Origin of the sequence: Aureimonas altamirensis (genome assembly GCF_001463885.1) — a bacterium.
In the GTDB taxonomy this organism is placed as follows: domain Bacteria; phylum Pseudomonadota; class Alphaproteobacteria; order Rhizobiales; family Rhizobiaceae; genus Aureimonas; species Aureimonas altamirensis.
Genome location: NZ_BBWQ01000001.1, coordinates 225,079 through 280,439, shown reverse-complemented (window position 1 = coordinate 280,439; position 55,361 = coordinate 225,079). Strand labels below are relative to the sequence as shown.

Sequence of the window (55,361 nt, the reverse complement as noted above, 5' to 3'; positions counted from 1 at the left end):
CCACCGGTCTGCTTGGTGAAGGCGATGAGGTCGCCGCGCGGCGACCAGACCGGCGTCGAATAGGACCCCTGCCCGAACGAGATGCGCGTCTGCCCGCTGCCGTCCGCGCCCATCACATAGATCTGCGGCCGGCCGCCGCGATCGCTTTCGAACACAACCTTGGACCCGTCCGGCGAATAGGAGGGCGAGGTGTCGATGGCATTGGTGGATGTCAGCCGCGTCGTCGCGCGCGAGCGCAGGTCCAGCGCATAGATGTTCGAGGAACCGTCCTGCTGCAGGCTCATGATGACGCGCTGCCCATCGGGCGAGAAGCGCGGCGAGAACGTCATGCCGGGAAAATTGCCCACGATCTCGCGCTGGCCCGTTTCGAGCTGCAGCAGGTAGACGCGTGGATCGCCCTGCCCGAACGACATGTAGGTGATTTCCTGCCGGTTGGGCGAGAAGCGCGGCGTCAGCACCAGGTCGTTGCCCTGCGTCAGGTAGCGCACATTGGCGCCGTCCTGATCCATGATGGCAAGGCGCTTGCGCCGCTGGTCCTTGGGGCCCGTCTCGTCGACGAACACGACTCGGGTATCGAAATAGCCCTTTTCGCCGGTCAGCCGCTCGTAGATGGCGTCTGAGATGATATGGGCGATGCGCCGCCAATTGTCCGGGTTGGCATAGAATTGCTGGCCGTCGAGCTGCTGGCCGGCATAGGTGTCCCAAAGACGGAACTCGACGCGCAGGCGTCCGTCCGCCTCGGGCGTCACGCGGCCGACGACGAGCGCCTGCGCGTTGATGACGGTCCAGTCCTGGAAGCGCGGGGTCGCGTCAGGCCCGGCATCCTTCTGGATGAAGGCGGCGGGCGCGACAGGGGCAAACAGGCCGGAGCGCCGCAGATCCGCCGAGACGACCTCGGTGATCTGCTGGCCAAGCTGGTTGCTCGACTGGAATGCCGGCAGGGCGATCGGCAGCGGCTGGACGTTGCCCTGCGTGATATCGATTTCCACCTGCGCCCGGGCAGGCGCAGTCATGGCCACCCCGCTCAAGGTCAGCGCAAGAATGGCCAGCATCGGTTTTAGAATGGATTTCATGACTCGGGACCCCTCCGGTTCCGGGAAGAATTTCGGGTGGATTGGCTCGGGCTGCGGTTTCGGCTCATGCGCGCCCTCAGAACATCTGGCTCGGATCGAAGTTGAAGGTGACGTCTTTCCACGTGTCGTATTTCTCGGCCGGCAGCGAATAGGGTGCACACCGCCGCACGGCGCGCACGGCGGCTTCGGCGGCAACCCGCTGCGCGGTCGATCCGGAGCCGCCCTCGATGATCTCGGGCAAACCGATGAGCTGGCCCGACTGATCCAGTTGCAGCCGCAGCGAAACGCGCAGCGAACCGGCATCGGACACGCCCGATGGCGGCGACCAGCAGCGGCTGACCTGACCGCGCAGGGCATCGTATTCGGACTGGCTCAGCCGCGCGCCCGTCGTGTGGGTGCCACCCAGCGCCGCTTGCTGTTGCGAGCGCCGCGCGCCGCCGCCTGCCGATTGCTCGCGGTTCAGAAGCGCGGCGATCTCATCTGCATCGAACTCGCGCTCGCGCGTGTCGTTCGCGGTTTCGCGCGGCTTTGGCTGTGCCTCGGCGGTGCGTGTCGGCTGCGGGCGCGGCGTTTCGGGCGGGCGCGGCGGCTGCGGGCGCACCTGCGGCAGCGGAACGTTCTGCGGCAGTTGCGGCGCCGGTTCCACGGCGGCTTCCTCGACCGGGGCCGGTTCGGGCTCCGGTTCGGCCTCGGCCGGTGTCTCCGGCTGGGGCGCCGGCTCCGGCTCCTCGGCCGGGGGCGGTGCTTCCTCCGCCGGCTGCGGCGGCGCTTCCGGCGGCGGCGCCTCGGCGGTCGCCGTCTGCACCGTCTCGCGCGGGGCGGCTTCCGGCTGCGGCGCGCTTTCCAGGTCTACCTCGTTGTTGCCGATATTCTCGGCCGGCATGGGCAGGCGCTCGGGCGCCTCGGTCGGCGTCGGGGCGGGCGTATCCGCCATCTCGGCATCGGCCTCGCCCTGCACGACCTGGCTGTACTCCTCGATGGGAACCACGGAGACCGGCATCGCTTCGCCCTGCGTCATGTCGAGCGGCCGTGGAGAGCCGAACGACACGAGCATGGCCGTCAGCAAAGCTGTATGCAGGGCCGCTGATGTGGCGAGGGATTTCATCGCGGTGCGCTCAGCTCCGCGTTTCCTGAGCCGTCACCAGCCCGATATTGCTGTAGCCGGCGGCGGATATGCGCGCCATGACACGCGCGACGGCGCCATAGTCGGCGGCCTGGTCGGCGCGGATGAAGATGCGTTCCTCGTAACCCGTCTGGGCAATGGCCTGCAGTTGCGGCACCAGGGCCTCGGGCTCGACTTCCGTTTCCTGGATGAAGACCTTGCCGTCCGCCTGGATGGCGATGGTGATCGGCTGCGTATCCGCGTTCAGCGCCCGCGCCTGCGTCTTGGGCAGGTCAAGCGGCACGCCCACCGTCATCAACGGGGCGGACACCATGAAGATGATCAGCAGCACCAGCATGACGTCGACCATCGGCGTCATGTTGATTTCGCTCATCGGCGCGCGCTTTGCGCGTCCGCGCCGGCCGCGGCTGGAGCCGGAGGGCATTCCGGAAATGGCCATGTCGCTTGTCCTCCGTTCCGGTCCCGCTCAGCGCGACGCCATCTTCTCATCGATCTGCCGCGAAAGAATGGCGGAGAACTCGTCGGCGAAGGTTTCCATGCGCGCGCCCAGCTTGCCGGCATCGGCCGAAAGCTTGTTGTAGGCGATGACGGCCGGGATGGCGGCAACGAGGCCGATGGCCGTTGCCAGCAGCGCCTCGGCGATACCGGGCGCAACCACCGCAAGGCTTGTCTGTTCGGAGGCGGCGATGGCCTGGAACGAGGTCATGATGCCGACCACCGTGCCGAACAGCCCGACGAAGGGCGCGGCCGAGCCGACGGAAGCGAGAAAGCCGAGGCGCGATTCCAGTCCCTCGACCTCGCGGGCGATGGACACGTCCATGGCCTTTTCGATGCGGGTCTGAAGGCCGATCGGCGAGCGGGCGCCCTTCTCGAAGCTCTTCTTCCATTCGCGCATGGCGGCGACGAACAGCGCGCCCATGCCGCTGGTCTTGCGGTCGGACAGGGTGTGATACAGTTCTTCGAGAGACTGGCCGGACCAGAAATTGCTTTCGAACTGGTTCAACTGGCGGCGGAAGGCGGCATAGCGCGTCACCTTGTCGAAGATGATCGCCCAACTCCAGACGGAGGCGACGAGAAGCCCGAGCATGACAAGCTTGACGATGATGCCGGCCTGCCAGAACAGGTCCATCAGTCCGACGCCGTGAGCCTGCGCGGCAAGGCTCGTCTGGGCGACTTCGTTCATGTGCTTTGACCCTCGAATGGCCGCGGCTCGCACGAGGCGCGGCTGAGCTTTCCTTGAAAATTGCCTGAAGCGGCGGACACGAAGCGTCCGACCGCCCCTTCCCCCAAGCCGCCCTTTCACCCATAGAATCAGGTAAAAGAATGGCGTAGAGGCGACTGAAGCAGCCTGCCGACTATGGGCTTGTTAAGGTTAACGCCGCGTTACACGTCCGGCCTTCAACCCTCGGGTGCGCCTAACAAACGCGCCACCGCAGACGGCATGCGGCGGGGCTTGCCCTCCGGCGAAATCACCGCAACCTTGACTTTCGCTTGCACCAGAAGCGTATCGCCACGGCTGATCCGTTGGCCCAGCACCACACGCGCACCGCCGAGAAGCGTTGTCGAAGTCTCGACGCTCAATATGTCGTCGATCCGGGCGGGCCGCAGAAAATCGATGTCCATATGGCGTACGGCAAAGGCCATCTGCTCGCCGAAGCGGCCGTCCATCAATTCCCCGTGCCCGATTCCGTGAAGACGCAGGTAATCCGTGCGTCCCCGCTCCAGGAAGTGCAGGTACCGGGCGTGATATACGACGCCCGAAAAGTCCGTATCCTCGAAATAGACGCGCACCATCAGGCGGTGCCCCGTCGGGGTCAGTTCTCCTGCAAGCCCGGGCACGACGGTATCGTCGCTCATGCATCCGGCTCGTCGAACAGGGTGGACTGGGCGCCCTGATAGGTCGACGGCACGGCAAGTCCGAGATGGCGGAAGGCATTGGCCGTCAGAAGGCGTCCGCGCGGTGTGCGCTGGATAAAGCCCTGCTGCAGAAGATACGGCTCCACGATATCCTCGATGGCGTCGCGCGGCTCCGAAAGGGCGGCGGCGATCGTCTCGATGCCGACAGGGCCGCCCCCGAAATTCAGCGCGATGAGGTCGAGATAGCGCCGGTCCAGCGGATCCAGCCCCAGGCTGTCCACCTCCAGCCGGGTCAGCGCCTCGTCCGCCACGCGGCGGTCTACCCGGGCGGCATCGGCCATGGTGGCGAAGTCGCGCACGCGGCGCAGAAGCCGGCCGGCGATGCGCGGCGTACCGCGCGCGCGCCGCGCGATTTCGCGCGCGCCGTCATCGGCCATCTCCAGCCCCATCAGCCGCGCGCCGCGCCGCACGATGAGTTCGAGTTCCTCGACCGTGTAGAAGTTCAGCCGCACCGGAATGCCGAACCGGTCCCGCAGCGGCGTCGTCAGAAGGCCGATGCGGGTGGTTGCCGCAACCAGGGTGAACCGCGACAGATCGATCTTCACCGAGCGGGCGGCCGGCCCCTCGCCGATGATGAGGTCGAGCTGGAAATCCTCCATCGCCGGATAGAGGATTTCCTCGACCGCCGGATTGAGGCGGTGGATCTCGTCGATGAAGAGAACGTCGCGCTCTTCCAGATTGGTCAGAAGCGCGGCCAGATCGCCGGCCTTGGCGATGACGGGGCCGCTGGTGGAGCGGAAGTTGACGCCCAGCTCGCGCGCCATGATCTGCGCCAGGGTCGTCTTGCCGAGGCCCGGCGGACCGACGAAGAGAACATGGTCCAGCGCCTCGCCGCGCGCCTTCGCCGCCTCGATGAAGACTTTCAGATTGGCGCGCGCCGCCGCCTGCCCGACGAAATCCTCCAGCCGCTGCGGCCGCAGCGTGTTGTCTTCGTCGCCGCGGCTGTCGGGCGAAATGAGGCGTCGTGCGTCGCTCATCGGCTAAGCGCCTTCAGGCCGAGGCGGATCAACCGGGCGGACTCCGCGTCCTCGCCCGCCTCGCGCACGGCGCTGGCGATGGCGCCGGCCGCCTGGTCGCGGGCGTAGCCCAGATTGACCAACGCCGACACGGCATCGGACACCGCCCCGGCGGCAACGCCGTCGCCGAGGTCGCGCTTCAGGGCAAAGCCGTCGATATCGCCGGCCGTGGCGAAGGCCGGCGCCTTGTCCTTCAACTCCGCCACGATGCGTGCAGCCACCTTGGGGCCGACACCCGGCGCGCGCGCCACCATGGCCTTGTCCTGCAGGGCCACCGCGTTGGCCAGGTCGCCGGCCGACAGCGTGCTCAGCACCGCCATGGCCACCTTGGCCCCGACGCCCTGCACGTTCTGCAGCAGGCGGAACCAGCCGCGCTCCGCATCGCTGGAGAAGCCGTAAAGGCGGATCATGTCCTCACGCACGATGGTCTCGATGAAAAGGGTCACCGCCTCGCCCATGCCGGGCAGGTTCGACAAAGTGCGTGCGCCGCAGAATGCGACATAGCCGACGCCATGGACGTCGACCACCACATGGTCACCTGCGATCTCGTCCACCGTACCCTTGAGTTTGCCGATCAAACCCTGCCCCCTGCCGGAACGCCCCTGTCGCGTGCCGCTTCCATTGCCGCAAGCCGCGCCGTCGCCGACTGGCGTTGATGCGTATGGCATATGGCGATGGCCAGCGCATCGGCGGCATCGTCCGTATCGAAAACAGCCTTTGGCATCAGCACCTTGACCATCATATGGATCTGGGTCTTCTCGCCATGGCCGACACCGATGACCGCCTTCTTAACCGCGTTCGGGGCATATTCCGATACCGGAAGGCCGGCAAGGGCCGGCACCAGCATGGCGATGCCGCGCGCCTGTCCGAGCTTCAGTGTGGCAGTCGCGTCCTTGTTCACGAAGGTGTGCTCGACGGCGGCTTCCTGCGGGCCGAAGCGATGGATCACCTCAGCCAGACCGTCGTGAAGCTGCCGCAGGCGCGAGGCGAGATCGAGCCTGTTGTCGGAGGTGACGGTACCGGAATCCACGAAACGAAGGCTGTTTCCAAGGGTTTCGACGACACCCCAGCCCGTACGACGCAGCCCCGGATCGATGCCGATGATGCGAATGACGCTCTCCTGCCTCGGGCCGACCATATCTTCTCCATTCATAGGCACATCGGCCGATTCGATAAAGCTCAAGAGTGAACAAAAGAGAAACATTCGTCCGGCCGGTCGCAATGCCGCCCGACAGGCAACATATGCCCGGTTGCGATTGGCCAAAGGACGACGCCCATGCACCTGACGATACGCAGCCTCGCCATCGCCGTCCTTTTGGCATCGCCCCTCGCCGCCGCCGCGCAGGATGCCGTTCCGGACGACGTGCGGGAGGCGAAGCCGTTCGTGGCGGCGCCCGGCATTGCCGATCTGTCCGGCGCCTTCGAGGCGCTGCAACCTCTGGAGACCGTGGTGATCGCCCGCAAGGGCGAAATCGTTCTCGACCGTGGGTTCCGCGGCAACCGGACCGATCGAGCCACCAACATCAAGTCGGCGTCCAAGTCGGTCATTTCCGCCCTGGTGGGCATTGCCATAGACAAGGGCATTCTCGAGGGGACCGACCAGAAGATCGCAAGCGTCCTGTCCGGCTCGTTCCCTGCCGACCACGATCCGCGCCTCGACGATGTCACCATCGGCAATCTCCTGTCCATGCAGGCCGGGCTGGAGCGCACCTCGGGCAGCAACTACGGAGGGTGGATCGCCAGCCGCAACTGGGTTTCCAATGCGCTGGCCCGCCCCTTCGTGGACGAGCCGGGCGGCACGATGCTGTATTCCACCGGCTCGACGCATCTTCTGTCGGCGATCCTGACGCGCGCCAGCGGCAAGCCCACGCGACAGCTTGCACGGGAGTGGCTGTCTCCGGCCGGGGCCACCGTCTCGGGTTGGGAGCGCGATCCGCAAGGGATCGACCTTGGCGGCAACCAGACCGCCATGACGCCGCGCGCCCTTCTGGCCTTCGGCGAGATATATCGGCGCGGCGGGCTGGATGCGGATGGCCGGCGCGTCGTCTCGCAAAGCTGGATCGACGAAAGCTGGACGCCGCGCACCCGGTCGCGCTTCACCGGAGAAGCCTATGGCTACGGCTGGTTCCTGTCCCGCTTCGCCGGCCATGACGGCGCCTATGGCTGGGGCTATGGCGGCCAGATGATCTACGTCATCCCCGACCTTGAGCTCACCATCGCCATCACGTCGGACGAATCCCAGCCCTCGGGCCGCAGCGGCTATGTGCGCCAGTTACATCGAATCGTGGCCGAGCAAGTTGTGCCGGCGGCCGAGGCCGCCATGCAGGCAGAGGGTGGAGAGGCCGGCTGAGCCGGCCCCGCCTCAGGCGGCCGACAGGCGCGCCAGGACCTCTTCGTCCACTTCGAAATTGGCATAGACGTTCTGCACGTCGTCGTCGTCTTCCAGGTTGGCGATCAGCCGCAGGATAGACTGCGCCTTTTCCTCGTCCACCGGCGCGCCGGTCTGCGGGCGCCAGATGGCCTTGACGCTTTCCGCCTCGCCCAGCGATGCCTCCAAGGCATTGGCGACATCGCCGATATCCTCGAAGGCGGTGATGATGCGGTGGCCGTCCTCGTCCGACTGGACATCGTCGGCGCCGGCCTCGATCGCCGCTTCCATGATGGTGTCCGCATCGCCGGCCGAAACCGGATAGACGATCTCGCCGACACGGTCGAACATGAAGGCGACGGAACCGGTTTCGCCAAGGGCGCCGCCCGATTTGGTGAAATAGGACCGAACGTTGGACGCGGTCCGGTTGCGGTTGTCGGTCAGCGCCTCGACGATCACCGCCACGCCCGCCGGCCCATAGCCCTCGTAGCGGACGGACTCGTAATTGTCGCCCTCGCCGCCCGCGGCCTTCTTGATGGCGCGCTCGATATTGTCCTTCGGCATGGACTGCGCCTTGGCATTGTTGATCGCCAGGCGCAGGCGCGGGTTCATGTCGGCATCGGCCAGCCCGCTCTTGGCCGCAACGGTGATTTCACGCGCCAGCTTGGAGAAGAGTTTGGAGCGGACGGCATCCTGCCGCCCCTTCCGGTGCATGATGTTCTTGAATTGTGAGTGACCGGCCATTTGGCACCTGTTTCTTGTCGATTATGCACTGGGTTGGGCGGACATATAAAAAAACGCGGGGCCCGCGTAAAGTTGGCGCCCTTACCAGAAGTCCGGCACGCATTGCGCAAGGCGCGGGCCAAGCCGTACCGGGGACACATGCTCGGCCAGCCCGGTGCGATCCGAAATCTCCACTGCCAGCCCGCAAAGCGTGCCCGGGCCGGACGCCGCCTCGAAGCGGCCGCGCGGCACCTTTGTCACGAAGCGGTTGAGCGGCTCTTCCTTGTCCATCCCGAGCGATGAATCGTAGTCGCCGCACATGCCGGCGTCGCTCTGGTATGCGGTGCCGTGCGCCAGAATCTGCGCATCCGCCGTCGGCACATGGGTATGCGTACCCACCACGACACTGGCGCGCCCGTCCAGGAAATGTCCCATGGCCTGCTTTTCGCTGGTGGCCTCGGCGTGGAAATCCACGATCACGGCGTCGGCCTGCTCGCCCAGCGGGCTGGCTTCGACCAGGTCTGCGGCGCAGCGGAACGGATCGTCCAGGTCGGGCGACATGAAGACGCGCCCCATGATGTTGGCCACCACGATGCGCGCGCCGTTGCGGGCGATGAACAGGCCACTGCCGCGCCCCGGCGTGCCCTGCGGATAGTTGGCCGGCCGCAGGAAGGCGTCGTAGCGCCCTGCGAAGCCCAGAGCCTCGCGCTGGTCCCAGACGTGGTTGCCGGTCGTCATGACGTCGGCGCCGGCTTCCAGCGTCGCCTCCAGTATGTCTTCAGTAACGCCGAAGCCGCCGGCCGCGTTCTCGCCGTTCACCACCACGAAATCGAGCTTCCAGTCCGAAACGAGACCGGGCAGCCGATCCAGGACGACGGTGCGGCCACTGCGTCCCACTAGGTCGCCGAGGAAAAGAAAACGCATGCCACCCCCTTGCCCGATTCGTGTCATTCTTGGCCTTCCAGTACGCCAGATAGGAGGCAACGTGAAAGAAGCAGATTTGGCGGCGTTCGGCGGCATGTCGCGTCGCGCCTTCTTACTGGCGGGCTGTGCCGCCGCCCTTGTCGGCTGTGCGGGGCCGATGGCAAGCGGGTCGAACACGGTTGCGCTGCCCATCGCGGACGGCGCGGCATTGGCCAGCGTCAACCGGTTTCGTGCCTCCAACGGCCTGCCGCCCCTGTCCATCGATGGGCGGCTGATGCAGGCCGCACGCATCCAGGCCGAAGCGATGGCCGCCTCCGACGCGCTCAGCCATACCGCCGGCGGACGCCTGCCCGGTCGCGTCTCGGCGGCCGGCTACGAATGGTCGACGACCGCGGAGAATATCGGTCGGGGATATGCCGACTACGAAGCCGCCATGCGTGGCTGGATCGGGTCGCCCGGACACCGGAAAAACCTGTTGAACCCCAACATCGTGCATATCGGCTTTGCCGGGGCGCGGCGGGCCGATGGCGGCCGCAACTATTGGGCGCAGGTGTTTGCCGCACCACGGCCGCAGGCTCCGGCCGGTGGCGTGGCCTTCAGGGGCCAGGTGCTGTCGACGGGCGGTGTACTGCGCTTTCCGTAACGATCATGTCCAGCGTGCGGTCATGCGCCTCCATCGGCACATGGTCTACACGCTGGGCGTCGAAGGCGACGCCGATCGTCAAAAGCCTGCCGCCTTGCGCCAGGCGGGCGATGGCCCTGTCGTAGAAGCCTTTGCCGTAACCGCAGCGCCCGCACGCCAGGTCGAAGGCGGCCAGGGGAACGATCAGAAGGTCCGGATCGAGCTGCTCCGCGCCGGCGCCCGGGGCATAGGTGCCGAAGCCCTGCCGCTCCATGCCCTCGGTGCCGTCAAGGCGGCGGAACACCAGATCGGCATTCACGATGGCGGGTACGGCCACGGCGATGCCGCGTGCCGCAAGCGCGGCCATCGCAGGCCGCGGATCGACTTCCGAGCGGATCGGCAGATAGCCCGCCGCCGACACGGTCGGGCGATCGGCGAGCACGGAGAGAATACGGTCGTTGATGGCGGCGGATGCTGCGGCCCGTGCTGCAATGGACAGGGCGTCGCGGCGTCGAAGGCCGAGCTCACGGACGATCGCCTTTTCTTCACGCAAGGATTGCCGCACGCCGCATGACCATTGTCGGATGGGAAAAAATGAGGAAGTGACGAGCCACCTCGGCCGATGAGAAAGTCGATCCCGGGAACCTACAGAGTAGGTGGGCGCCGTGTGCCCCAGTCCACGGACCAAGGCAGGGACAGCTCCCTTCGGAATGACTAAGGCCCCGAGGAAAAGTTATCCCTGTCGCACCGTGCAGCCCGTCACCAGCCAATATAGAGGTGTAGTCGCCAGCTTGCCAGTGGGTGCGTTGCCGACGATCATCGTTTTTCGCCGGCCCTCTCCAGCTTCAGCGCCACGCGCTCGATGGCTTCCGACATGCCGTTCATGGTTTCGATCAGCACTTCCCGGCCGTTCCGCGTTTTATCCTGGGCATCGCGCAGCGATGCCATCTCGGATTCGAGCGCCGACAGGCGGGCCTTGGTTTCGGATAGCTCGTCCATCGTCATGATGGCGGCCATCACGGTCAGGCGCTGGTCTCCGATCTCGCCGAAGCTGGACCGCAGCTCCACGACGCGCTCGTCCAGCTTTGCGCCGAGCGACAGAAGATGGTCTTCCTCCCCCTCCGCGCAGGCCATGCGATAGGCCTTGCCGTCGATGGTCACCACGATCTGTGGCATCGTCATCCCCCGTTACGCATAGGACGCTGTGCGGCCGTGCCGTCAGCCGCGCCTCTGTTCCATCACCTGCCGGATCGCCTCCATGGCGGCCACGAGCCGCCGGGAGACCTCGCGGTTCGCCTCTTCCAGGCGTCCGGCCTTCAGCATGCAGGCATCCAGTTCCCCCGCAAGGCGACCGCGGTCGGCTGTCATGCGCTGGATTTCCTCGTCGACTGTCATGGAAGCGCCGTTTTCGATGACCGTGTCGCTGGCCTGCTCGAGGCGCTCCAACGCTCTCTGCAATCGTGCTGAGGCGCCCGCCAGCGTCGTCTGGTCCTCCATGTGCGTCAAATACCCCCTCATGCCCGCGGCGTCGTGGCCGAAGGCCTTCATGAATGCCGGGCAACAAGCCAATGGCAGATTTGTAAATCACCTGAGCCGCGATGAGAAGCACGCCCTTGCGACAAGCGATTCTTTTGGACGGCCCTTGGACGCGGTAAATGCGGCAAAAGGCCGGAATAAGTCAGGCTTTCCGCACGGCGCCTCCTAATCGGTTGAATGAAAGGGGCGCTGCTTTTTTCCGCTGCGAGCCCAGAAAAACCCGCAATTTTGGTTCCCACCCGGCGCTCGAATGCTCTAAGAAGCTTGGCGCTACGGGCCGGCCATCCACTGCGCCGGCAGGCTCCGGTTTATCGGGGCGAAGGTTCCCAAGGAGGACAGAAATGGCAATTCGCGTCGCCATCAACGGATTTGGCCGCATCGGTCGCAACGTGCTTCGGGCGATCGTCGAATCGGGCAGGACCGATATCGAGGTGGTCGCCATCAACGATCTCGGCCCGGTCGAGACGAATGCGCACCTGATCCGCTTCGACTCCGTGCACGGACGCTTCCCCGGCGAGGTCAAGGTAGACGGCGACACGATCGACGTCGGGCGCGGCCCGATCCGCGTTACCGCCGAGCGCGACCCGAAGAACCTGCCCTGGAAAGAGCTGGGCATCGATGTCGCGATGGAGTGCACCGGCATCTTCACCGATCCGGCGAAGGCCGGCGCGCATCTCGAGGCCGGCGCCCGCAAGGTGCTGATCTCCGGTCCGCTGTCCGGCACCGCCGGTGCCGAGAAGACGATCGTGTACGGCGTCAACCACCACACGCTGAACGGCGACGACAAGATCATCTCCAACGCATCGTGCACCACCAACTGCCTTGCCCCGGTGGCCAAGGTCCTCAACGACGCCATCGGCATCGACAAGGGCTTCATGACCACGATCCACTCCTATACGGGCGACCAGCCGACGCTGGATACGATGCACAAGGATCTGTATCGCGGCCGCGCGGCGGCGCTTTCGATGATCCCCACCTCCACCGGTGCGGCCAAGGCCGTCTCGCTGGTGCTGCCCGAGCTCAAGGGCCGGCTGGATGGCGTCGCCATCCGCGTGCCGACGCCGAATGTCTCGGTGGTGGACTTCAAGTTCGTCGCCAAGCGCGCCACCACGGTGGAAGAGGTGCAGCAGGCCATCCGGGCCGCGGCCGACGGACCGCTCCAGGGCATCCTCGGTTACACCGACTTCCCCAATGTCAGCCACGACTTCAACCACGACGCCCATTCCTCGGTCTTCCACATGGATCAGACCAAGGTGATGGACGGCACGCTGGTGCGCATCCTGTCCTGGTACGACAATGAGTGGGGCTTCTCCAACCGCATGTCCGATACAGCCGTGGCGCTTGCCAAGGCCTGATCATGTTTGCCCCGCCGCGCGCATGTGACGTCCGCTGGCGCCCGCTCGACGGAGACGGGCTGGAGCAGCTCAGTCTGCGGCCCGCCGCCGGCGGCGTCACGGCGCGCGGCGTGGTCATCGGCGCGCGCGGTGGCAAGACCTACGGCGTCTCCTACCGGATCGATTGCGATGCCGGCTGGACGGTACGCCGCCTCGGGCTGGCGGTCACGGATGGCCGCCGGCTTGCGCTCGAGTCCGACGGCAGCGGCAACTGGCGCAAGGCCGACGGCACGCCGCTGCCCGACCTTGCCGGTTGCATCGACGTCGATCTGGCCGGAACGCCCTTCACCAATACGCTGCCCATCCGCAGGCTGGGGCTGACGCCCGACCACGGCACGGTCGAGTTGTCCATGGTCTACGTACCGTTCGACAGCTTCGAGCCGGTCGTGGACCGCCAGCGCTATACCTGCCTGACGCCCGCACGCCTGTATCGCTACCAGGCGGCGGACCGGACATTTACCGCGGACCTGCCCGTCGACGAGGACGGGCTGGTGCTCGACTACCCCACCTTGTTCAAGCGGCTCGGCGGCTGAGGCCGGGCCCGACGGAGGAACGCATGACCCTTTTCAAGACGCTGGACGACGTCGACCTGGCGGGCAAGCGCGTTCTTGTCCGCGTGGACCTGAACGTGCCCATGCAGGACGGCCGCATAAGCGATACGACACGCATCGACCGGGTGCTGCCAACCATCCGCGAGATCGCAGGCAAAGGCGGCAAGGTCATTCTGCTTGCGCATTTCGGCCGCCCCAAGGGCAAGGTCGACAAGGCCCAGTCGCTGGAGCCGGTTGCGGAAGCGCTGTCCGACAAGCTGGGCAAGCCCGTGGGCTTTGCGGAAGACTGCGTCGGCCCCATCCCCGAGGGCATCGTCGCCAACATGGCCGATGGCGACGTGCTGCTGCTGGAAAACACGCGCTTCCACCCGGAAGAAGAGCAGAACGACGACAGCTTCGCTGCAAAGCTCGCCAGCCTTGGCGATCTTTATGTCGACGACGCATTCTCGGCGGCGCATCGCGCCCATGCCTCGACGGAAGGCATCACCCATCATCTTCCGTCCTATGCCGGCCGCGCCATGCAGGCCGAGCTGGACGCGCTCGAAAAGGGCCTGGGCGATCCGGCGCGCCCGGTGGTTGCCATCGTCGGCGGCGCGAAGGTTTCCAGCAAGATCGACCTTCTCTCCAACCTCGTGACCAAGGTGAACTGCCTCGTCATCGGCGGGGGCATGGCCAATACCTTCCTGGCCGCGCTGGGCAAGGATGTCGGCAAATCCCTTTGCGAGCACGACCTCACCGATACCGCCCGCTCCATCCTGAAATCGGCCGAAGGGTCGGGCTGCGTCGTGCTGTTGCCGGTGGATGCGGTCGTTGCGCGTGAGTTCAAGGCCAACGCCCCGAGCGAGACCGTGTCGGTCGACAAGGTGCCGGACGACGCCATGATCCTGGATCTCGGGCCGGCCAGCACCGGCCAGATAAAAGAGTGGATCTCCAAGGCCCGCACCCTGGTCTGGAACGGTCCTCTCGGCGCCTTCGAGATCGCGCCGTTCGATACGGCCACCGTCGCGGCGGCCAAGCATGCGGCCGAGCGGACACGCAACGCCCATCTCGTGTCGGTGGCGGGCGGCGGCGATACGGTTTCGGCCCTCAACCATGCGGGCGTGGTGGATGAGTTCACCTATGTGTCCACGGCCGGCGGCGCCTTCCTTGAGTGGATGGAAGGCAAGCCCCTGCCCGGTGTCGACGCGCTGAAGGCCTGATGTCCGCCTGACGGAAGTTTCATGCGTCCGTCACGCAAATGAAGCCTATACTGTCGGGGTCGGCCTTGCCGGCCCCGTTTTCATGCCGATCGATCCAAAAAGGAAGTCACCGATGTGGAAGGCCTTTCTCACATGGCTGATGTTTCCGGTCTACGTCTGGCAGGGCGCCCGGATACGCCGGCGTATTGAAAGGCTGCGTCCCCCGGAAGGGCCTTTGGCGGGCTATTTCGGCCCCCATGCCGAAAGCCCGCATATCCGGCTGCTGGTGCTGGGCGATTCATCCGCCGCGGGCGTCGGCGTCGACCGCATGGAAGACAGCCTGGCCGTGCGGCTGGCCGAGCGCCTCCATGCCGTTTCGGGCCTGACCGTCGCCTGGCGTGCGATCGGCTCCAATGGCGCGGTGTCGGCCGAACTGCGCGACTATGTCGTGCCCAACATCGCCCGCGAGGCCTTCACCCACATCGTGCTGATGGTCGGCACCAACGACGTCAAGAACTTCCATGGCCTGCGCCGCTTCAAGAAGGGCTTCGGCGGCCTTCTCTACGCGTTGCGGGCCCGCTGGCCGCAGGCCCGGATCGTCTGGTCGCCGCCGGTGGACATGCGCCGCGTACCCGCCCTTCCGCGCGGCATCGGCGCCGTCCTGGAAATGCGGGCCGATCTGTTCCGCCGGCTGGGGACGCGCCTGTGCCACGAGCGCGGGGCGATCCCGTCCATCACCCTGCCGCGCGTCGAGCCGGCGGGGTTTTCACGCGACGGGTTCCACGCCTCGGCAGAGGGGTCGGCTTACTACGCCGGCCATCTCGTTTCCTATGTGATCGGGGACCACGCCACCATCAATCTGCCGACCGCCGGGTCGGCCGGCTCTCAATCGCCCTCGTCCTCATAGCCCACAAGGTGCAGCGGGCGTGCGCGCATGCCCTGCAGCTCGCACCAGCGCACCAGGGCTTCCTCCCGCCCGTGGGTGACCCAGGTTTCGTCCGGCTTCAGTTCCGACAGGGTGTCGGTCAACTCGTCCCAGTCGCAATGGTCGGAGATGATCAGCGGCAGTTCCACGCCGCGCTGGCGCGCCCGCTGGCGCACCTGCATCCAGCCGCTGGCGAAACAGGCGACCGGATCGGGAAAGCGCCGCGCCCAGCGGTCGGCAAAAGCCGAGGGCGGGCCCACCACGATGGCGCCGGCAAATTCGCCCTTCTGCCCCTTGCCGAGCGTGGCCGGCAACAGCGGACCGAGATCTATCCCTTCCTGCGCATAATACTCGCATAGGCGCACCAGGGCCCCATGGATGTAGATGGGGGCATCGTATCCTTCGTCGCGGATCATGCGGATGACGCGTTGCGCCTTGCCGAGTGCATAGGCACCCACGACATGCGCGCGCTCCGGAAATTGCCGCAGGGATTCCAGCAGCCGACCGATCTCGTGCCGGCCGGACGGGTGGCGGAACACCGGCAGCCCGAAGGTCGCCTCGGTAATGAACACGTCGCACGGCACAGGCTCGAAGGGCTCGGAGGTCGCGTCCGCCGTCCGCTTGTAATCACCGGAAGCGACGATGCGGGTGCCCTTGTGCTCCACGGCGATCTGGGCAGAGCCGAGCACGTGCCCGGCCGGATGGAAGGTCACGGTAACGTCGTCGATGGCGATCGGCGTTCCCCAGTCGGCCACCTGCCGCTGGCCGGTAAAGTCCGCGCCGTAGCGCAGCGCCATGATGTCCAGCGTGCGACGCGTCGCCAGCACGGCGCCATTGCCCGGTCGGGCGTGGTCGGCATGGCCGTGCGTCACCAGCGCACGGGCAACGGGGCGCACCGGATCGATATAGAAATCGCCGGGTGGGCAATACAGCCCCTCCTCCGTCGGCCTCAGCAGGGTCTCATAGGCCGCCATGCACACTCCCGGTTCGGATCGGACCATCTGAAATTGCTTGCGCTGGATAGCGCGCGCACGCCATATGCATCACGTCAATTCTTTCGACAGAGCCCGTGTTCCAACACCGTCATCGCTCCGGCGACGCGCGCGCCGACCGCCGTGCCGAATATGCAGAACATTACGCGCAGTCAGGCGATGTCCAGGCAGCGATGGAGTTGATGCGCCAGGCGCTCGAGCTGGCGCCCCGCTGGCCGCTGGGCCGGCTTCGCCTCGGTGAATATCTGGAAAGTGCCGGGCAGCACGATGCCGCCGCCGACATCTATCGGGAGCTGGTGTCCGATGGGGTGGAGGATGTCTATGGCGCAGGGCTGAAGCTCGCCGCACTCGGCCACGCGCCCGTTCCCGACAGCCCGCCGCCGGCCTTCGTGGCCGGCCTCTTCGACCAGTATGCCGACCGTTTCGAGACGGCGCTGGTGGAAAGGCTGTCCTATGGCGTTCCCGAGGCGATCGAGTCGATGCTGGCCGGCGCCGGCCTGCTCGGCGCGATCCTCGATCTCGGCTGCGGAACCGGCCTCATGGGAGAAAGGATCAGCGCGCGGGCCAGCCGGCTGGACGGGCTCGACCTGTCGGATCGGATGCTGTCGCATGCGCGGCAGAAGCATATTTACGATAGCCTGTATCAGGCCGACCTCTGCGATCCGCCGGCAGACATCCGCGCCCGCCGCTACGATCTCATCACGGCTGCCGACGTTCTCATCTATGTCGGCGACCTTGCACCGGCTTTTGGTCTGGTTCGCTCGCTGATGGCGGCGGGCGGCCGCTTCGTCTTCTCCGTCGAGGCAGGAAGCGAGGGCACGGGCTACAGCCTGCAGCCGACACTGCGCTACGCCCATGCGCCCGATTATGTCGCAGCGGAACTGTCGAAAGCCGGGATGCGGGCCGTGGAAGCGCGCAAGACTGTCCTCCGCCAGGACAGGGGCGCGGACGTTCACGGCCTGCTCTATCTCTGCACCGCCGCCTGACCGGTCATATTGAATAAATGTGCATTGCGTTATAATCTCTTCGCACTTGCGAAAAGGTGGAGCATGGCGACGCTGGATACCGATCGTCCGCCTGACATTCAGGAAGCGCAGCGGGCCCACCGCTTCGGCAACTGGAGCGCGACACCCACCCGGCACACGATATGGGAAGACGCATGCGGCATCCTGGCGGGGACGGTGCTGACCGCGCTTGGCCTGTCGATGCTGGGCGCACTCGGTTTCCTGACGGGCGGCACGGCTGGGCTGGCCTTCGTCATCCATTATGCCGGCGGCTGGAATTACGGCCTGGTGTTCTTTCTGGTCAATCTTCCCTTCTACGCACTCGCCGTCGGCCGCATGGGCCGGGCCTTCACCATCAAGACGGCCTGCGGCGTGGCGCTTCTGTCGCTGATGACGGCCGTTGCGCCGTCCTATCTGCGCTTCGACCATATCCAGCCGCTGCTGGGCGCCTGCCTTGGCGGACTCCTCGTCGGCTTCGGGCTTCTGGCGCTTTTTCGCCATCGCGCCAGCGCGGGCGGCGTCGGCATCCTTGCTGTCTATCTTCAGGACAGGCTGGGGTGGCGCGCCGGCATCACGCAGATGGCGACCGACCTTTTGGTCCTGGCCACGTCTTTCGCCGTCATATCGCCGAGGGCCATCGCCTATTCGGTCCTGGGCGCCATCGTGCTGAACGCCTTCCTGGCGATCAACCACCGAACCGATCGATACCTCGCTACCTGACTTGGCGGTTTCGCTGCCCGATCCTATCTTGAGGCGGTGACGATACACTCCACCCACGATTCCGGCCTGCGCCTGCCCGAAACAATCCGCGCATGGTTTGCCGGCAAGGGCTGGACGCCGCGTCCCCACCAGCTCGACCTTCTCGGCCTGGCCGAAAACGGGCGCTCCGTGCTGCTGATCGCACCCACCGGAGCCGGCAAGACGCTGGCCGGCTTTCTGCCGTCGCTTGTGGATCTGTCGCGCCGCACGGCCCGCAAGCCCGGCACCCGCGCGCCCGGCATACACACGCTCTACATTTCACCCCTCAAGGCGCTCGCCACCGACATCCAGCGCAACCTGGCTGCCCCGGTGGACGAGATGGGCCTGAGGATCGAGATCGAGACGCGGACCGGCGATACCAGCCAGCACCGCCGCCAACGCCAGAAGCTGCGTCCGCCGGACATACTCCTGACGACGCCGGAGCAACTGGCGCTGCTGATCGCCTCCAAGGATGCGGACGCCTTCTTTTCCGATTTGAAGATGGTGATCTTCGACGAGCTGCACTCGCTCGTGACATCCAAGCGCGGCCATCTACTGGCGCTGGGCCTGGCGCGGCTGCGCAAGCTGCGTCCCGACCTGCAGACGATCGGGCTTTCAGCTACCGTTTCCGAACCGGCCGAACTGCAAAGCTGGCTCGTCGGCCAGCGGCCCGGCAGCGAAGCGCCGATGGCCGACCTCATCACCGTTGCGGGCGGTGCGCGGCCGCAGATCACGATCCTGCAATCCGAAACGCGCATTCCCTGGCAGGGCCACCGCGCGCGCTACGCCATTCCCGAAATCTACGAAGCCGTGCGGCGGCACAAGACGACGCTGCTTTTCGTCAATACGCGCAGCCAGGCCGAGCTCCTGTTCCAGGATCTCTGGCGCATCAACGAGGAAACGCTGCCGATCGCGCTGCATCACGGCTCGCTGGACGTGCAGCAGCGCCGCAAGGTGGAAAGCGCCATGGCAGCCAACCAGCTGCGCGCCGTGGTGGCCACATCGACGCTCGATCTCGGGATCGACTGGGGCGATGTCGACCTCGTCATCCATGTCGGCGCGCCCAAGGGTGCCAGCCGTCTGGCCCAGCGCATCGGCCGCGCGAACCACCGTATGGACGAACCGTCGCGCGCCATCCTGGTGCCGGCCAACCGGTTCGAGGTCATGGAGTGCCAGGCCGCGCTGGATGCCAACTATCTGGGAGACCAGGACACCCCGCCGCTGCGAAGCGGCGCGCTGGACGTTCTGGCGCAGCATGTCCTGGGCATGGCCGTTGCGGCGCCCTTTCTGGCGGACGACCTGTTCGAGGAGGTGCGCAGCGCAGCCCCCTATGCCTCGCTGGACCGGGAGACGTTCGACCGTGTCGTGGATTTCGTGGCAACCGGCGGCTATGCGCTCAAGGTGTACGACCGCTATGCGCGCATCCGCCAGACGGAGGACGGCACCTGGCGCATCACGCATCCGCGCGTCGCGCAGGATTACCGCCTGAACGCCGGTACGATCATCGAGGCCAACAACCTGAAAGTGCGCGTCATCAAGCGCCGCACGCGCGCCGCCATCGCGCGCGGCGGGCCGGTGCTGGGCCAGATTGAGGAAAACTTCCTGGAGACGCTGTCGCCCGGCGACACGTTCCTGTTCGCCGGCACGGTGCTGCGCTTCGAGGGTATCCACGAGATGGAATGCCTCGTCACCAGGGCGCCCGACGGCGAGGAAGCCAAGATACCCTATTATGGCGGCTCCAAGTTTCCGCTCACCACTTTCCTTGCCGCCCGCGTGCGCGAGATGCTGGCCGATCCCGCGCGCTGGCGCGCCTTGCCGGAACAAGTGTCCTCCTGGCTGGAAATCCAGAAGACCAAGTCCCTCATACCCGGCCCGGACGATCTGCTGATCGAGACCTTTCCCAACGGCAACCGCTTTTACCTTGTCGCCTATCCGTTCGAGGGGCGGCTTGCCCACCAGACGCTCGGCATGCTCCTGACACGGCGCCTGGAACGCGCCCGCGCCAAGCCGCTGGGCTTCGTCGCCACCGATTATTCGCTGTCGATCTGGGGCGCCGCCGACATGGGCCAGATGATCCGCAGCGGCCGGTTGGATCTGGCCGACCTCTTCGACGAGGACATGCTCGGCGACGACCTCGAAGACTGGATGGCCGATTCCTGGCTGCTCAAGCGCACCTTCCGCCAGTGCGCCGAAATTTCCGGGCTTATCCACCGCCGGCAAACCGGCACGGAAAAGACGGGGCGGCAGGTTACCGTTTCGGCCGACCTCATCTACGACGTGCTGCGCGGCCACGAGCCGGACCATATCCTGCTGCGCGCGACCTGGGAGGACGCGGCCACCGGCCTGCTCGACGTGCGCCGCGTCTCGGACCTCCTGGGCCGCATCCGCCACCATATCGTGCACCGCGACCTGGACCAGATATCGCCGCTGGCCGTGCCGATCATGCTGGAGATCGGCCGCGAGCGCGTCGAGGGCGAAGCACGGGACGAAGTCCTGCGCGAGGTCGTGGAGGCCGAGCTCGTGGCACAGGCACTCGGGTGACGCGCGCCCGCCCTCACTTGAGCCGCAAATCCGGTATGGTTAACGCAACGAATGCGAATCACCATGCACGGGCCTTGTCGATGAATATGATCCAGCGCCGTTTCAGGCTGGCGGAGCAACCGGGCACCGAGGCGGAGGTGAATGGCGAGCGCCTCGTCTGCGACCCGACGGGCGCGCTCTATGTGCCGGCGCATCGGCTATTGGTGGTGTCCGACCTGCATCTCGAAAAGGGCGCTGCCTTTGCGCGGCGCGGCATGATGCTGCCACCCTACGACACGGCGGCCACGCTTGCCCTTCTGGAAGGCGTGATCGCGCGATACGAGCCGTCGCACGTGGTTTCGCTGGGCGACAGCTTCCACGATACGCATGGCGCGGCCTACATGCCCGCGCCTTTCCGGCAGCAGCTTCTGGCATTGATGTCCGGGCGCGACTGGACCTGGATCACCGGCAATCACGACCCGGAGCCGCCGGCCTTTGTGGGCGGCCGGACGCTGAGTGTCGCCCATGTGGCGGGGCTGCACTTCCGCCACGAGCCGGGCATTGCCGCCGGCGCAGGCGAGATCGCGGGGCATCTGCATCCCGTGGCCAAGGTGGCGTCGCGCGGACGCTCGGTACGTTCGGCCTGCTTTGCCACCGATGGACGACGCATGATCATGCCCTCCTTCGGTGTAACGACGGGGGGAATGAACGTGCTGGGCCATGCCTTTGCCGGCATGTTTGCGGCAGAGCGCGGCAAGGCCTACGTGGTCGGCCTGTCCGGCATATTCCCGATCTCCTTCTCCGCGCTCTGTCGCTAGAGCTCAGTCCCGCTTGAAGAGGACGCGGCCGAACCAGCCGGTCGCAACGGCCAGCGCCACGGCCAGCAATCCATAAAGCGCGCCGTAATTGGCGGCGAAGGTCGAGACTTCGTTTTCAAGGCCCGTCTTTCGCACCCAGAGCTCTTCGCTCCGCTCTCGGATGAAATGCCCCTCGCGGAACAGGTAGGCGCGCACCAGATGCCGCCCCACGGGCAGGTCCGGCGGCAGCACGAGCGTTGCGCGGAACAGGGTCTGGCTGACGAATTCGATCGTGCCGAACGAAACGGAGTAAAGCCGGCTCTGCTCTTTCAGGCGCAGCATGGCGTTGGCATAGTCGTCGGCTTCGGCGGTCGTGTCGTCGGTGCTGCGCTGGGCCCGCAGAACTTCGTTGCGCGGCCCGATATTAAGCTGCTGCAGCACGGCAGCGGCGGCCGTATCGCGCAGCGGCCGGCTGGATGACAGCGCGTAGGATTGCGGCAGATTGTCGAACCGCTCGGAGCCGCGGTTGATCCAGATGCCGAAGACGCGGTCGCGCTGGCGCACCACCACGTTGCGCCTTGGCCCTTCCAGCACGACGACGATGTCGTAGCGGCCCTGCCGCAGCACCCGTGTATCGGCATTGTCGAGCGCGCCGAAGACCACCAGCCGAGATCCGCCGAAATTGGTGCCGACGGTGATCGTGTCGGTCGACAGGCCGATCTCGAACCCCTCCGCCGCCGATTGCGCGGCGGCGGGTGCGGCCGCCGCAAGAAGCATGGCCAATGCGGCAAGGATCGCCCTCATTCCCGCACCCCGCTCGGCAGGCTGATGGAATACAGCTCGGCCGGGGTGACGACGAGCTCGACCAGCAGGCGGCCGGCCACCGCGATGACCAGCAGCGCCAGCAGCGCGCGCAACTGGTCGCCGCGCAGCTTGCGGCCCGCCTCGACCCCGAATTGGGCGCCGACGACGCCGCCGACCATCAGCAGGAAGCCCAGCATGATATCGATCGTCTGGTTTGTCGCGGCCTGCAGGACGGTCGTCACGGCGGCGGTAAACATGATCTGCATGAGCGATGTGCCGACGACCACGCTGGTCGGCACGCGCAGAAGGTAGATCATCGCCGGCACCATGATGAAGCCGCCGCCGACGCCCATGATCGAGGCAAGCACGCCGATGACGAAACCGATGCCCAGAACCGGGATGACCGAGACGTAGAGCTTGGAGCGCTTGAACCGCATCTTCAGCGGCATCCTCTGCACCCAGTTGTGGTGCGAGGCGTGCCGGACTTCTCCCGAACCGCCCTTGTGGACACGCAGCATCGCCTGCACGCTCTCCACCAGCATCAGGCCGCCGACCGTACCCAGCATGACGACGTAGAGCAGCGATACGGCAAGATCGAGCTGACCGAGGCGCCGCAGCAGCGTGAACAGCCAGACGCCGACGACCGAGCCGGCCGCACCGCCGATCAAAAGCATCAAACCCAGCTTGATATCGACCGTGCCGCGCTTGTAGTGCGCCAATGCGCCGGAAAAGGACGAGGCGATCACCTGGTTGGCGCCGGTGGCCACGGCGATGGCGGGAGGAATGTTGTAGAAGATCAGGAGCGGCGTGATCAGAAAGCCGCCGCCCACGCCGAACAGGCCGGACAGAAAGCCTACGGCTGCGCCCATGCCGATCAAAATGAGGGCATTGACGGAGATTTCAGCAATGGGCAGGTAGAGATTCAAGACCGGCCCCCAAGCGCCCTTACCTTCGATCCCTGGAGATGCGTTCCACCGTCTGGCAGGGCGCCGCTCCGCACTAAGCCGACCCGAAGGGCCGTGTCAAACGCGTGATCCGGAATACCGCTCTTCGTTGGCGGCGCGGGTCGGCGCCGCAGGGCGCCATTGCGCCACCGCCGCATCGATGGTCGCGCGCCGCGCGGCATCGAGCTCGGCCCCGACCTCGTCGCGGTTGCGCAGCGCGGTCGCATCGCCGCCGCGCGCCGCAATGGAAAACCAGCGATAAGCCTCTTCCATGTCCCGCGGCAGCCCGGCCCCGCGTGCGTACAGGACGGCAAGGTTGAACTGGCTGTCGGCCATGCCCCGCTCGGCCGCCATGCGGAACCAGTCCGCCGCCGCACCCCTGTCGGCCGGGCCGGCAAGGCCGGAGATATCGATGACCGCCAGATTGTGCATGGCGCGGACATTGCCGGCGCGCGCAGCGACAAGATACCAGTCGCGTGCAAGGGACAGATCTTTGCTGACGCCCACGCCGCGCTCGTACAGGCTGCCCAGGCGGTACTGCGCCGGCGCGTAACCGCGCCGCGCCGCCTGGCCCAGCCATGAAAGGCCCTCGGCCGTGGCCCCGCGCTCAATGGCGGCGGCCCCGATGGCGGTCATGGCGGCGGCATCGCCGCCGATCGCAGCGCGGGACAAGGTCATGTCACCGGCCGGCGGAACCGGCAGTGGCCCCGCCGCCGCAGGCGGAAGATGCGATACGAGACGTCCTATGAGGTCGCCAGTGGTCAGGTCGGCCTCGGGCGGGCGGGAAATAGAGGCCGTCGTCTCGGGCGTTACGGCCGGGGTCCGTGCGGCACTGTTGTCGGCGATTTCGGCCGGACGCTCGGACGGACCCGTCTGCAGGCGCGAGATCGGCAGCGCCGTCAGCGCCAGCATGATGGCCCCGGCGGCCATAACCATGGGCTTGCGATAATTGCGGTTGCGGCCGGATGCACCCTCGCCCGCACCATTGCCGGCCCCGTTTCCGGCATGCAGGGCCTCGGCTTCGGCCGCGGCCGCCGCAGCGGCGCGCCGTGCCGCCGCGATGAAATCCGCCCGCGTGGATGGGCCAAGGCCGGCGGCGCGCTCGTGACGGCGCACCCGCTCCAGGATACTGCCGAACTCGGCCACGTCGCGTCCGTAGCGGGTTGCGCCTTCCGGATCGGCCGCTTCCGGGCCGTCGGCATCCGGCGCCTGCGTCGCCCCCTCGGCCCGGCGGCGCTTCAGATGCCGGTCGAGGGTTGCGCGCAGGCTGTCTTCCTCGCCATCTTCGGCCGGTTGCCAGGTGGCGAACTCGGCGTCGAAAACGGTGCCGCCGACATTGTCGCCGGCCTGTCGCGCTTCCGTTTCCAGTTCCGCCAGCCGGTCGGCGACGTTTCTGAGGATCGAGAGAAGTTGAGCCTCGGTCTCCGCCGCGCGGGCGTCGGAGCCCTGCCACAGCACCTCCAGCCTCTTCAACTCCTGGGTAAAGGCCTCTGCATGGCGCAGCGAACGCTCTTCCTCGGCCTCTTCCAGGCGCTCCATGAAGCTGTCGAGCTGCGTCGACAGAGCGTCCAGGCGCTTCTCGATCCGGTCGCTGCCCTGCTCCGGCCTGTCCAGCACCAGGATCGCGCCGGAAATCTCGTCGAGCCGTTCCTCCAAGGCCGAAAGATCGACGCTGACCTGCAGCGCGTCCAGCGCGATGGGGCCAGACGGCGCCGCAAGTGCCGCAAGCCGATCTTCCAGCCGATCGATTCCGAGGGTTTCGGGCAGCCGCGCCAGAAGCGTCTCGATGCTCGACAGTCGTTCGCTCAATCCGGCGACACCGGCGTCGAAGGCACTGCGGTCCACGGCGGCGGCGTTTGTTTCAAGCAGCGCGTCGAGCCGGCCGGTGATGGAGCCCATGTGCCGGGTCAGATCTTCCTGTGTCGCCAGCCCGGAAACGACGGCCCGCATGCGGTTGAGGTCGGCGTTGAGATCCGACAGGGCCTCATTGGTTGCGCCACGCTCTTCCAGCGTGGTCATGCGCGTCAGCATGGCAGCAAGCCCGTCGGCGATCAGCTCGGAGCTATCGCGCGCCGCAAGCGATGCTTCGAGCGTGGCGAAGGCATGCCCCATCGTCGCCTGCCCGGCCTTTGTTCCGGCGGCGATTTCCTTGCGCATCTCGCCTCTCAATGACCGCATTTCCTGCACGAGTTCGTCGATCGCCTCGCTCGATCGGGTTCGCGCCGATGGAGCGGAGGCCGCATATTCGGCGCTTCGGTCTACGATGCGGCGCAGTCTCTCTGCCGGGGTGGTGCCGGCGCCGGCCGATGCAGATGGCGATACGCTTCTGTCTGCCTGCTTCTGCGTAGACAGGCGCGCAAGGCGGCGTTCCAGCTCTTCCAGGGTCCGGGTCAGCGTCGCCATGCTGGGCGCGCCCGGCGGATCGCCGGTGCCTTGTGCCGCCTTCGCCTTGTCGGCTACGCCCATTTCCGTCCCCTCGAACGCTCGGCACAGGCGCAAAGGCCCGCCTTGCGACGTCTCGTCAATCCCACCGGCATCTTCACGGGGAATGGTTAATTGCGCGCTAATGCACGGGAGCGGGTGCTGCCTCACGCGGAATTTTGCGCGCGCTCCGCTTTACAGACGCCACGGTTTACGTTTACGAAAACGTCAATCGAAGGGAAGGTTTTTCGATGACGCTCTACAAGGCTCCTATTGCCGATACGATGTTCGTGCTGCGCGAAATCGTCGGGCTCGATGCCCACAACAACCGCCCGGGCTTCGAGGATGCCACGCCCGATACGGTTGCCGCGATTCTGGACGAAGCCGGACGCTTCGCCGAAGAGGTGTTCCACCCGCTCAACCAGTCGGGCGACCGGCAGGGCTGCACCCGCGCCGCGGACGGCTCGGTCACCACCCCGTCCGGCTTCCGCGAGGCCTACCGGCAGTTCCGGGAGGCCGGCTGGGGCGGCCTTTCGGCCGATGCCGCCTATGGCGGGCAAGGGCTTCCGCATGTGCTGGCGGCGGCCGTCAACGAGTATCTGTCGTCGGCCAACATGGCCTTCGCCATGTATCCGGGCCTCACCCGCGGTGCCATCGCGGCCATCGAGGCGCATGGCACGCCCGAGCAGAAAGCCGCGTATCTGCCCGACATGATCGACGGCCGCTGGACCGGCACGATGAACCTGACGGAGCCGCATTGCGGCACGGACCTCGGCTTGCTGCGCACCAGGGCCATCCCGCGCGATGACGGCTCCTTTGCCATAACAGGGCAGAAGATCTTCATCTCGGCCGGCGAGCACGACCTTTCCGACAATATCATCCATCTGGTGCTGGCCCGCATCGACGGCGCGCCGGAGGGGGTGAAGGGCATTTCCCTCTTCATCGTGCCGAAGGTCCTGGACGATGGCACGCGCAACGGCGTGTCCTGCGGCGCCATCGAAGAGAAGATGGGCATTCACGGCAACGCCACCTGCGTGATGAACTACGACGATGCCAAGGGCTGGCTTCTGGGCGAAGCGCACAAGGGCCTGCGGGCGATGTTCACCATGATGAACGAGGCGCGGCTGGGCGTCGGCGTGCAGGGGCTGGCCATCGGCGAGATCGCCTACCAGAACGCCGTCGATTATGCGCGGCAACGTTTGCAGGGCCGCAGCCTTGCCGGCAAGGCGGAGCCCGGCAAGCCCGCCGACCCGATCATCGTGCATCCCGATATCCGCCGCATGCTGATGACCATGCGCGCCATAAACGAGGCCGGCCGCGCGCTGGTGCTCCATTCGGCGTTGAAGGGCGATATAGCCCATAGCTCCACCGATGTGGCGGAAGCCGCCGAGGCGGACGAATGGCTGAGCCTCGTGACGCCCGTCATCAAGGGTGTCCTGACCGACAAGGGCTTCGAAAGCGCGGTGATGGCGCAGCAGGTGTTCGGCGGCCATGGCTATATCGCCGAATGGGGCATGGAACAGTTCGTGCGCGATGCGCGCATCGCGCAGATCTACGAGGGCGCAAACGGCATCCAGGCGCTCGACCTGGTCGGGCGCAAGCTGGCGTTGAACGGCGGCAAGGCGATCATGTCCTTCTTCGGCGAGGTCGGCCGCTTCTGCGAGGAAAACCGGGCCGACCCGGCGATGGCGCGCTACACCAAGGGCCTCAAGAAGGGCCTGAACGATCTGCAGCAGGCCACCGGCTGGCTGATGCAGAACGGCCCGGCCCGGCCCGACAATGGCGGCGCCGCCGCAACGGACTATATGCACCTCTTCGGCCTGGTGGCCCTTGGCTACATGTCCGCCCGGATGGCGCTGGCGGCGCATCGCCGGCTGGCGGCGCAAGACGCCGAAGACGCGGCCTTCCTGAAGGGCAAGCTGGCGACGGCGGCCTTCTTCATGGACAGGCTGATGCCCGAGACGGCGGCGCATCTTGCGCGCATCGCCTCCGGCGCGGACAGCCTCATGGCGCTTGGCGCCGACGAATTCTGATGGGAGCGCAGAAATGAGCGAAGCATTCATCTACGATCACGTCCGCACCCCGCGCGGACGCGGCAAGAAGGACGGGTCCCTGCACGAAGTGCCGGCCGTGCGACTGGGCGCGCGCGTGCTGGAATCGCTGCGCGACCGCAATGGCCTGGAAACGGCGCAGGTCGACGACATCATCTTCGGCTGCGTCGACCCGGTGGGCGAAGCCGGCTCCGTCATTCCGAAGGCCGCCGCCTTCGAGGCCGGCTACGACTATGCCGCACCGGGCATGCAGATCTCGCGCTTCTGCGCCTCCGGCCTCGACGCCGTCAATCTTGCCGCCGCGAAGGTGGCGCAGGGCGCCGACGATATCGTCATCGCCGGCGGGGTCGAAAGCATGTCGCGCGTCGGCATGGGCATGTCGGGCGGCTCCTGGTTCATGGACCCGTCGGTCGGCATTCCCGCCTATTTCATGCCGCAGGGCATCTCGGCAGATTTGATCGCCACCAAATACGGCTTCACGCGAACCGACGTGGATGCCTACGCCGTGGAAAGCCAGAAGCGCGCCGCAACGGCCTGGCAGGAAGGCCGCTTCGCGCGGTCCGTCGTGCCCGTCCTTGACCAGAACGGACTGACGATCCTCGACCGCGACGAGCATATGCGCCCCGGAACCGACATGCAGACGCTGGGCGGCCTGAACGCCTCGTTCGAGATGGTCGCGCAGATGGGCGGCTACGATGCCGTCGCCATCCAGGCCCATCCGGAGATCGAGTCCGTTACCCATGTCCACCACGCCGGCAATTCTTCGGGCATCGTCGATGGCGCGGCAGGCGTTTTGATCGGCTCCGCGCGGGGCGGCGACACGCTGGGCCTGAAGCCCCGCGCCCGCATCCGGGCTTTCGCCAACATCGGCTCCGATCCGGCCCTGATGCTGACCGGCCCCGTCGACGTGACCCGCAAGCTGCTCGACCGCACCGGCATGACGCTGTCCGACATCGACCTCTTCGAGCTCAACGAAGCCTTCGCCGCGGTGGTGCTGCGCTACATGCAGGCTTTCGACATCGATCCGGCCGTGATGAACGTCAATGGAGGCGCCATCGCCATGGGCCACCCGCTGGGGGCCACGGGCGCCATGATCCTGGGCACCGTGCTGGACGAGTTGGAGCGGCAGGACAAGCAGACCGCGCTCGTCACCCTGTGCATCGGCGCGGGCATGGGCACGGCAACCATCATCGAGCGCGTGTAAGGGGAGGAAAAACACATGGACTTCAACAACTTCACCCTTGCCGTCGACGGCGACGGCATCGCGCTTCTGACCTGGGACATGCCCGACCGCTCGATGAACGTCTTCACCGAAGAGGTGATGGACGAGATCGAGGCGGCACTGGACAGCCTCGTCGCCGACGAGGCGGTCAAGGGCATCGTCTTCACCTCGGGCAAGGCGGGCAGCTTTACCGGCGGCGCCGACCTGAAGATGCTTGGCCGCATGCTGGGCGATTATCGCAAGCTGGAAGCAAGCGATCCGCACGCGGCGATGACCCAGCTATTCGATCGCTGCGGACGCATGGGCGCCCTCTGGCGCCGCATCGAAACGTGCGGCAAGCCGGTCGTCACCGCCATCGACGGCACCTGCATGGGCGGCGGCTTCGAACTGGCCCTCGCCTGCCATGGTCGCGTCGCCACTCCGCGCGCCAAGATGGGGCTGCCGGAGGTTAAGGTCGGCATCTTCCCAGGCGCCGGCGGCACGCAGCGCATCGCCCGCATGCTGGACGCGCAGGCGGCGCTTCAGTTCCTGCTGAAGGGCGAGGCCATCGGCGCCGAGAAGGCCCTGGCCATGAAGCTCATCGACAAGGTTGCCGCGCCCGAAGAGCTCGTGGAAACCGCCAAGGCGATGCTGAAGGCCGGTATCCCCGCCGTAAAGCCCTGGGACCAGAAGGGCTACAAGCTGCCGTCCGGCCCCGTCTATTCCGCTGCCGGCGCGCAGCTCTGGCCGGCGGTCTCCTCGCTTTACCGCAAGGAGACGCAGGATAATTATCCGGGTGCGCGCGCCATCGTGAAATGCGTCTACGAGGGCCTTCTCCTTCCCATCGATCTCGGCCTCAAGGTCGAGCAGCGCTATTTCGCCTCCGTCCTGCGCTCCACCGAAGCGGCCATGATGATCCGCTCGCTGTTCGTTTCCATGCAGGAGCTGGGTAAGGGCGCCCGCCGCCCGCATGGCATAGCGGACCGCCAGCCGAAGCGTATCGCCGTTATCGGCGCCGGCTTCATGGGCGCCGGGATCGCCTATGTGTCGGCCATGGCCGGGATCGAGGTGCTGCTGGTCGACCGTGACATGGCGGCCGCCGAAAAGGGCAAGGCGCACTCGGCCTCGCTGATGGCCGATCGCGTCAAGAAAGGCCGCGCCAAGGAGGCCGACGCCGAGGCGCTCTTGTCGCGCATCACCCCCGCTGACGGCTATGACGGGCTGGCAGATGTGGACCTCGTGGTGGAAGCCGTGTTCGAGGACCGCAAGGTCAAGGCCGACGTCATCGCCGCGGCCGCCGCCGCGATGAAGCCGGGCGCGATCTTCGCGTCGAACACCTCGACCCTGCCCATCACCGGGCTTGCGGAAAGCTTCCCGGAGGCAACCCGCTTCATCGGCATCCACTTCTTTTCGCCGGTCGACAGGATGATGCTGGTGGAAGTCATCCTGGGCGAAAAGACGGGCGACGAGGCGCTGGCCACGGCACTGGATTTCGTGCGCGCCATCCGCAAGACGCCGATCGTCGTCGACGACACGCGCGGCTTCTTCGCCAATCGCTGCGTGCTGCGCTACATGTCGGAAGCCTACGACATGGTTGTCGAAGGCGTGCCCCCGGCCATGATCGAGAATGCCGCGCGCATGGCCGGCATGCCGGTCGGCCCGCTAGCCTTGAATGACGAAGTCGCCATCGACCTGTCCCGCAGGATCATGCAGGCCACCATGGCCGACCTCGGCGAAGCGGCGGTCGACAAGCGCCATTTCGACCTCGTCAACCGGCTTGTGGATGCCGGCCGCCTCGGCCGCAAGGCCGGCAAGGGCTTCTACGACTATCCGGCCAAGCCCGCCAAAAAGCATCTGTGGCCGGGTCTCAAGGAGCTTTACCCGCAGCAGAACGCCGAAGATGTCGATGTAAAGGAATTGCAGCAGCGCTTTCTTGTCACCATGGCGCTCGAGGCTGCACGCACCATGGCCGAAGGCGTCGTCACCGACCCGCGCGAGGCCGATGTGGGGTCTATCCTCGGCTTCGGCTACGCGCCCTACACGGGCGGGGCCCTGTCCTATATCGACGGCATGGGCGTCAAGGCGTTCGTCGCGCTGTGCGAGACGCTGGAGAAGCGGCATGGGGAGCGGTTCGCCCCCATTCCTCTGCTGCACGAAATGGCATCCGCCGGGCAGACATTCTACGGCCGGTTCCGCCCGGCCCGTCAGGCCGAGGCGGCCTGACGACAAACACGTGCGGCGGGGTCAGCCCTTGTCCTGGCCCCGCTTGCGCCACCAGCCGAACAGGCCCGGCTTCTCGGTGGGCGGCGGCTTGTCGCCCCCGGCACGCGCGCCGATCGTATCGGCAACGCGGGCACCGCGCATACCCAGCGGCGTGTCGCCGCGAACCGTGGTGTCCACGGCCGTCTGGTGCTCCATCTCGGCATTGATCTCGGCGCCGAGAATGAAGATCACGGATGATATCCACACCCACATCATGAAGCCGATGACGGCACCCAAAGAGCCGTACATGGCGTTGTAATTGGCGAAATTCCGCAGATACCAGGAAAAGCCCACCGTCGCGACCAGCCAGACGGTCGCCGTCAGCGTCGCGCCGAAAATCACCCAGGTCCAGCGCGCCCGCGCCCGGCTCGGCCCATAGCGATAGACCATGCCGATGGACGCGACCACGAGCGCGAACAGGATCGGCCAGCGTCCGATGAAGACGAGATCGTCGGTGAAGTTGGAGGCGCCGATGACGCCCATGATCGCCGGAATAAGGCCGATGGCCGTGAACATCACCGAAATGATGAAGATGGCCCCCATGGTGAAGCACATGGCGACGATATTGAGCTTCACGAAGCTGCGCTCTTCCTGCTCGCCATAGGCGACGTTCATCGCCTCGAACAGGGTCTTGATACCGTTGTTCGCGCTCCACAGGGCGAAGAGAAGACTGGTCACGAAGCCGACCGACAGCGACGACCGGTCCTGGTTGACCAGATATTCGAGCTGCGCGTTGACAAGTTCCAGCCCGGCCTGCGGCAGGAAGCGGCCGAGGAACTCGATATGCCCGGCAATCGTCGCCGGGTCCGCCATCATGCCGTAGAAGAACACGAACACGGCAAGCGCGGGAAACAGTGCCAGCAGCAGGTAGAAGGTGGCGCCGGCGGCAATCAACATGATCCGGTCTTCGAAGAAAGACACGTACAGCCGCGCCAGAATATCCTTCCAGCCCTTCCACGGAATATGCCACGGGCCCTTGGCCGAGCGCCCCCTGCCCGGCTCGCTTGCGCGCAGCTTGGTCTCTTCGCTCGTATGTGGTGCGAAACGCAGACTCTTCACCACCATGGATGCCCCCTTGCCGCCGGCTCCGTGTTCGAGCTCGAACGCCGCATAATCGTCTCGATCGCCTTTGGCAGCAACGTCAATGCCATATTTGAGTCAATGTTCCGCAAACCGGGGAATTGAATCTCATGGTTGCACAATAATATTGCTTGAGTAGTGGTAATTGAATTGCCTGTTTTGTGACGAGAGACCGATGCTATCGAACGACGAATGGTGGGCGGCCATAGACCGTCTGGCCGAGACGCGCGGTCTCACTCCATCCGCACTGGCGCGGCAGGCCGGGCTGGACGCGACCTCCTTCAACAAATCCAAGCGCCGGTCGGGCGACGGACGCCCCCGCTGGCCCTCGACCGAATCCGTCGCCAAGGTGCTGTCGGCCACCGGAACCAGCATGGAGGATTTCCTGGGCATATCGCGCCCGGTCTCCGTAAAGGTGTCGCTACCGCTGGCCACCGGCGCGCACCTCACCGATGCTAGGCAGTTCGGCTCCGATGGGCCGGTCACCGGGCCGGGCGCGATGTCGCTCGACATCAAGATCGATGCTTCTTCCTTTGGCACCTATGCGCTGGAGGTCGGCAACGAACGGCAGTTTGCGCCCCGTTACGCGGAAGGCGACATCCTGCTGCTGACGCCCGATGCGGCGGCCCGCCCCGGCGACCGTGTGCTTGCGGTGCTGTACGGCGATGATTTCATCGTCGGCACGGTCAGGCGCAACGCCCCGGGCCGGGTCGAGATCGCGCCGCTGGACCCGGCGCTGCCGGTCGTTCGCTTCGCACGCAAGGCCATTCGCCATATGGCCCGGATCGCATGGGCGAGCCAGTAGACGTTCAGGGATACCGCGTATGCGTTCGATAAGTCAGGCCATCAAGATCGCCGCGTCGCTTCTGCTGATGTGCTTGATTTTGCTGTTGATCCTGCCCGATGTGTCCGGCTTTCCGAAATGGCCGGATCGCCCAGGCCGCGCAGAGCGCCTTGCCGAGCGGCAACGACAGGCCACGCCGCCCCCGCCGGCGGCCGAAAGCCGGGATGAGCGGCTGCCGCAACCCGCCGAAGTGCCCGCAGAGCCCGAACCGGCGCCGGAGCCGCAGGCCACGCCCGAGCCGCAGCCTGCCCCGTCCCCGACGAGCGACGATCCGGAGCGCATCTTTCATCGTGCGGTGGCGGTGACGGCAACCGACTTCGAGGCCGATGGCCTGCGGATCTCGCTTGCCGGGGTCGAAAGCCTGCCCTTCGAAGAGACATGCAGCTTCGGCACGCTGTCCGCGCCATGCGGCGCACAGGCGCGCACGGCGTTGCGCGGCTGGCTGCGCGGCCGCAGCCTGTCCTGCGATGTACCGGCGGATACGCGGGAAGGCAGCGTCGAAGCCACGTGCCGCGTCGGCAGCGAGGATGTGGCCCGCTGGCTGGTGGTGCAGGGTTGGGCGCGCCCCGTACCCGGGGGCGCTTATGAAAGCGCGGCACAGGCCGCCCGCCGCGATGAGCGCGGCCTCTGGCGCTACGGCGAAAGCCGCTAGCGCAGGGTGCCGTCCAGCGCCGCACGAATGAGCGCGCGTGTCTCGCCGATGCCGTACAGGGCCGCAAAAGACCCGAACCGTGGTCCGCGTTCCTGGCCCAGCAGGATCTGGTACAGCGCCTGGAACCACTCCACCGAAACGCCGGGGCCGCCATCCGGCCCCTTCTTCGACGCGTCCTGATACCGCTGGATGGGCCGGGCGACGTCCAGGACGGCATCCTGTATGGCCGCGGCATCGGCATCGGCCGGCAGCGCGGCCAGCTTTGCGTCCAGCGTTTCCAGCGCCTGCCGCTCAAGGTCGTCGGGCGCGCGGAACACCTTGGCCGGCCGGACGAAATCCTCGAAATAGGCGAGCGCATAGCCGACGAGTTCGTCCAACTCGGGCGCGCTCTGCGGCGTCACGCCCGGCGCATAGCGCGAGATGAAGCCCCACAAGGTCTGCTTGTCGCCGGCATTGGAAGCCGAAACGAGGTTCAGCAGCATGGCGAAGGGAACGGCCACGCCCTTGTCGGGTACCGAACCGGAGTGGACATGCCAGACGGGGTTCTGCAGCTTCTGGCGTGCATCCTGCCGCCAATAGGCATCCACAAAGGCATAGTACTCGTCGACGGCCCTGGGAATGACGTCGAAATACAGCTTCTTGGCCGCCTTCGGCTTGTTGAACATGTAGAAGGACAGGCTCTTCGGCGAGGCATAGGTGAGCCATTCGTCGATGGTCAGCCCGTTGCCCTTGGACTTGGAGATCTTGCCGCCCTTGTCGTCCAGGAAGAGCTCGTAGTTGAACCCTTCCGGCGGGGTTTGCCCCAGCGCGCGGCAGATCCGCGACGACAGGGTAACGCTGTCGATCAGGTCCTTGCCGGCCATTTCGTAATCCACCTTCAGCGCCGCCCAGCGCAGGGCCCAATCGGCCTTCCACTGGCACTTCACGGCGCCGCCGGTAACGGTGGTCTCGACGCGTTCGCCGGTCTCCGGGTCGATATAGGCGATCATGCCGCGTGCGACGTCGCGATCCACCATCGGCACCTGCAGGACGTTGCCGCTGCGCGGGCTGATGGGCAGGAACGGCGAATAGGTGGCACGCCGGTCGGGCCCAAGCGTCGGCAGGATGATATCCATGACCTCGTCATAGACGGCCAGCATTTTAAGCAGCATCGCGTCGAACCGCCCGGACGTGTAGTAATCCGTTGCGGAAGCGAACTCGTAATCGAAGCCGAACCGGTCCAGAAACTGCCGCAGGCGCGCATTGTTTGCCGCACCGAACGAAGGGTAGGCATCCGAAAACGGGTCGGGCACGCGGCTGAGCGGCTTGCCGATGAACTCCGCCATCCGCTCGCGGTTCGGAACGTTGTCCGGAACCTTGCGTAGGCCGTCGAGGTCGTCCGAGAAGCAGATCAGGCGCGTCTTGACCCTGTCCTGCGTCAGCACACGAAACGCATGCCGTACCATCGTGGTTCGGGCGACTTCGCCGAAGGTGCCGATATGCGGCAGGCCCGACGGTCCGTAGCCGGTTTCGAACAGGATTTCGGACTTTGCGTCCGAACCTTCGATCTTGGGCAGCAGCTTGCGGGCTTCTTCGAAAGGCCAGGCGTTCGACTTCAGGGCCTCGTTCAGAAGTTCCGTATCCATGCCTTCACTCGCCATGCTTGCCGTTGCGTTCGACGCATCGTCTAAAGCATTTCGAGCGCAAGGCAAATCCAACGATCAGAAGGCGCTGACCGGGAAATAGCGGAGCATCAGTTCCGAGAACCGCCCGCTGGCCACCACCCGCCGCAACGCCTCGTCGAAGCGCGCCGCAAGCTCCTGATCATCCGGTGCAAGCGCGAAAGCGAGCCCCTCGCCGAGATACCGGTCCGACAGATAGGGGCCGCCGACAAACCGGCAGCAATCGGACGCGGCCTCGCTGGCCAGCCAGAAGGACAGGCCGATGCCATCGCCGAAATAGGCGGCCGCATCGCCCCGCCGCATGGCAGACAGACCCTGGGAGGCGTTCTGCACGGGCACGGCGACGGCAGCCGGAAAAAACGCCGCCAGCATCGCCGCATGTGCCGTGCCGGAAACGACGGCCACCCGCTGTCCGTCCAGCGAAGCGGGGAGATCGTCCCCCAGCGCCGATCCGGCAGGCGCTGCAAATCGTGCCGGAAAGTGCAGATAGGTGCGGGTGAAGGCCAGCCGCGTCCGCGATGCCACGTCTATTGCGACGCCGGCGATGATCGCCTCTCCCTCCCCGGCCAGCAAGGCCGGCTCGAGTTCGGCGAAAGGCCGCGCCTCGATCTGGCAGACATCCGTAACGGCCATGTCCTCGCAGACGGCGCGCGCCAGATCGACATTGAAGCCGGTAAGCAGCCCGCGCGAGTCCAGAAAGCTGAACGGCGGGAAATCGACGCTCGTCAGAAATCGGATGCGGGCGGGCGGAGCAACCGTCTGCGCCGCCGCGCCGCGTTGTGCCTGGTCGATGAAATTGGGCGTCGCAACCTGCGCGCCCGAAACGCCCGACAGGGTCAGAAGAACCGCGATACTGAGCAGGAATGCCGGAACGCGGCGCATCGAACCTCTCCCGGTCAGCGCCCGGTGCCTTCGGGCACGTCCTCGTCTTCGACATCGGTCTGCGGACGATCGTCCCCGCGCGAAACCTCGCTGTGCCACTTGCCGTCGGCCGTCTGGAAGACGATGCCCTCGGTCTCGCCGCTCAGCGCCTGCCGTGCGGCCGCGTCCTTTGCGGCAGCCAGCGCGTCGTCATGCGTCGGGAATGTTTCCGAGAACACGTCGTTGACCTTATAGGCCCAACCGCCGTCATGCTCGACGATCTTGTAATGTATCTGAGCCACCGTACCCTCCTTGATGAACCGTGGCTAAACCGCGGCCGGCGCCGACGGGTTCCCCGACCGGTCCGCCGAACCCGGCTGAAGCACGACGACCTTTGCCCCGGTCGGAACGCGTCCGTAAAGGTCTATGATATCCTGATTGAACAGGCGGATACAGCCGCTGGATACCGAGCGCCCGATGCTCCAGGCCTCGTTGGTTCCGTGGATGCGATACAGCGTATCGACGCCGCCCCGGTACAGGTACAGCGCCCGGGCTCCCAGCGGGTTGGCCGGACCGCCCGGCACGCCGCCCGCAAAGGGGCCGTTGCGCTCCGGGTCGAGGCGGATCATGTTCGGCGTCGGCGTCCAGCGGGGCCATTGCGCCTTGCGCTGGATGACCGCATCGCCCTTGAACCCGAAGCCGGCACGTCCGACGCCGCAGCCGTAGCGCATGCTCTCGCCGCCTTCGAGCACCAGGTAGACAAAGCGCCGCTCCGGATCCACCACCACGGTACCGGGCGTTTCCGGCCCGTAGTACCGCACCACGCGGCGCCAGTACTGCGGGTCGACACCGGTCAGGTCGATGGCCGGCAGCGCAAATTCGCCGTCCTGCATCGCGGCGTACATCGCCAGATATTGCTGCGGAATTGCGGGACGCGCCGGCTGGACCGGGCTACCGGTCTGGGCGGTCGCGCATCCGGCAAGAAAAAGCGGCGCGGCAACCATGAAGCCGCGACGGCTGAGGTGATGTGACATGCTGAACCTTGATATAGCTGACTAACTGCAATCTGGAGTGTTCCGGGTTGCAGGACAACGCGCCGCTTTCAGGGCGCAATGCAGGTTCGCAACACCCTGTTGCGGCAATGCAACTGGCCGTTGCACGCAGCCCTGCTTCGAGGGGAGCCGCTGCAACCGCCCCAACATCCGGTCCCACAGGGCCTGCCACCGCACACGGGCCGCCTGAGGCGCGGTGTCGGCGTCAACCGGACAGGCGATCACACCTGCGTCAGAAACCGCCAGAGATAGTAGCCGAGCGCCGAAATCATGAACACGCAGGCGGCGCAGAAGAGCGAAATGCCGGCATAGGCTGCGCGTTTGGCCTGGCGTTCACGCCGCGATACCGGTGCGTTCTCCATCGTGTTCCTTTCCTCGGGTCGGCAGGGAAATAGGGCCTGCATGCCGATGCGGAAGGTGCTACGCCAGACGCATCGGGTCGGGAGGGCCGTTTCGGAATCGTCATGTCTAGCAAGTCTTCTTTGGCACCAGCCACCAATTCCCTGGCGGGCATCGGGCTGATGCTGTTCGGCGTCTTCATGTTCGCATCGAACGACGCGCTCGGAAAATTCCTGATCGCCACTTTCTCCATCGGGCAGATCCTGCTGATTCGCAGCGCGGCGGCACTCTTCATGCTGACGCCCTTCATCTGGCGCGAGCGCGCGACCATCCTGAAACCCGAGCGCCGCGGCATCCATGTGCTGCGCATGGTCTGCTCGACCGCCGAAGTGGCCCTGTTCTATGCCGCTCTCTTCTATCTGCCGCTTGCCGACGTCATGACATTCTACCTGGCCGGACCGATCTACGTGACGGCGCTGTCGGCGCTTATCCTGCGAGAGCCGGTGGGGTGGCGGCGCTGGTCCGCCGTTCTCGTCGGCTTCGTCGGTGTCGTCATAGCCCTCGGTCCCAGCTTTCAGGAAGCATCCACCGGGGCACTGCTGGCCATCGCCGGCAGCCTCGCCTACGCATTGCTGATCATCTCCACCCGCTCCCTGTCCGGCGCCAGCGGCACGACGCTGATCACCTGGCAGACCGCCGGCGCGCTCCTGTTCGGGTTGGTGGTTGCCCCCTTCGACTGGGCGCCGATCGACCTGACGGGCTTTGCGCTTCTAGTCCTGCTGGGCCTGATCGCGATGCTGGCGCATGTCTGCGTCAACCAATCGCTGCGGCTGGCCGAGGCATCGGTGGTGGTGCCCTATCAGTATACGTTGATCGTGTGGGCCATCGTCTACGGCACGCTCTTCTTCGGCGACGAGCCGAAGCCTGCCCTTCTGGCGGGTGCGGTCCTCATCATCGGGTCCGGCATGTTCATCTTCCTGCGGGAGCAGAAGAAAGGGCGCGCGCCCACCGCCACCATCGTACCCGACGTCGCGACCGTCATCGAAGAGGACCAGCCGCCACGGCCATGATTGGGCCGCGAAAACGGCACAATCTGCAATCGGCCGTTTCCGGCTCGGCGCCTGCATAAAACCCCTGATAGGCAAGCGTTCCGCGTTCGTTCACGTGAGTCGGAATTGCAACGCGCGTTAACCATTTGTGGCGAGCCTATGGCAAAATTATCCACAGACTCTACCCTGGTTATCAACATGCGAATCGGGGGATTTCCACATGCCGCTCACCGTCATCCTTGCCGATTATCTATCGGGCGTCATCTCGGCGCGCGAAGCGCTCAAGCGCTCGAAGATGCAGGCAATCGAAGATCTGATCCGCGCCGTACAGGCCGAGCCGCCCCGCCGCGCAATGGAACAGCAGCCGCACCTTTGAGGGCGGCGAAATCGGGCGCGGTCGGCCCTCCCCTTCACAAAATCGTCAAGCAATGACCATCTCGGCTGCCCGTTGTCGCCACACCCGGTGACGAGGTTCCGCTCGCCGCATCGTACGGTGCCGGCAAACAGGAACCGAACACGGAGTAAGCCAGTGAAGCCTTGGATACTGGTGGGCGCCCTTGCCGCCCTGGCAGCAGCACCCGCACTCGCCCAGGACGCCACGGCGCCGCAGGCGTCACCCCCGACATGTGCGGAAGCTCTCCCGCAGATCAACCAGCTCGTCGGCCAGGCCGAATCGAGTGGACTCGAGACGGCACAAGCCAAGACCCATGTCGGCGAGGCGGAGGCCGCCCAGGCCCGCTCCGACGAGAATGGCTGCATCCAGGCCCTGGTGCTGGCGCAGAACACCATTCTGGATCAGGTCCGCGATCAACAACCGCCATCCTGATGGCCATCCTTCGGGCGCCCCTTCCGGGCGCCCGGAGCCTTACGCAAACAGCCGCTCGTATTCGGCCGGCTTGAAGCCGGCCAGAAGAGCGCCGTCGGCCTCCAGTATCGGGCGCTTGATCATCGAAGGCTGCTTCAGCATCAGGGCCTTCGCCTTTTCCGCGTCCAGCCCGGACTTTTCCTCATCCGGCAATTTGCGGAACGTCGTGCCGGCGCGGTTCAACACCGTTTCCCAGCCGAGCGCGTCTATCCAGCCCTGCAGGCGGGAAGGCTCCAAGCCCTCGGACCGATAGTCGTGAAAGGCATAGGAGACGCCCTGCGCATCAAGCCAGGCACGCGCCTTCTTCATGGTGTCGCAATTCTTGATTCCGTAGATGGATACAGTCACTGTGCGCTCCAACCGAAAACCCGTGTCCGGTGAAGAGGCAAAGTTCATGTCAGTCAACCCCTCGATCCGGGTCGGTGTCGGCGGCTGGACCTTCGAGCCCTGGCGCGGCAGCTTCTACGACAAGGGCCTTGCCCATTCCCGCGAGCTGGCTTTCGCAAGCCGCAGGCTGACGACGATCGAGGTCAACGGGACATTCTACCGATCCCAGAGCCCGGACACATTCCGCAAATGGCGAGACGAAACGCCGGACGGATTCGTCTTTGCGCTGAAGGCGCCGCGCTATGCCACCAACCGGCGCAACCTGGCGGAAGCGGGAGAATCGATAAGCCGCTTTACCGAGGGCGGCCTGGCGGAGCTGGGCGACAGGCTCGGCCCGATCAACTGGCAGTTCGCCGGCACCAAGCGCTTCGACCCCGAGGAGTTCGAGGCCTTCCTTCGCCTCCTTCCCGAGGCTGCCGGCAGCCATCCGCTGCGCCACGCTGTGGAAGTGCGTCATGAAAGCTTCCGCGACGAGCGCTTCGTCGATCTGTGCGCGGGGCGCGGCGTTGCGATCGTCACCGCGGCCGATAGCGAATATCCGCTCATCGGCGACCAGACGGCCGACTTCTCCTACCTGCGCATCATGGGTACGGCGGCAGACGAGCCCCTGGGCTATCCGGACGAACGTATTGCCTATTGGGCGGATACGGCGCGCGCCTTGTCCGAGGGCAAGGTACCGGCGGATCTGACGCCCGTTCGCCCGGCAGGCAAGGCGGCCGCCCGCGACGTTTTCCTTTACGTCATCAGCGGCGCCAAGGAAAAGAACCCGCAGGCCGCCATGGCCCTGATCGACCGGCTGGGCCGGCACTGAAAGAGCCATCCCGATGAGCCTCCAATCCGTACGCGCCTTCTTGAGGGAGCGCGCTCCCGAGATCGACATTGTGGAACTCGATGTCAGCACCGCCACGGTGGCCGAGGCGGCTGCCGGCCACGGCGTCGAGCCAAGGCAGATCGCCAAGACGCTGTCGCTGCGCGTCGGCGATACGGTCGTGCTCGTCGTCGCGGCGGGCGATGCCAGGCTCGACAATCGCAAGGTCAAGACGCTTCTTGGCGGCAAGCCGCGCATGCTGAACGCGCAAGAGGTCGAGGCCGTGACGGGCCATCCCGTCGGCGGGGTCTGCCCCTTCGGCCTGCCCGCTCCTTTGCCGGTCTATTGCGACGAGTCGTTGCGCGCGTGGGACATGGTGGTGCCGGCGGCCGGCTCGCGCAACAGCGCGGTGCGGATTGCGCCCGAACGCCTTGCCGAGATCACCGGCGGCCTGTGGGTGGATATCTGCCAGTCCGCCACCCCCTGATTACCGGCGGTTTCATTCTTTGCAAAATGACAGGCAAGACCTTATAGCTTGCGCGCAAAGCCGCGCGGCATTAGGTGCTGCACGACATCATTCGTGGCCCGAACCGTCATAAAATCGCTGCCGTCCTTGCGCATCGATCGGGCAGCCAGCATCAGGAGATGGAACCTTGTCCAACACCTTCGACCGGGTCGCCGACATCATCGCCGAAACCAGCGAGATCGACCGTTCCAAGATCACGCCCGAAAGCCACACGATCGACGATCTGGGCATCGACTCGCTCGATTTCCTCGACGTCGTCTTCGCGATCGACAAGGAATTCGGCATCAAGATCCCACTGGAAAAGTGGACGCAGGAGGTCAATGACGGCCAGGTCGACACGGAAGAGTATTTCGTGATGAAGAACCTCTGCGCCAAGATCGACGAATTGCGCGCCGCCAAAGCAGCCTGAGGCGCAAGCCCGCCATGGCCAAGCAATCCGTCGTCGTCACCGGCATCGGGCTGGTATCCTCGCTGGGCGAGGGCGTGGAATCCCATCTGCGTCACCTTGCCGGCGCCAGCGCGCCCCAGCCCATCATCGAGGCCGGCGCCTATGCGCCGGCGCTCGTCCATCCGCTTCCTGCGATAGACTGGTCGACGCAGATCGAGCGCAAGGGCGACCTGCGCCAGATGGAGACCTGGCAGAAGCTCGGCACCTATACCGCCGGGTTGGCGCTGGACGACGCCGCCATCCCGAAGGACGAAGCCTTCCGCGCCACGATGGACATGATCGTCGCGGCCGGCGGCGGCGAGCGGGACGAGACCGTCGACGCGCTGGTGATGGCGCGCGCACGCGGGGCGGAAGATCCGCGTGCCGATATCAACGAACTTCTGATGACCGAGCTTCGGCCGACGCTGTTTCTGGCGCAATTGTCCAACCTGATGGCGGGCAACATCTCCATCGTCCACAAGGTGACGGGCTCGTCGCGCACCTTCATGGGCGAGGAAAGCGCCGGCATCTCGGCCTTCCATGTGGCGGCGTCCCGCATCGCAGCGGGCCAGAGCCGCATCTGCCTCGTCGGCGGGGCGTTTTCGGCGCAGCGCAAGGATATTCTCGTCAACTACGAATTGGGCGACTATCTGCTGCATGCGCCCTGGCAGCCGGTGTTTTCGCGCAGCGGCAAGGGCGGCTTCACGCCCGGCGCCATGGGTGCCTTCCTGGTTCTGGAATCGGCCGAGTCGGCAGCAGAGCGCAACGTGCCGGCCTATGCCAGGCTCGGCTTCGTGGCGGGCGATCGCGGCCCGCGTGACGACGAGGCACTTGCCGCGCGTCTGTCCCGCATGTTCGCCGACAGCGGTGCCGACGCACGCGATCTGATGGTCCTGTCCGGCGCAACGGGGCTACAGCCCATCACGGATGTCGAGCGCCGCACGGTCGCCGCCCGCTATCCCGACGCGGCCCTGCGTGCCTATGGCAATGCCATCGGCCACGGCATGGAAGCGCAATTCGGCATGGGGCTGGCGCTGGCCGCGGCGGCCTTGTCGCGCGGGGCGATGCCCGCTCCTGCCGATGGCGGTGAAGAGCGGCCGGCAGGCTTCACGCCGCGACAGGCCCTTGTCACCACGATAGGGCATGTCCGTGGCGAAGGTGTCGGCCTTCTCGAGGCGATAGGTTAAGCCATGAGCGCAGATCTTCTGGACACATTCGGGCGGCCGGTCGTCGCCATCACCGGGGTCGGTGTCGTCACCTCGCTCGGTCGCGGCGTCGAAGAAAACTGGACCGCTCTGACGCAGGGACGCTCGGGCATCCACCGGATCACCCGCTTCCCCATCGATAATCTGCGCACCACCATCGCAGGCACCGTCGACTTCATGGACGTGGAGCCGTGGAGCGGCATCGACCTGTCCTTCGCCCTGGCCGAAGCGGCCGGAACGGAAGCCATCGAAAGCGCCGGCCTCGACGCGCGCCGCTTCGATGCGCCCCTGTTTCTTGCGGCGCCGCCCATCGAGCTGGAATGGTCGCAGCGACTGTATCTCGACAGCCTGCCCGACGCCGTCCTTGAGGAGGCCGGCTACGACCGGCTGATGCTGCTGGCTGCCCGGCGCCATGCGCCCGACATCTACCGGCTGACGCTGTTCGGCGGGATCTCCGAGCGTTTGGCCGACAGTTTCGGCACGCGCGGACTGCCTGTCACCCTGTCCACCGCCTGCGCTTCCGGCGCAACGGCCATCCAGCTCGGCATAGAGGCGATCCGGCGCGGAGAGACATCGCGCGCAATCGCCATCGGCACCGACGGCTCCGTCGGCGCGGAGGCCCTGGTCCGCTTTTCGCTGCTGTCCGCCTTGAGCACGGCGAACGACGCGCCGGAAAAGGCATCCCGCCCCTTCTCGAAGGACAGGAACGGCTTCGTCATGGCCGAAGGCGCCGGTGCCGTGGTGCTGGAATCTCTGGAAGCGGCCAGGGCGCGGGGCGCGGACATACTCGGTATCATGCTGGGCCACGGAGAATCTGCCGACGATTTCCATCGTACGCGCTCCAAGCCCGACGCCACGCCCATCGTCGCCTCGATCCAGCGCGCGCTGGCCGATGCGGGCCTGCAGCCCGAGGATATCGGCTACATCAACGCGCACGGCACCTCCACGCCGGAAAACGACCGCATGGAATATACCGGCCTGTCCAAGGTATTCGGGGACGCCGTCATTCAGACGCCCATCTCCTCCAACAAGTCGATGATCGGCCACACGCTGACGGCGGCCGGCGCCATCGAAGCGGTGTTCTCCACGCTGACGCTCGCCCGTGGCGTCCTGCCGCCCACGATCAACTACGACACGCCGGACCCGGCCATTCCGCTCGATACGGTGCCGAACACCGCGCGCAAGGCAGAGCCGACGACCGCCCTTTCCAATTCGTTCGGGTTCGGCGGCCAGAACGTCAGCCTGGTCGTCGGCCGCGCGCCGCGCGACTGACCCGCCCGACAGAACCCAAGGACGAAGAGACCAAGATGCGCGCCTTGCAACTCGTCGCGGACCGCGACCTCCAAGTGGTCGACCTGCCGTCGCCGCCCCCGCCCGGCCCAGGCGAGGTCACCGTGGCCATCCGCGTCGTCGCGCTCAATCACATCGATGTCTGGGGCTGGCGCGGCATGGCCTTTGCCAAGCGCAAGCTGCCGCTGACGATCGGGGCGGAAGCCTCGGGCGTCGTGGAGCGACTTGGCGAGGGCACGTCCGGCCTCGTTCCGGGCCAGCTCGTATCGATCTATGGTGCGCGCACCTGCGGCCTGTGCCGCCCCTGCCGGGAAGGGCGCGATAATCTCTGCGAGCATGTCTCCGGCGTGCACGGCTTTCATCTCGATGGGTTCGCGCAGGAGCGCATCAACCTGCCGGCCCGGCTTCTGGTGCCTGCGCCGCCGCGTTGCGACGCTGTCGGGGCGGCGCTCGCCCCCGTTACGTTCGGCACCGTGGAGCACATGCTCTTCGACAATGCCCGGCTGCAACCCGGTGAGACCATCCTCGTTCATGCCGGCGGCTCCGGCATCGGCACCGCTGCCATCCAGCTTGCCAAGCGGCATGGCGCCACGGTCATCACCACCGTCGGCTCGGACGACAAGATCGAGAAGGCGCGGGCTCTCGGGGCCGATCACGTCATCAACTATCGGACCGACCGGTTCGAAGGCGTCGTGCGCAAGCTCACGCGCAAGCGCGGCGTCGACGTCGTGTTCGAGCATGTCGGCGCCGACACATGGGCCGGCTCCATGCTGTGCATGAAGCGCGGCGGCCGGCTGGTCACCTGCGGCTCCACCTCGGGCGTCTCGACCCAGATGAACCTGATGCAGCTCTTCCAGCAGCAGCTGAAGCTGCTGGGCTCCTTCGGCTGCCGAATGGAAAACATGGCCGATGCCATGCAGAAGATGGCCGAAGGCCGCGTCCAGCCCGTAATCGACATGGAAGTCGGCCTCGACGATATCGCCCCCGCCCTGAAGCGGATGGAAGGGCGGCAGGTATTCGGCAAGATCATCCTGCGCATGTCGGACGAGCAGGACGGATGAAGAGGGGGTTGCGCCGCCTGCGCGATCGCCTCGGCCTGATGGTCGACTGGGTGGTTGCGCAGATCGCCTTTTCGCTTTTGGCGGTGCTGAAGCGGCTGCCCCCGCACAAGGCGTTGAATTTCGCCGACTGGCTGGCGCGGACGGTTGGCCCCCTGACGCCCCGCCACAAGCTGGCGCTCGACAATCTGCGGCAGGCCTATCCTGAAAAGGACGCCGCCTGGGCAGAGCGAACCGCCAGGGCGAACTGGGGGCAGATGGGGCGCATCGCCGCCGAATACGTCTTTCTGGACCGCCTCTTCGACTACGTGCCCGGCCGGCCCGATGGCGAGGGCCTGATCGACGTGGAAGGGGTTGCGCTGTTCGAGGAGCTGCGGGATCGCAAAGGCCCATTCATCTTCTTTACGGCGCATATCGGCTGCTTCGAGCTGCTGCCGGTCTGCGCGGCAACCTTCGGGCTGGAGGTGACGGCCCTTTTCCGCCAGCCCAACAACCCCTTCATTGCGGCCCGCGTCCTGAATGCGCGGCGTACCGATGGCGGGCATCTCGTGCCGTCCAAGGCAGGGGCCGCCCGCAACCTTGCGGCCAGGCTGGATGAAGGCCGGGCCGTCGGCATGCTGGTGGACCAGAAGTTCCAGAAGGGTACACCCTCGCTCTTCTTCGGCAGGCCATGCCTGACCAACCCGTTGTTGCCCAAGCTGGCGCGCCAGTTCGACGCCGAAATCTATCCGGCCCGCTGCGTGCGTCTGCCGAATGGTCGATACCGGCTGCAGCTTGAGCCGAAGCTGGATCTGCCGCGCACCGGCGACGGCGATATCGACGTCACCGCAAGCGCGCAGGTGCTCAATGACGTCGTCGAGCGGTGGGTCCGCGAGACGCCGGAACAGTGGATGTGGTTTCACCGGCGCTGGCAGATCGTTAACCGTTCATAGAGCATGCCGAAACTCTGTCGTCATGCCGGGCAACCGTTGTCGACAAACGGCGTTTCCCTGTCTGGCGGGCTCATCCCCGCCGCGATTTCCGGCACACAGGCGCCGGGTCGCCAGAAGGCAGGAGGCTGTACCATGCGTATCCTGATCGTCGAAGACGACGCGCTTATCGCCATGGACCTGGAAGACATCGTCCAGGCACGCACGGGCGCCGAATGCCTGTTGGCCGCGACCGTCGACCAGGCGCTTGCGCATGTGTCCCAGGGCGTCGATTTCGCGCTGCTGGATGTCAACCTCCGGCCGGCCGGCGCGACTTCGCAACCGATTGCCGAGCGCCTGCAGGCGATAGGGGTGCGGTTTGCCTTCGTAACGGCCAATCCCGATCAGATACCGGCCAACATGCGGTCGGTGCCGCATGTCCAGAAGCCGTTCCATCATAGCGAGATCGAAAAAGCCCTGCCCCGAACATCGGGCGGTAATGGCGGCTTGCCCCGGTACGCAAAACCTGAAGCCGGGGCATGGGCGACGTCGCCGCGTCATCAGGCTTAAGGCAGATTCACTAAAGTTCGCCTAACGCATCTGCAAATTCACCATGCGGACACAAAATTACCCGCAAGCGGCAAGCCGCTCGCGGGTTTTGGCACGTCACACGTATCGAGGCGCCAGGCGCCTCGCCGACTTAGCGGCTCGCCACGTCGTTCACGGCGCCCTCGGTTGCGGAGACGGTGTTGCCGACATCGCGTCCGACGCCGCGTACGGTGTTGGCACATGCCGAAAGCGCCATGACAGCGACGAGGCCAAGAGCGATAGTTGCGGTACGACGGGGCATCGTGAAACTCCAGGTTAAACTGACTATGCGGGACAAACGCCGCATGTGGCAATTCGTTCCACCCGTCTTCAAAATTCGATGACAAGCTGTTGAGGCGTAGCGGAAGGCCGGTCCGGTCGGGGTCGATTAATCGCCTGCCGCACTTTCTTCGTATCAGGGCAGAGGTTAAGACAGGGCGCGCCTTGCCGCGCCGCGGGATGTGACCAATCCGAAAACTGGAGGTAGCGAGAAGCCCGATGAAGCTTAAGGACTACATCTGGCCGATCATCGGTCTTGCCGCAGTGATCTTTTCCGGCTGGATCCTCTTTCACGAAGTGCGGGAGCTTTCCCTAGACGCCATCCTCACCAGCTTCCAGGCCATCTCGGCCCGGCAATGGACGCTCAGCGCCATCGCCGCCATCGTGGCATACACGATGCTGGCGCTTTACGATCAGTTGGCCTTGCGCCACCTGAAGCGATGGATCCCGTTCCGCTTCGTGCTGGCTACCTCGTTCACCACCTACGCCTTGTCACACAATATCGGCGCATCGGTCTTTTCCGGTGCCGTGGTGCGCTACAGGGCTTACACATCCAAGGGCCTCACCGTTTCCGACGTCGCCCTGCTGATCGCCTTCTGCTCGTTCACCTTCGCTCTCGGTGTCCTGATCGTGTCGGCGATCTCGCTGCTCGTCTATCCGGAAGCGATCAACGGCTATTTCGATGTATCGCCCATCGTTCCACGGAGCATCGCAACGGCCATCCTGCTGCTGGTCGCGCTCTACCTTTTCGGCAGCTTCTCAGGGCTACGCCCCCTGCGCATCGGCAAGTTCCAGCTGCATTACCCTTCACGTGACGTCGTGTTGCGCCAGCTCGTCATCGCGCCGGCCGAGATCTTCGCGGCGGCCGCCATCATCTATTTCGCGCTGCCGCCGGAAAACCATCCCGGCTATATGATGGTCGTCGCCGTCTTCGTCATTTCCTTCTCGCTGGCGCTCATATCCCATGCACCCGGCGGTCTCGGCGTCCTGGAAGTGGCCTTCCTGGCCGGTTTCCCCTTCCTGCCCGAAACGGATGTCCTTGCGGCACTGCTGGTCTTCCGCATCCTGTACCTGCTCATCCCATTCGCACTGGCGATCATCATCGTGCTGGGCTTCGAGCAGAGTTCCATCTGGCGCCGCCACAAGCACGATACGCCTCGACGCTGATCAGTTTGGCGGGTTCCAACGCTCCAGGCGTTGCTGCCACATGCGTTCGCCGATGCGGCAATCGACCGCCGCCTCGCTGGCCTGAACCGGCACGACCACGTCAGTGCCGCCGGGCTTTGGCCATGTGCCCGCAAGCTCGAGGATCAGTTTGCGGCGTATGGCCTCCGGAAACTGCGACCAGTCGTTGACCGGAATGACGAAGGCTCCGGCGCCGCCCGTCACGCAGGCGGTGTAATAGGCATCGAGATCGGCGATACCGCCCCACGAGAAGTCGCCGGCTTCTTCTCCGGACGTCATCAGCGGCAGGCCGTTGATCGTCACCCCGCGCGCCACCGCCGCATCCCGCGCCTCGTCCACCGGCCGGCCCTGATTGTTGGGGCCATCGCCGGAAAGGTCGATCACCCGGCGCAGGCCGGCAAAGCCATTGTCCTCGAACAGCGTCACGGAAAAATCCAGGGCGGCCGAAATGGATGTCCGTCTTTCGCGGTTCGGTTCCTCCTGCGACAGCCGGTAGGCGAAGCCGTCCGCTGCCTCGCGAGAGTCGATCAGGGTCCACGGCACCACGACGGACTGGGTAAAGCTGCCGGCCCATTCGACATAGGTGACCGCGACCCGGCCCCAGCCGCCGTCCAGAATGGCTTTCTGAACCTCGGGGCTGCGAAAGGCGGCAATGTACCCATCCCGCTGGATCGCCTGTTCCGACATATCCATCGACCAGGAGACATCCACCGCAAGCACCAGCTCGACGTCCACATCGACATCCTGCGCCGCGGATGACGCGGCGAAGGAGGCGGCGGCGACGTACACTGCAACAGCAGCGGGGTGGAAAAGTCGGCAGCGCATGCGGGAAAGCGTCCCCCCGCCGGAGGCGGGGGGCAATTCACGAATGCGTGACTGCCTGTATGCTAGTACAGGGCGTTATGCGTCACGAACTTGGTGGTCAGGTAGGCGTCCATCGATTCTGCCCCGCCTTCCGAGCCGTAGCCGGAGTCCTTCATGCCGCCGAACGGCGTCTCGGGAAGCGCAAGGCCCAGATGATTGATCGTCATCATGCCGGCTTCGACGGAGTCGGCCAGCGTCTCCACCGTCCGTGCCGACCGCGTGAAGGCGTAGCTCGCCAGGCCGAACGGCAGGCGATTGGCTTCCTCGATCACCTCGTCCACCTTGGCAAAGGGCGTCATCAACGCCACCGGCCCAAAGGGCTCTTCGTTCATGATGCGCATGGTCCTGTCGACATTGCGCAAAACGGAGGGCTTGTAGAAAGAGCCTTTGTTGCCGATCCGCTCGCCGCCAAGCGAAAGCTCGGCCCCGTCGCGCACTGCATCGGCGATCAGCTCGTCCACGGCCTGGACGCGCTTCTCGTTGACGAGAGGGCCCATCTGGGTACCGTCATCGAGGCCGTTGGCCACTTTCAGCGCCGATGCCTTCTCCACGAAGCGATCGACGAAATCGTCGTAGATCGATTCCTGGATCAGGAAACGGGTCGGCGATACGCAGACCTGCCCGGCATTGCGATACTTGGAGCCAACCAGCGTCGCTGCGGCACTCTCCACGTCGACGTCGTCGAACACCATCACCGGCGCATGACCGCCGAGTTCCATCGTGGCGCGCTTCATGTGCTGTCCGGCCAGGGCGGCAAGATGCTTGCCGACGGGCACCGATCCGGTAAAGGACACTTTCCGGATAACCGGGTGCGGCACCAGATGTCCGGAAATCTCGGCTGGCGACCCATAGACGAGTTGCACGACGCCGGCGGGAATCCCCGCATCGACGATCGCGCGGATCAGGAGCGCCGGAGAGGCCGGCGTCTCTTCCGCCGCCTTGACGATGATGCTGCAACCGGCCGCGAGAGCCGGAGCCACCTTCTTCACCACCTGGCTGACGGGAAAGTTCCACGGCGTGAAAGCGGCCACGGGGCCCACCGGCTCGCGCAGCACACGCTGGTTTACGCCGTCCGCGCGCGGCGGGATGAGCCGCCCATAGATGCGGCGGGCTTCCTCGGCCGACCAGTCCAGCACGTCGGCGCAGGACAGAACCTCGCCCTTCGCCTCGGCGAGCGGCTTGCCCTGTTCGGTCGTGACGGTGCGGGCGATGTCGTCGGCGCGCTCGCGGACGATTTCCGCCGCACGCCGCAATAGCCGCGATCGTTCGACGGCAGGTACCTTGCGCCAAACCCTGAACGCCGAATCGGATGCGGCAAGGGCCCTGTCCAGATCGGACGTTGCGGCCTTGGCGACCGTACCGATGACTTCGCCGGTTGCCGGATTGACGACCTCGATCGAGTCGCCCCCCTCGCCGTTGACCCATTCGCCGGCGATCAGAAGCTGCGTATGCGGATACATCTGGAAACCCCATCAATCTGGCCTGTCTTCAGGCCGTGTCTGGCAGCTCCAATATAAGCATGCGCGCCACCGCTTCCCACCCTTTTCGGCCTGAAAGGCACCGTTTCCGGGAAGGTCTGGCTGCATTGCGAAAAAAGTGCAGCAAAGCTCTGGACACCGCCGCCCTCACCCACTAGAAACCCGCTCGTGAGCACGGGCCAACCGGTTCACAGCGCGAAGGCGCTCGGGTGATTAGCTCAGTTGGTAGAGCAGCTGACTCTTAATCAGCGGGTCGTAGGTTCGATCCCTACATCACCCACCATTTACCAAGTTTAGACAATGTTGCGCAAACTGCGGCGGGCCGGCGATTAGCCGGACGACGCCGTTTTGCGGCCGGCCAGCCAAGGCGGCGACGGCTGTGATTGCGAACGGCTCCAGCAGGCCCGGCACGACCTGCGCACCAGCGCCTGCCTTGGACGTTTCAGACAGATTGCAGCCCGCAGGGGCATTCGCGGGCCGATGGCTCTCGACCGCTGTTGCGGATGGAATGCCGTCGCATTGGCCCTGTAGGGCATAGGCCGTTATCCAGGCCCGCATATGGAGTGATTGGGCGCGTCACTCACACGCCCTCCAGACGACACCCTAAGGGTTTTCTGTTTCCACGAAAACCTCGGTACGGTTTCCCCACCGGCTCATCGTTTTCGATCATACCGTGCGCTGACACGGCGCCGCGCTTACGGCCTTGCGCACCTTCGACACCCCTCCCCGCCCCTGCACGAACCGCAGCGTTTCAAAGACGTCCCGGCCAGGCCGAAAAAGAGAAAACGCGAACCGGGGGTCCGGTTCGCGTTCCAATATTGCGTCAATCTTTTCGCCTTCCACCGCCCCGGCATGCGCATTGCATGCCGGGGCGGGTCGGCCCTAGAGATTGTTGAAGATGTTGGAGTAGTTGTAGTTGTTTTCCTGATAGGGATTGAGCAGCCCGATGCCCGAGATATGCGGGTTTTCCTTGGCGAATGCATAGATCTGCTGTGCATCGTCAATCGAGAACGTACCCCCGCCACCGTTTGCACCGGCGCGAACCAGAATGCCGACCTTGGTATCGGTATAGCCGACGGAGTCGAGCTTCTGCATTGCGTCGAGCGCGACGTCGATTGCCGTGCGGCCCATGTCGATCCCGCTTCCCGAGCCCCAATAGTCCGCGGCCAGGATGTTCAACACATCCAGCTTCACACCATTTGCATGGGCGCCCTGCAACATCTGGATCGCGCCGGCGGTGAGGCCGGTCGTCGACGTTTCTACCGTGTAGGAAATGTGCAGGGCATCCGACTTCTGGGCATCGAGATCGCGAAGGGCGACATCGCGCACTGTATGCTTGCTCGCATTTGCGGCGTATGCGTTGAGGTCGGAACTCCAGAATGTGAAGTCGACATAGTTAGAAGAATAGCGGCTCGTTAGGTATGACAGCTGGGGAAGGAGTGCCGACGAAGTTGAGTATCCCAAGGCCAGATCGCTGGTGCTGTCGGAGGTATCACGTGCAAACGACAGGATAACCGGTTTCGCCCCACTGCTGCGGTATTCGCTGATCTGACTTTGACCGGTGGTTTCCCCGGTACCGGATGCACCGTAGTTCATCCATCTGTCCTGGCCGCCAACGCCGATTAGTGCGGAGGTTCCTCCGGCCCAGACGATCGTGTTGCCCGAGTTCTCCACATGGTTGTGGATGTAGCTCGTGGACATGGACGACGAATGGCCGATGAAGTTTGTGACGTCAGTATCGGTCCGGCTGACATCGGCGACCATTGTGTAGGTTTGAGCAATGTCCGGCACCGGTGTCGAGCGCGTTACCACCGACAGCGGAGTGGATGCGACCGACGACCCGGTCTCGTCCTTTGCCACAACCGTCACAGAGTAGGTATGTGCTGCCGTCAGCCCGGTCAATGCAAATTGGGTGTCCGTCGCGCTGCCGACCTTTGTACCGTCGACGAAGATGTCGTAACCCGACACTGTTCCGGTGCCCGGTATAAGCGCCTTGTCCCACATGACGAAGGCGCCCGTCTGGCTGATGCCCGTTGCATAAACGCGTGTCGGCGCGTTCGGTACAGCCGGATCGGAATACAGGGGCCCGACAAGCGTCCACTCCGAACTGGCCGAAGGGGGCGTGTAGTCGCTGGGATACCACTTTGTCTTGTAGACCTGCCCCTCGTAGGTGGCGTACAGGCCGCCGCCCGGGTAGGCACCCACCGCATCCGTCCAGGGCTTAACGAAGGCGTATTTCTGGACGATCACCGATTCCGTCGCCGACGTACCGCCAATATTGCCGGCGAGATCACGGACCTTGGCAGTCAGTGCGATCGTCGTATTGGACTCCGTGGCAAGGCCAAGATCGCCCGCATACAGGCTGACCGATGTCTGCGTCGTTCCGGCAAGTAATGTGACGGTGCGGATTAACGTGCCGTCCTTGTAGATGTCGAGCTTTGAGCCGGCTGACGCTGCACCATGCGAGAAGGAAACGGGAATGCCGCTGGCACCCTCTCCACCGACGACCTTATGGTCTCCGCTAACCGCCGCGATCACCGGGGCCGACGGGGCCACCGTATCGATCGTCACGTGATGAAGCGTGCTCCTGGTTCCCTCGACCCCATTGGATACCAACGACGCGGCGAATGTGTAGTCGCCGTCGATCGAACCGAAGTCACTTCCGCTAAGAGTGACCACCGTCTGATTCGTTCCTGCAGATGCCGTGACTGATTTGATCAGGACACCGTCGCGATAAACCTTCACCACCGAGCCCGCCACCGCCGCAGCGTGACTGACCGTGAAGGACACGCCGCTCGTCTTTTCCGCTGCGTTGACGATATCGTCGGACGACAAGGTGTTGACGATCGTCAGGCCCGAGTGGGTGTCATAGCCTGCTCCAGTATCGGTGATACCTTCGAAAATGGTGGTGAATCCATATGGATCCTGCGTGATCCCGCTTCCGCCCACGGTCAGTTGACCTACGGTACCGGTTTCGTCGCGGCCGAGCGACCAGATGCCCAGGGATGCGACATCGGGATTGTCCTTGGCGAAGGCCAGTAGTTCCTGCGCATCCTGCAAGGTGAAGATTTCGGTCTGGACGTCGTTGATGCCGATCATCGGCGTGATGCCCACCTTGGACGCAAGGCCGATCTGGCGCAACTGCGCGATGGTGTTGCGCGCCGCGTCGATCGCATTGCGGCCTTGATCGCCGCGATGGCCCCAATCACCGGCCCCGTAATCCATCGCCATGATGTTGACGACGTCCAGGTTGAGGCCGTGGTCCTTGACCATCTGCATCAGGGCAACCGCGTTCGGCAGCATCCCATCCGGCGTGATCGGGATCGTGTACGAAATAGTCACGTCGGGATTGGCTGCCTTGATGGCTTTCAAGGCCTCGATCCGGTTCAGGTGGGTCTGGTTCAGATAGGCCTGATGATAGAAGCCATGATACCCGCCAGACTCGACCGAATTCAGCGACGCTCCTTCGATGTCTATGTCGAGATGCTTAACCCCGTAGGTGTCCAGCACCGACTGGTACATCGCCGTAAGCGCCTGCACATCGGTCACGAACAGGGCCGGCTCGCTGCCGGAGAAGCCACCGAGCCCGATCGTGACGTCGATACCCCTGCCCTGTAATTGCTGGATAAGCGCCTTGATCGTGGTGCTGCCGTTCGATGTCTTGTCGTCCGGGAAGATCGAGGTGTTGCCCTCGCCCCACCGCAGGCCATGGGTGACGCCTGTCGGGTTGCCGTTCGCATCGACGGCCGCTGCCGTATCGGAATTTACCCATCCGTCCGGCTTGAGCACCAGGAATGCGAGGGTCACGTGCTTGGCGTTGCTCGTGGTCAGCGCTTCCAGCTGGCCTTGCGACTTGCCAAGTCCCATGTCGATATAGGGGGAGTAGTATTGAGCGATGTCCCACAACGGGTACGCGGTCGTTTGGACCGAAACACTTTCCGCGACCTGCGTCTCCGTTCCATTCTCAGCGACATGCACCGAGAACTGATAAGCCGTCGACGCAGTCAGGCCGGTGACCTTATAGGACAGGTTCGCAGTGGTGGTCAGCAGATCGCTGCCCTTGTAGATTTTGTAGGTCACCGCGGCGCCGCTGCTGCTTGCCGCGTGAGCATCCCACATGAGCATGACCGAGGTGTCGGCCAACGCCGTTGGCAGGATACGCAAGCCCTGCGGCTGCGGATTTGTTTGCAGCGTTTCCACAACTTCCCAGGGGTTCGAGCTGGGATCGCTGATCGTGCCCGGTTCCTCGCCGAGGGAGGCGTACCACTTCGTGCGATATACGACTCCCTCATGCAATACGTAGAACGGCTGGCTGCCCTGAACAGTCGAATTGTACGGATAGTTCTTGCCGGCGTCCCAGTTCTGCAGCGTCGCGTATTTCGAGACTGCAACGGTATGCCCCGCGCTCGCTGCCGAGGCATTGCCGGCGGCGTCGATGAGCTGAACCGTGAAGGACGGCGAGGCGGCAGTACCCACTGCTCCCCAGTCGCTGCCATACAGCATGACTTGCGTTTCGGTGGAATCCGTTGCCAGCGTCACCGTCTTGACCAGAACCCCGTCGCGGAAAATCCGGGCCTTCGTTCCGGCATCGGCGATGGCGTGCGTGAAGGTAAAGGCGAGGCCGCTGCTCGCCTCCTGTGATCCCACCGCATCGTCGCCGGCCTGCTGACCGATCACCGGCGCCGTGGGCGCAGTCTTATCCACGGTCACCGCACGCGGTGCACTGGTGGACAAGGTGGCGCCACTGCCGTTCACCACCCGGACGGAGAACAGATGGACGCCCTCCGCACCCCAGTCCGCGCCACTTAACGCAATATCGCGCGATGTGCTCCCTGCGGCGAGCGCGAGCGTCTTGACGACGATGCCGTCAC

General features: G+C 65.4%; 55 protein-coding genes, 1 tRNA gene and 1 other RNA gene (2 of these 57 only partly in view). 28 read left to right on the top strand and 29 right to left on the bottom strand.

The features are described from left to right. The 8 genes from tolB to ruvC form a co-directional block, all read right to left on the bottom strand. Positions 1-1,073 carry the 5' portion of a Tol-Pal system beta propeller repeat protein TolB gene (tolB, locus tag AUL31_RS01305; RefSeq protein ID WP_060600217.1) on the bottom strand. It extends 238 nt beyond the left edge of the window, so 1,073 of the gene's 1,311 nt are visible here — the first part of the coding sequence; its start codon is at positions 1,071-1,073; its stop codon lies off the left edge, out of view. Positions 1,074-1,149: 76 nt separating this feature from the next. Then, positions 1,150-2,178, bottom strand: a complete 1,029-nt coding sequence (locus AUL31_RS01300; protein WP_060600215.1) for a hypothetical protein — start codon at positions 2,176-2,178, stop codon at positions 1,150-1,152. A 10-nt stretch (positions 2,179-2,188) separates the two neighbouring features. Continuing rightward, positions 2,189-2,635, bottom strand: a complete 447-nt coding sequence (tolR, locus tag AUL31_RS01295; RefSeq protein WP_039191823.1) for a protein TolR — start codon at positions 2,633-2,635, stop codon at positions 2,189-2,191. Between the two features lie 27 nt (positions 2,636-2,662). After that, the gene (tolQ, locus tag AUL31_RS01290) at positions 2,663-3,379 is read right to left on the bottom strand and encodes a protein TolQ (protein WP_060600213.1); all 717 of its coding nucleotides are present in this window, start codon (positions 3,377-3,379) and stop codon (positions 2,663-2,665) included. A 215-nt stretch (positions 3,380-3,594) separates the two neighbouring features. Beyond that, positions 3,595-4,053, bottom strand: a complete 459-nt coding sequence (gene ybgC, locus AUL31_RS01285; protein ID WP_060600210.1) for a tol-pal system-associated acyl-CoA thioesterase — start codon at positions 4,051-4,053, stop codon at positions 3,595-3,597. Beyond that, on the bottom strand, positions 4,050-5,090 hold the full coding sequence (ruvB, locus tag AUL31_RS01280; protein ID WP_060600207.1) for a Holliday junction branch migration DNA helicase RuvB: 1,041 nt from the start codon (positions 5,088-5,090) through the stop codon (positions 4,050-4,052). The genes ybgC and ruvB overlap by 4 nt, the downstream gene beginning before the upstream one ends. Further along, entirely contained in the window at positions 5,087-5,707 is a 621-nt protein-coding gene (gene ruvA, locus AUL31_RS01275; protein WP_060600205.1) for a Holliday junction branch migration protein RuvA, read from the bottom strand. The genes ruvB and ruvA overlap by 4 nt, the downstream gene beginning before the upstream one ends. Further along, complete coding sequence (gene ruvC, locus AUL31_RS01270; RefSeq protein WP_060600497.1) at positions 5,704-6,267, bottom strand: crossover junction endodeoxyribonuclease RuvC; 564 nt, start codon at positions 6,265-6,267, stop codon at positions 5,704-5,706. The genes ruvA and ruvC overlap by 4 nt, the downstream gene beginning before the upstream one ends. Positions 6,268-6,405: 138 nt before the next feature. Here ruvC and AUL31_RS01265 point away from each other — a divergent pair, with 138 nt between their 5' ends. Continuing rightward, the gene (locus tag AUL31_RS01265) at positions 6,406-7,479 is read left to right on the top strand and encodes a serine hydrolase domain-containing protein (protein ID WP_060600202.1); all 1,074 of its coding nucleotides are present in this window, start codon (positions 6,406-6,408) and stop codon (positions 7,477-7,479) included. Positions 7,480-7,491: 12 nt separating this feature from the next. On the opposite strand, the gene AUL31_RS01260 is transcribed toward AUL31_RS01265, so the two are convergent. Further along, positions 7,492-8,241, bottom strand: coding sequence for a YebC/PmpR family DNA-binding transcriptional regulator (locus AUL31_RS01260; RefSeq protein ID WP_060600200.1), 750 nt, complete (start codon positions 8,239-8,241; stop codon positions 7,492-7,494). Positions 8,242-8,322: 81 nt separating this feature from the next. Next, positions 8,323-9,144: a TIGR00282 family metallophosphoesterase gene (locus tag AUL31_RS01255; protein ID WP_060600197.1), complete on the bottom strand. Its 822-nt coding sequence runs from the start codon at positions 9,142-9,144 to the stop codon at positions 8,323-8,325. A gap of 61 nt (positions 9,145-9,205) precedes the next feature. Between AUL31_RS01255 and AUL31_RS01250 the strand changes: the two genes are divergently transcribed. Continuing rightward, a complete protein-coding gene (locus AUL31_RS01250) occupies positions 9,206-9,787 on the top strand; it encodes a CAP domain-containing protein (protein ID WP_159439776.1) in 582 nt (193 codons plus the stop codon). Here the strand turns inward: AUL31_RS01250 and AUL31_RS01245 are convergent. From AUL31_RS01245 to AUL31_RS01230, 4 genes are all read right to left on the bottom strand, one after another. Beyond that, entirely contained in the window at positions 9,741-10,319 is a 579-nt protein-coding gene (locus AUL31_RS01245; protein WP_060600191.1) for a 5-formyltetrahydrofolate cyclo-ligase, read from the bottom strand. The two genes, AUL31_RS01250 and AUL31_RS01245, sit on opposite strands and share 47 nt — an antisense overlap. 50 nt (positions 10,320-10,369) lie before the next feature. Then, positions 10,370-10,527, bottom strand: a non-coding RNA gene (gene ssrS, locus AUL31_RS01240) — 6S RNA. Between the two features lie 55 nt (positions 10,528-10,582). Further along, on the bottom strand, positions 10,583-10,942 hold the full coding sequence (locus AUL31_RS01235; protein ID WP_060600189.1) for a cell division protein ZapA: 360 nt from the start codon (positions 10,940-10,942) through the stop codon (positions 10,583-10,585). Positions 10,943-10,984: 42 nt separating this feature from the next. Further along, the gene (locus tag AUL31_RS01230; RefSeq protein ID WP_060600495.1) at positions 10,985-11,263 is read right to left on the bottom strand and encodes a DUF4164 family protein; all 279 of its coding nucleotides are present in this window, start codon (positions 11,261-11,263) and stop codon (positions 10,985-10,987) included. Between the two features lie 380 nt (positions 11,264-11,643). Between AUL31_RS01230 and gap the strand changes: the two genes are divergently transcribed. The 4 genes from gap (at position 11,644) to AUL31_RS01210 (ending at position 15,332) form a co-directional block, all read left to right on the top strand. Further along, on the top strand, positions 11,644-12,657 hold the full coding sequence (gene gap / locus AUL31_RS01225; protein ID WP_060600187.1) for a type I glyceraldehyde-3-phosphate dehydrogenase: 1,014 nt from the start codon (positions 11,644-11,646) through the stop codon (positions 12,655-12,657). A 2-nt stretch (positions 12,658-12,659) separates the two neighbouring features. Beyond that, a complete protein-coding gene (locus tag AUL31_RS01220) occupies positions 12,660-13,229 on the top strand; it encodes a putative glycolipid-binding domain-containing protein (RefSeq protein WP_060600185.1) in 570 nt (189 codons plus the stop codon). A gap of 23 nt (positions 13,230-13,252) precedes the next feature. Next, positions 13,253-14,446: a phosphoglycerate kinase gene (locus tag AUL31_RS01215; protein ID WP_060600183.1), complete on the top strand. Its 1,194-nt coding sequence runs from the start codon at positions 13,253-13,255 to the stop codon at positions 14,444-14,446. A gap of 112 nt (positions 14,447-14,558) precedes the next feature. Continuing rightward, on the top strand, positions 14,559-15,332 hold the full coding sequence (locus AUL31_RS01210) for an SGNH/GDSL hydrolase family protein (protein ID WP_060600181.1): 774 nt from the start codon (positions 14,559-14,561) through the stop codon (positions 15,330-15,332). Here AUL31_RS01210 and AUL31_RS01205 read toward each other — a convergent pair. After that, positions 15,311-16,324 carry a ligase-associated DNA damage response exonuclease gene (locus tag AUL31_RS01205; protein ID WP_060600179.1) on the bottom strand — a complete coding sequence of 338 codons (1,014 nt, stop codon included), beginning with the start codon at positions 16,322-16,324 and terminating at the stop codon, positions 15,311-15,313. The two genes, AUL31_RS01210 and AUL31_RS01205, sit on opposite strands and share 22 nt — an antisense overlap. Positions 16,325-16,419: 95 nt before the next feature. On the opposite strand from AUL31_RS01205, the gene AUL31_RS01200 reads away from it, so the two are divergent. From AUL31_RS01200 to pdeM, 4 genes are all read left to right on the top strand, one after another. After that, positions 16,420-17,328 carry a class I SAM-dependent DNA methyltransferase gene (locus AUL31_RS01200; protein ID WP_060600176.1) on the top strand — a complete coding sequence of 303 codons (909 nt, stop codon included), beginning with the start codon at positions 16,420-16,422 and terminating at the stop codon, positions 17,326-17,328. A gap of 63 nt (positions 17,329-17,391) precedes the next feature. Beyond that, positions 17,392-18,066, top strand: coding sequence for a YitT family protein (locus AUL31_RS01195; RefSeq protein ID WP_060600174.1), 675 nt, complete (start codon positions 17,392-17,394; stop codon positions 18,064-18,066). 36 nt (positions 18,067-18,102) lie between these two features. Continuing rightward, the gene (locus AUL31_RS01190) at positions 18,103-20,625 is read left to right on the top strand and encodes a ligase-associated DNA damage response DEXH box helicase (RefSeq protein WP_060600172.1); all 2,523 of its coding nucleotides are present in this window, start codon (positions 18,103-18,105) and stop codon (positions 20,623-20,625) included. 86 nt (positions 20,626-20,711) lie between these two features. Beyond that, a complete protein-coding gene (gene pdeM, locus AUL31_RS01185; RefSeq protein ID WP_409359927.1) occupies positions 20,712-21,422 on the top strand; it encodes a ligase-associated DNA damage response endonuclease PdeM in 711 nt (236 codons plus the stop codon). Positions 21,423-21,425: 3 nt separating this feature from the next. Here pdeM and AUL31_RS01180 read toward each other — a convergent pair whose 3' ends face one another. The 3 genes from AUL31_RS01180 to AUL31_RS01170 form a co-directional block, all read right to left on the bottom strand. Next, on the bottom strand, positions 21,426-22,205 hold the full coding sequence (locus AUL31_RS01180) for a TIGR02186 family protein (protein ID WP_060600168.1): 780 nt from the start codon (positions 22,203-22,205) through the stop codon (positions 21,426-21,428). Next, on the bottom strand, positions 22,202-23,131 hold the full coding sequence (locus AUL31_RS01175) for a sulfite exporter TauE/SafE family protein (RefSeq protein ID WP_060600166.1): 930 nt from the start codon (positions 23,129-23,131) through the stop codon (positions 22,202-22,204). Before AUL31_RS01175 ends, AUL31_RS01180 begins: the two co-directional genes overlap by 4 nt. Positions 23,132-23,227: 96 nt before the next feature. After that, on the bottom strand, positions 23,228-25,615 hold the full coding sequence (locus tag AUL31_RS01170; RefSeq protein ID WP_060600164.1) for an SEL1-like repeat protein: 2,388 nt from the start codon (positions 25,613-25,615) through the stop codon (positions 23,228-23,230). Between the two features lie 206 nt (positions 25,616-25,821). On the opposite strand from AUL31_RS01170, the gene AUL31_RS01165 reads away from it, so the two are divergent. The 3 genes from AUL31_RS01165 to AUL31_RS01155 are packed head-to-tail and all read left to right on the top strand — an operon-like array spanning position 25,822 to position 31,045. Then, the gene (locus AUL31_RS01165; protein ID WP_060600162.1) at positions 25,822-27,603 is read left to right on the top strand and encodes an acyl-CoA dehydrogenase; all 1,782 of its coding nucleotides are present in this window, start codon (positions 25,822-25,824) and stop codon (positions 27,601-27,603) included. A gap of 13 nt (positions 27,604-27,616) precedes the next feature. Continuing rightward, positions 27,617-28,825: an acetyl-CoA C-acetyltransferase gene (locus AUL31_RS01160; protein WP_060600161.1), complete on the top strand. Its 1,209-nt coding sequence runs from the start codon at positions 27,617-27,619 to the stop codon at positions 28,823-28,825. A gap of 15 nt (positions 28,826-28,840) precedes the next feature. Next, positions 28,841-31,045, top strand: a complete 2,205-nt coding sequence (locus AUL31_RS01155) for a 3-hydroxyacyl-CoA dehydrogenase NAD-binding domain-containing protein (RefSeq protein WP_060600158.1) — start codon at positions 28,841-28,843, stop codon at positions 31,043-31,045. 21 nt (positions 31,046-31,066) lie between these two features. Here the strand turns inward: AUL31_RS01155 and AUL31_RS01150 are convergent, their stop codons facing one another. Continuing rightward, the gene (locus tag AUL31_RS01150; RefSeq protein WP_082646713.1) at positions 31,067-32,149 is read right to left on the bottom strand and encodes a YihY/virulence factor BrkB family protein; all 1,083 of its coding nucleotides are present in this window, start codon (positions 32,147-32,149) and stop codon (positions 31,067-31,069) included. 190 nt (positions 32,150-32,339) lie between these two features. Here AUL31_RS01150 and AUL31_RS01145 point away from each other — a divergent pair, with 190 nt between their 5' ends. After that, positions 32,340-32,969, top strand: a complete 630-nt coding sequence (locus tag AUL31_RS01145) for a S24 family peptidase (RefSeq protein WP_060600156.1) — start codon at positions 32,340-32,342, stop codon at positions 32,967-32,969. Positions 32,970-32,988: 19 nt separating this feature from the next. Beyond that, positions 32,989-33,660 (top strand): thermonuclease family protein, encoded by a 672-nt coding sequence (locus tag AUL31_RS01140; RefSeq protein WP_060600154.1) that lies wholly within the window; start codon positions 32,989-32,991, stop codon positions 33,658-33,660. On the opposite strand, the gene AUL31_RS01135 is transcribed toward AUL31_RS01140, so the two are convergent. The 5 genes from AUL31_RS01135 to AUL31_RS20155 all read right to left on the bottom strand — a co-directional run bounded on the left by AUL31_RS01135 (position 33,657) and on the right by AUL31_RS20155 (position 37,596). Continuing rightward, a complete protein-coding gene (locus AUL31_RS01135; protein ID WP_244489288.1) occupies positions 33,657-35,285 on the bottom strand; it encodes a lysine--tRNA ligase in 1,629 nt (542 codons plus the stop codon). The genes AUL31_RS01140 and AUL31_RS01135 overlap by 4 nt on opposite strands. 75 nt (positions 35,286-35,360) lie before the next feature. Then, positions 35,361-36,203, bottom strand: coding sequence for a transporter substrate-binding domain-containing protein (locus AUL31_RS01130; RefSeq protein WP_060600150.1), 843 nt, complete (start codon positions 36,201-36,203; stop codon positions 35,361-35,363). Positions 36,204-36,217: 14 nt separating this feature from the next. Next, complete coding sequence (locus AUL31_RS01125) at positions 36,218-36,484, bottom strand: DUF2188 domain-containing protein (RefSeq protein ID WP_060600148.1); 267 nt, start codon at positions 36,482-36,484, stop codon at positions 36,218-36,220. A 24-nt stretch (positions 36,485-36,508) separates the two neighbouring features. After that, on the bottom strand, positions 36,509-37,216 hold the full coding sequence (locus AUL31_RS01120) for a L,D-transpeptidase (protein ID WP_060600146.1): 708 nt from the start codon (positions 37,214-37,216) through the stop codon (positions 36,509-36,511). Positions 37,217-37,455: 239 nt separating this feature from the next. After that, positions 37,456-37,596, bottom strand: coding sequence for a hypothetical protein (locus AUL31_RS20155; RefSeq protein ID WP_156417276.1), 141 nt, complete (start codon positions 37,594-37,596; stop codon positions 37,456-37,458). A gap of 102 nt (positions 37,597-37,698) precedes the next feature. Between AUL31_RS20155 and AUL31_RS01115 the strand changes: the two genes are divergently transcribed. From AUL31_RS01115 to AUL31_RS01110, 3 genes are all read left to right on the top strand, one after another. Then, on the top strand, positions 37,699-38,643 hold the full coding sequence (locus AUL31_RS01115) for a DMT family transporter (RefSeq protein ID WP_060600144.1): 945 nt from the start codon (positions 37,699-37,701) through the stop codon (positions 38,641-38,643). Positions 38,644-38,842: 199 nt separating this feature from the next. Then, on the top strand, positions 38,843-38,998 hold the full coding sequence (locus AUL31_RS20150) for a hypothetical protein (protein WP_156417275.1): 156 nt from the start codon (positions 38,843-38,845) through the stop codon (positions 38,996-38,998). A gap of 153 nt (positions 38,999-39,151) precedes the next feature. Continuing rightward, on the top strand, positions 39,152-39,448 hold the full coding sequence (locus tag AUL31_RS01110) for a hypothetical protein (protein ID WP_143190093.1): 297 nt from the start codon (positions 39,152-39,154) through the stop codon (positions 39,446-39,448). A 39-nt stretch (positions 39,449-39,487) separates the two neighbouring features. Here AUL31_RS01110 and AUL31_RS01105 read toward each other — a convergent pair whose 3' ends face one another. Beyond that, a complete protein-coding gene (locus tag AUL31_RS01105) occupies positions 39,488-39,835 on the bottom strand; it encodes an ArsC family reductase (RefSeq protein WP_060600493.1) in 348 nt (115 codons plus the stop codon). A gap of 46 nt (positions 39,836-39,881) precedes the next feature. Here AUL31_RS01105 and AUL31_RS01100 point away from each other — a divergent pair, with 46 nt between their 5' ends. From AUL31_RS01100 to AUL31_RS01065, 8 genes are all read left to right on the top strand, one after another. Next, entirely contained in the window at positions 39,882-40,685 is an 804-nt protein-coding gene (locus tag AUL31_RS01100; RefSeq protein WP_060600491.1) for a DUF72 domain-containing protein, read from the top strand. A 13-nt stretch (positions 40,686-40,698) separates the two neighbouring features. Further along, the gene (locus tag AUL31_RS01095) at positions 40,699-41,169 is read left to right on the top strand and encodes a YbaK/EbsC family protein (protein WP_060600140.1); all 471 of its coding nucleotides are present in this window, start codon (positions 40,699-40,701) and stop codon (positions 41,167-41,169) included. 166 nt (positions 41,170-41,335) lie between these two features. Continuing rightward, positions 41,336-41,617, top strand: coding sequence for an acyl carrier protein (locus AUL31_RS01090; RefSeq protein ID WP_039191744.1), 282 nt, complete (start codon positions 41,336-41,338; stop codon positions 41,615-41,617). A gap of 14 nt (positions 41,618-41,631) precedes the next feature. Beyond that, on the top strand, positions 41,632-42,822 hold the full coding sequence (locus tag AUL31_RS01085; RefSeq protein ID WP_060600137.1) for a beta-ketoacyl-ACP synthase: 1,191 nt from the start codon (positions 41,632-41,634) through the stop codon (positions 42,820-42,822). A 3-nt stretch (positions 42,823-42,825) separates the two neighbouring features. Continuing rightward, positions 42,826-44,112, top strand: coding sequence for a beta-ketoacyl-ACP synthase (locus tag AUL31_RS01080; protein ID WP_060600135.1), 1,287 nt, complete (start codon positions 42,826-42,828; stop codon positions 44,110-44,112). A 35-nt stretch (positions 44,113-44,147) separates the two neighbouring features. Beyond that, a complete protein-coding gene (locus AUL31_RS01075; protein WP_060600133.1) occupies positions 44,148-45,191 on the top strand; it encodes a zinc-binding dehydrogenase in 1,044 nt (347 codons plus the stop codon). Beyond that, a complete protein-coding gene (locus AUL31_RS01070; protein WP_060600130.1) occupies positions 45,188-46,120 on the top strand; it encodes a lipid A biosynthesis lauroyl acyltransferase in 933 nt (310 codons plus the stop codon). Before AUL31_RS01075 ends, AUL31_RS01070 begins: the two co-directional genes overlap by 4 nt. Positions 46,121-46,252: 132 nt before the next feature. Continuing rightward, positions 46,253-46,666, top strand: a complete 414-nt coding sequence (locus AUL31_RS01065) for a response regulator (RefSeq protein WP_060600128.1) — start codon at positions 46,253-46,255, stop codon at positions 46,664-46,666. A 130-nt stretch (positions 46,667-46,796) separates the two neighbouring features. On the opposite strand, the gene AUL31_RS20450 is transcribed toward AUL31_RS01065, so the two are convergent. Continuing rightward, entirely contained in the window at positions 46,797-46,946 is a 150-nt protein-coding gene (locus AUL31_RS20450; protein ID WP_192387621.1) for an entericidin domain-containing protein, read from the bottom strand. Positions 46,947-47,182: 236 nt separating this feature from the next. On the opposite strand from AUL31_RS20450, the gene AUL31_RS01060 reads away from it, so the two are divergent. Continuing rightward, positions 47,183-48,130: a putative bifunctional lysylphosphatidylglycerol flippase/synthetase gene (locus AUL31_RS01060; RefSeq protein ID WP_060600126.1), complete on the top strand. Its 948-nt coding sequence runs from the start codon at positions 47,183-47,185 to the stop codon at positions 48,128-48,130. Here AUL31_RS01060 and AUL31_RS01055 read toward each other — a convergent pair whose 3' ends face one another. Next, entirely contained in the window at positions 48,131-48,973 is an 843-nt protein-coding gene (locus AUL31_RS01055; protein ID WP_060600123.1) for a DUF1194 domain-containing protein, read from the bottom strand. 62 nt (positions 48,974-49,035) lie between these two features. Further along, positions 49,036-50,472, bottom strand: coding sequence for an NAD-dependent succinate-semialdehyde dehydrogenase (locus tag AUL31_RS01050; protein ID WP_060600121.1), 1,437 nt, complete (start codon positions 50,470-50,472; stop codon positions 49,036-49,038). Between the two features lie 225 nt (positions 50,473-50,697). Here AUL31_RS01050 and AUL31_RS01045 point away from each other — a divergent pair. Further along, positions 50,698-50,773 (top strand) — tRNA-Lys (locus AUL31_RS01045). A gap of 599 nt (positions 50,774-51,372) precedes the next feature. On the opposite strand, the gene AUL31_RS01040 is transcribed toward AUL31_RS01045, so the two are convergent. Continuing rightward, positions 51,373-55,361: the end of a fibronectin type III domain-containing protein gene (locus tag AUL31_RS01040; protein ID WP_082646712.1), read on the bottom strand. 6,376 nt of this gene lie beyond the right edge of the window; only the last 3,989 of its 10,365 coding nucleotides appear in the window; its start codon lies off the right edge, out of view; the stop codon is at positions 51,373-51,375.

Excerpts from the sequence above, each read along its gene's own strand:
- AUL31_RS01300 (WP_060600215.1), bottom strand. The coding sequence starts at position 2,178 with ATGAAATCCCTCGCCACATCAGCGGCCCTGCATACAGCTTTGCTGACG.
- tolR (WP_039191823.1), bottom strand. The coding sequence starts at position 2,635 with ATGGCCATTTCCGGAATGCCCTCCGGCTCCAGCCGCGGCCGGCGCGGA.
- tolQ (WP_060600213.1), bottom strand. The coding sequence starts at position 3,379 with ATGAACGAAGTCGCCCAGACGAGCCTTGCCGCGCAGGCTCACGGCGTC.
- ybgC (WP_060600210.1), bottom strand. The coding sequence starts at position 4,053 with ATGAGCGACGATACCGTCGTGCCCGGGCTTGCAGGAGAACTGACCCCG.
- ruvB (WP_060600207.1), bottom strand. The coding sequence starts at position 5,090 with ATGAGCGACGCACGACGCCTCATTTCGCCCGACAGCCGCGGCGACGAA.
- ruvC (WP_060600497.1), bottom strand. The coding sequence starts at position 6,267 with ATGGTCGGCCCGAGGCAGGAGAGCGTCATTCGCATCATCGGCATCGAT.
- AUL31_RS01265 (WP_060600202.1), top strand. The coding sequence starts at position 6,406 with ATGCACCTGACGATACGCAGCCTCGCCATCGCCGTCCTTTTGGCATCG.
- AUL31_RS01260 (WP_060600200.1), bottom strand. The coding sequence starts at position 8,241 with ATGGCCGGTCACTCACAATTCAAGAACATCATGCACCGGAAGGGGCGG.
- AUL31_RS01255 (WP_060600197.1), bottom strand. The coding sequence starts at position 9,144 with ATGCGTTTTCTTTTCCTCGGCGACCTAGTGGGACGCAGTGGCCGCACC.
- AUL31_RS01235 (WP_060600189.1), bottom strand. The coding sequence starts at position 10,942 with ATGCCACAGATCGTGGTGACCATCGACGGCAAGGCCTATCGCATGGCC.
- AUL31_RS01230 (WP_060600495.1), bottom strand. The coding sequence starts at position 11,263 with ATGGAGGACCAGACGACGCTGGCGGGCGCCTCAGCACGATTGCAGAGA.
- gap (WP_060600187.1), top strand. The coding sequence starts at position 11,644 with ATGGCAATTCGCGTCGCCATCAACGGATTTGGCCGCATCGGTCGCAAC.
- AUL31_RS01220 (WP_060600185.1), top strand. The coding sequence starts at position 12,660 with ATGTTTGCCCCGCCGCGCGCATGTGACGTCCGCTGGCGCCCGCTCGAC.
- AUL31_RS01215 (WP_060600183.1), top strand. The coding sequence starts at position 13,253 with ATGACCCTTTTCAAGACGCTGGACGACGTCGACCTGGCGGGCAAGCGC.
- AUL31_RS01210 (WP_060600181.1), top strand. The coding sequence starts at position 14,559 with ATGTGGAAGGCCTTTCTCACATGGCTGATGTTTCCGGTCTACGTCTGG.
- AUL31_RS01205 (WP_060600179.1), bottom strand. The coding sequence starts at position 16,324 with ATGGCGGCCTATGAGACCCTGCTGAGGCCGACGGAGGAGGGGCTGTAT.
- AUL31_RS01195 (WP_060600174.1), top strand. The coding sequence starts at position 17,392 with ATGGCGACGCTGGATACCGATCGTCCGCCTGACATTCAGGAAGCGCAG.
- pdeM (WP_409359927.1), top strand. The coding sequence starts at position 20,712 with ATGATCCAGCGCCGTTTCAGGCTGGCGGAGCAACCGGGCACCGAGGCG.
- AUL31_RS01180 (WP_060600168.1), bottom strand. The coding sequence starts at position 22,205 with ATGAGGGCGATCCTTGCCGCATTGGCCATGCTTCTTGCGGCGGCCGCA.
- AUL31_RS01170 (WP_060600164.1), bottom strand. The coding sequence starts at position 25,615 with ATGGGCGTAGCCGACAAGGCGAAGGCGGCACAAGGCACCGGCGATCCG.
- AUL31_RS01165 (WP_060600162.1), top strand. The coding sequence starts at position 25,822 with ATGACGCTCTACAAGGCTCCTATTGCCGATACGATGTTCGTGCTGCGC.
- AUL31_RS01160 (WP_060600161.1), top strand. The coding sequence starts at position 27,617 with ATGAGCGAAGCATTCATCTACGATCACGTCCGCACCCCGCGCGGACGC.
- AUL31_RS01155 (WP_060600158.1), top strand. The coding sequence starts at position 28,841 with ATGGACTTCAACAACTTCACCCTTGCCGTCGACGGCGACGGCATCGCG.
- AUL31_RS01150 (WP_082646713.1), bottom strand. The coding sequence starts at position 32,149 with ATGGTGGTGAAGAGTCTGCGTTTCGCACCACATACGAGCGAAGAGACC.
- AUL31_RS01145 (WP_060600156.1), top strand. The coding sequence starts at position 32,340 with ATGCTATCGAACGACGAATGGTGGGCGGCCATAGACCGTCTGGCCGAG.
- AUL31_RS01140 (WP_060600154.1), top strand. The coding sequence starts at position 32,989 with ATGCGTTCGATAAGTCAGGCCATCAAGATCGCCGCGTCGCTTCTGCTG.
- AUL31_RS01135 (WP_244489288.1), bottom strand. The coding sequence starts at position 35,285 with ATGGATACGGAACTTCTGAACGAGGCCCTGAAGTCGAACGCCTGGCCT.
- AUL31_RS01130 (WP_060600150.1), bottom strand. The coding sequence starts at position 36,203 with ATGCGCCGCGTTCCGGCATTCCTGCTCAGTATCGCGGTTCTTCTGACC.
- AUL31_RS01120 (WP_060600146.1), bottom strand. The coding sequence starts at position 37,216 with ATGTCACATCACCTCAGCCGTCGCGGCTTCATGGTTGCCGCGCCGCTT.
- AUL31_RS20155 (WP_156417276.1), bottom strand. The coding sequence starts at position 37,596 with ATGGAGAACGCACCGGTATCGCGGCGTGAACGCCAGGCCAAACGCGCA.
- AUL31_RS01115 (WP_060600144.1), top strand. The coding sequence starts at position 37,699 with ATGTCTAGCAAGTCTTCTTTGGCACCAGCCACCAATTCCCTGGCGGGC.
- AUL31_RS20150 (WP_156417275.1), top strand. The coding sequence starts at position 38,843 with ATGCCGCTCACCGTCATCCTTGCCGATTATCTATCGGGCGTCATCTCG.
- AUL31_RS01100 (WP_060600491.1), top strand. The coding sequence starts at position 39,882 with ATGTCAGTCAACCCCTCGATCCGGGTCGGTGTCGGCGGCTGGACCTTC.
- AUL31_RS01095 (WP_060600140.1), top strand. The coding sequence starts at position 40,699 with ATGAGCCTCCAATCCGTACGCGCCTTCTTGAGGGAGCGCGCTCCCGAG.
- AUL31_RS01085 (WP_060600137.1), top strand. The coding sequence starts at position 41,632 with ATGGCCAAGCAATCCGTCGTCGTCACCGGCATCGGGCTGGTATCCTCG.
- AUL31_RS01080 (WP_060600135.1), top strand. The coding sequence starts at position 42,826 with ATGAGCGCAGATCTTCTGGACACATTCGGGCGGCCGGTCGTCGCCATC.
- AUL31_RS01075 (WP_060600133.1), top strand. The coding sequence starts at position 44,148 with ATGCGCGCCTTGCAACTCGTCGCGGACCGCGACCTCCAAGTGGTCGAC.
- AUL31_RS01070 (WP_060600130.1), top strand. The coding sequence starts at position 45,188 with ATGAAGAGGGGGTTGCGCCGCCTGCGCGATCGCCTCGGCCTGATGGTC.
- AUL31_RS01065 (WP_060600128.1), top strand. The coding sequence starts at position 46,253 with ATGCGTATCCTGATCGTCGAAGACGACGCGCTTATCGCCATGGACCTG.
- AUL31_RS20450 (WP_192387621.1), bottom strand. The coding sequence starts at position 46,946 with ATGCCCCGTCGTACCGCAACTATCGCTCTTGGCCTCGTCGCTGTCATG.
- AUL31_RS01060 (WP_060600126.1), top strand. The coding sequence starts at position 47,183 with ATGAAGCTTAAGGACTACATCTGGCCGATCATCGGTCTTGCCGCAGTG.
- AUL31_RS01055 (WP_060600123.1), bottom strand. The coding sequence starts at position 48,973 with ATGCGCTGCCGACTTTTCCACCCCGCTGCTGTTGCAGTGTACGTCGCC.
- AUL31_RS01050 (WP_060600121.1), bottom strand. The coding sequence starts at position 50,472 with ATGTATCCGCATACGCAGCTTCTGATCGCCGGCGAATGGGTCAACGGC.